The organism is Pseudomonas sp. CP-1, assembly GCF_021213715.1.
GTDB lineage: Bacteria > Pseudomonadota > Gammaproteobacteria > Pseudomonadales > Pseudomonadaceae > Pseudomonas > Pseudomonas aeruginosa.
This window is the reverse complement of the sequence record NZ_JAJQKY010000008.1, coordinates 223,710-267,180: the sequence shown is the minus strand read 5'-3', so window position 1 is coordinate 267,180 and position 43,471 is coordinate 223,710. Positions and strand designations below refer to the sequence as shown.

Here is a 43,471-nt window from a genome sequence, read left to right as displayed (position 1 = left end):
CCGGGGCAGACCTTCGCCCTGTTCGATTCGGCCAATGACGAATGGTTGGAGTGGGCGCCGAAGATTCCTCTGAAGGAAACCGCCCGCCGCTGATTGTCGGATCGGCAAAAAGAAACGCCGCTTACCTGGGTAAGCGGCGTTTTCGTTCATGCATGCATGCTGGGGAGTGGGTGTCAGTGAGTGCTGAGATGCGCCCGGGTGGTCAGCAGGTACACCGGCAAGCCGGAGATCAGGATCAGCAGCGCGGCGTAGGGTGCGGCGGCAGCGTACTCCAGGTTGGCGGTGTGCACCCAGACCGAGGTGGCCAGGGTCGACAGCCCGGTGGGACCTAGCACCAGGGTGGCGGTCAGTTCCTTCATGGTGTCGAGGAACACCAGCACGAAGCCGGCGCCGATGGCCGGCGAGATGATCGGCAGGGTGATCCGCAGGAAGGCCATCAAGGGCGTCTGGCCGAGAGTGCGGGCGGCTTCCTCCAACTGCGGCGAGGCCTTTTCCAGGGCCACGCGGATCGGTGCCTGGGTCAGCGGCATGAACAGCAGGGCATAGGCGACCAGCAGCAAGCCGGTGGTCTGGTAGGTGGCTGGCAGGTAGTGCAGCGAGAAGTACACCAGCGAGAGGGCGATCACCAGTCCCGGCAACGCTTGCAGCAGGTACGGCAGGCGCTGGGTCCAGCGCGCCAGGGCGCCGGGGTAGCGCACCACCAGGATGCTTACGGGCAGCGCCAGCAGGCAACTGAGCAGGGCCCCGCCGAAGGCCAGCGACAGGGAGGAAAGCAGGGTCGAGGCGATTTCCATCAGCGGGAAGCTGGCCGAGGAGCCTTCGTACAGCCAATAACCGAGCATCACCAGGGGGATACCGGTACCGACCAGCACCAGCGTCGCCAGCAGCGCCTGGAGCGGCCACTTGCCGAACCCCAGGCGGACTCGTTCGGCCCGCCGCGCGCTGCCCTGGCCGGTGCGTACCAGGCGGCCGCGGCCGCGCATGCGCAACTCCAGCCAGAGCAGCAGGAAGCACAGTGCCAGGAGTACCGAGGAGAGCATCGCCGCGGTGGCGTTGCTGAACTCCAGTTCGAACTCCTGGTAGATGGCTGTGGTGAAGGTCTGGTAGCGCAGGATCGACAGCGCGCCGAACTCCACCAGCATGTGCAGCGCCACCAGTAGCCCGGTGGCGGCCAGGGTCGGGCGCAGCAGCGGCAGGGTGACCCGCAGGAACACCTGGCGCCGCGACAGACCGAGCATCCGCGCCGACTCCTCCAGGGAAGGATCGATGCCGCGCAGGGTCGCCGCTACCGGCAGGTAGACCAGCGGATACTTGGACATGGTCATGACCAGGATGGCGCCGCCGAGGCCTTCGTACATCGGGCTCAGCGAAACCCAGGTGAAACTGCTGACGAAGGCGGGGATGGCGAACGGCAGGCACAGCACCACGTTCCAGAAGCGCCGTGCCGGCAGGTCGCTGCGCTCGACGCACCAGGCCAGGGCCAGGCCGAGCAGGGCGCTGAGCAGGGTCACGCCGAACATCAGCCACAGGGTGTTGCCCAGCAAGCGGAATACGTAGGGGCGCCAGAGCAGTTGCCAGGCGCTGTGCCAGCCGGCGTCCCAGGCCTTGGCCGCGACGTAGAGCAGCGGCAGGCTGGCCAGCAGGGCGAGGAGCAGGACCGGCAGGAACAGCCAGAATGGCGTTCGCCGGCGCGAGCCCGTGCGCAGGCGCACGGGCGTGGAGGCGGCGCCGATCAATTCAGGCCAACGTCGCGTTCGAGGCTGAGGGCCTCGCTGGCCTCACCCAGGTCGGCCGGGGTCAGTTTCGGTGGGTCCAGTTCGGCGAACGGCTTCAGCGCCGGATCGGCCTGCATCCCCTTGCGCATCGGGTACTCGGCGGACTGGCTGAGGATCGCCTTCTGGCCTTCCTCGCTGAGCATGAAGGCGACGAACTGCTGGGCTTCCCTGGGGTGCTTGCTGGACTTGAGCACTGCGGCGCCGGAGACGGTGACCAGCGCGCCCGGGTCCTGGTTGCCGAAGTAGTGCAGGCGCGAGTTCAACTCGCCCTTTTCCTTCTTCAGGGTGTACCAGTAGTAGTTGTTGATCAGCGCCATGTCGACCTCGCCGTTCTCCACGGCTTTCATGGCGGTGACGTTGTTGGTGTAGATCGAGCCGAAGGCCTTCAGGCCGGTCAGCCAATCCTCGGCTTCCTCCTGGCCCTTGAGCTTGATCACTGCGGCGACCTGTTCGAGGAAGGCGCCACTGGTGGGCACGAAGCCGAAACGGCCGGACCAGGACGGATCGGAAAGATCCATCAGGCTCTTCGGCAGATCCTTCTCGTCGATCTTCTTCGGGTTGTAGGCCAGTACCCGGGTGCGGGCGGTGATGCCGATCCAGTCGCCGTTGCCGCCGGCGTGCTCCGGCTCGACCAGGGCCAGGGTCTCTGGCTCCAGCTTGGCCAGCAGGCCGGCGCTGGCCAGGCGGATCAACGGTGGCGATTCCTCGGTGTAGAGCACGTCGGCCGGCGAGCGCGCGCCTTCCTCGGTGATCTGGCTGGCGAGCTGGCCATCGCCGCCCTTGCGGATCTTCACCTGGATGCCGGTCTTGTCCTGGAAGGCCTTGGCGATGGCGATACCGGTGGCGGCGTGCTGGCCATTGTAGAGGGTAAGGGTGACGGGATCGGCCGCCGCATTGAGGGAAAGCGAACCGAGCAGGCACGCCAGGGCGGCGTGGCGGAAACGGTTGAGAAGTCGAACAGGCATGGATTCTCCCCGTGGGTTACAAATGCGAATGTAACCAATTATATCTTCGCGGGAGCTTCGGGCCTATCGGAAAAGTCCACGGCCCTGTCAGGCAGGGCCGTGGCAGACGCTTCACGCCGGTTCGCCGGCTTCCTCCGGCTCGCTGGCTGCGCGGGTTTCGCCGCTGGCGGCGGCATCCCGGCGACGGATGTATTTCCAGTCGGCTTCGTCGATATAGATGCCGTTCGGGCCGCTACCGCCTTCCAGGTCGATCGCCACGTGTGCGGAAACCTGCGGCTTCACGCTCGCCAGGATCGGCACGAAGCCCAGTTGCAGGCTGGTCTCCAGCAGCGCGGCCTGGTTGCGCTCGTCGATGTCCGCCGCCTCGTCCAGGTAGTAGGGCAGGCGCACGCGCCCGGCCTGCTCGCGGTCCATCAGGTGCAGCAACAGGTACATGTTGGTCAGCGCCTTGATGGTCATGGTGGTGCCGTTGGAGGCGGCGCCGTCGATGTCGGTGTGCATGATCGGCTGGCCGTTGACCTTGGTGATCTCGAAGGCCAGTTCGAACAGGTCCTTCAGGCCCAACTGGTTGTGGTTGGCGGCGACCAGGCGGGCCAGGTATTCCTTGGCCTCCTCGTTCTTCGCGTCCTGCTCGGCGCTCTGGGTCAGGTCGAACACCGAGAGGTTCTCGCCTTCCTCGTACTGGCCGGCGCTGTGGATGATCTGGTCGATGTGCTTGAGCGCATCCTTGTTCGGCGCGAGGACGATGCGGAAGCTCTGCAGGTTGGACACCTGGCGCTTGTTGATCTCGCGGTTGAACAGGGCCAACTGGTGTTCCAGGTTGTCGTAGTCGCTGCGGATGTTGCGCAGGGTCCGGGCGATGTCGGTGACCGCCGCGCGGCGCGCCTTGGCCAGCGTCAGGGCCTCGTCCTGGCGATGCGCGTAGGCGTTGATCAACAGCTTCAGGCGGCGCTCGGTGTCGTCTTCGCTATCGAACTTGGCGACGCCCTTCAGGCGCACCTGGGCGTACAGCGCCTCGATCTGCCCGTCGATGCGCTGCAGCGCCTGCCAGGTGTCCTGGTAGTCGTTGAGCAGCGGCAGCAGGTTGTCCAGCGAGTCGTCCACCGGCTCCATGAACGGCGTGCCGAAGGGCAGGTCGGCCGGCAGTAGCTGGCGGCGGCGCAGGGCATCTTCCAGGGTGCGCTCCTTGGCCTCCAGGTCGCCCAGTTGCCGGGCCACCAGTTGCAGGCGCGCGGAGAGCTGCTGGACGCGCTCGGCGAAGGCGTCGCTGGAGCGCTTGAGTTCGTCCTGGGACGCCTCCAGCTGGGCCAGTTCGGCGAGCTTCTCGGGCTCCTCGGCGGTCAGCGTCTGGGTGCGGCGGAAGTCTTCCAGGGCCTTCTGCGCATCCAGCACGTCCTGGTACAGCTTCTCCGCCTGGGCCTTGCTCGCGGCGCGGTCGGCGGCGACGCTCTGCTGGGTCTTGAGCTGCTTCAGCTCCTTCTCCAGGCGCTCCTTCTGGTCGCGCAGGGCGGCGCGGTCGGCCAGGGCCTGCAACGCCGGCGGTTCGATGTGCGACAGGTCGATGCTCAGGCCAGGGGCTTCGAAATGCTCGCCCTTGAAGTGGTCGAGGATGGCTTCGACGCTCTTCACCCAGACGTCGCCGTCATCCAGGTTCACCCCGTTCTCGCCGAGCGGCAGGCTGAACAGCGCGCCGTTGAACAGACGCATCAGGCGTTCCACGTCCTGCTGGCTGAACTCCTCGCGCAGGCGTGCGTAGCTGTTGTTGTCGGCGTGTTCGAGCTGCTGGCGGACGTTCTTCAGGCGTTTTTCCAGGTCGCGCAGGCGCTCTTCCAGGTCTTCGCTGGAGAACTGCCGCGAATGGGCCAGGGCGCCGGCCAGTTCGTCGTGGGCATCCTTGGCGGCGAGCAACTGCTGTTCGAGGACCTTGGCGTCGTCGACCAGGGCGAAGCGGGTCTTGAGCACCGACAGCTCGCCGAGCCAGCGCTGGATGCCGGCGATCTCGCGCTCCAGACGCATCAGCTCCTGGGTGCCGCCGCGCTGTTCGTTCTGCAGGCCGTCCTGCTCGGCGCGGTATTGATCGTGCTGGATCAGCAGTTCCTCGCGGCGCGCCCCGGCGTAGTCGTGCCAGGTGCCGAGCAGGCTGTCGAGCAGCGGCGAAAGGCGGTGCATCTTGCCGCGCAGTACGTCGCGCTGGGTCACGCCGTTGGCCAGGGCTTCCACCAGCGGGCCGGCGGCGACCAGCGCCTGGTAGTCCTGCTCCATCCGCCGCACGTCGCGGAACGCCTCCTCGCACGCGGCGATGTAGTCGACGTTACCCGAGCGCAGGCTGTGCTCGAAGGCGTCGAGGAACAGCTGCTTGAGCTTGGCCGCGGTGATCTCGCGCATGTGCAGCAGGTTGATGAACAGCGAGCGGAAGGTCTTCAGGCTCTGCTCGCTGGTGGAGCGCAGCGGGATCATGGTCAGGTCGAGCGGGATCGACGTGTGCCCGCCGACCAGCAGGCGGCGCAGCTCTTCCGGCTTCACCTCGTAGGCCTTGATGCCTTCGCGCTCGAGGTTGGCGAACAGCTCGCGCTGGCGCAGGCAGGTACCGTTCTTCTGGTAGTGGTCCAGGCTCAGCTCGCCGGCGTAGGCGAAGAACTGGTGGCCGAAGCCGCCGCCCGGGCCGCGCCCGGCCACGCCGATCACGTGCGGACCGTGGGGCAGCATCAGTTCGAGGAGAATGTAGCTGGTGTCCGAGGCGAAGTAGAAGCGCCGCGACTGCTCCATGCTGTACTTGCCGAAGCTCATGTCCGACAGGCGGGCAAGGATCGGGAACTGCAGGGCGTTGATCGAGGCGCTCTTGCCCAGGTTGTTGGCGCCGTAGATCGACAGCGGGTTTTCCAGCGGGAAGATACCCAGGCTGTAGCCGGCGGTATTGAGCAGGGCGAAGCGGCGGATGCCGTAGCGGGTCTGGCTCATGCGTCAGCCTCCTGTTGCGCGTGTTCTTCGGCGATGGCGCGGGCGAGGGCGTCTTCCTCGCTCTCTTCGGACAATTCTTCGTCGCTGGCCATCAGCGGTTCGATCTCGCCGTCATCGACCAGCACCGGCGTCTGCAACGGCAGGTCGGCGTGCAGGCTGGCGGACAGGTTGCGGTCCTGCTGCACCGACAGGCAGACGTCGAGGAAACGGTGCATCGGCGGCATGAAGCGGTACACGCCGCTGTCCTCGGAGGCGAAGCCGAGCTGGGTCAGGCGGCGCATGACCTTCTCTTCCAGTTCTTCCTGGGTCTGCACCTCGGCCTGGAGGAACAGGTCGCGGTATTTCTCCAGCAGCGGCGGCAGCTCTTCGCGGCCGATGCTGCCGCCGTCCAGCACGGACAGCGGGTCGCGGCCCTGGTCGGCGAGGTGTTCGACGAGGATGAAGGTGAACAGCGCCAGGCGTTGGGCGGTCTTGTTCACCTGGGCGCCGACCTGCTCCGGGACGAAGTAGTAGAAGCCGCGGGTGTCGCAGACCAGCTCGAAGCCCATGGCGCGAAACAGGCCGCGGTACTGGTCCTGGTGCGAGGACAGCTGGGTGTACAGCTCGGGGTCGCGGTGGCTGATGTGGTAGCCCTTGAACAGCTCGCGGAAGATCGGCGCGAGCTGGGTCAGTTCGGAGAGATCAAGATGCATGGGTTTCGCTCGCGGAAAGGGTGTCTGCGTCCCTGGCCTGGCCCTTGTCCTTGGCGGCGGGGTTCAGGGCGAAGGAGCAGAGGCTGACGCAATGTTCGGTGGTTTCGTACTCGCGGCGTTGCAGGCGTTCGCGCTGGAAGCGCGCGTCGCGCGACAGCCGGGAGAACCAGTAGAGCAACTCGTCGGTGGCGCCGTCCGGTTCCTGGGCCAGCAGCCATTGCATGAGGTCCGGCAGCGGCAGCGCCGCCTGGCAGCGCTCGATCATTTCCCGCGCGGTCCGTGGTGGTCGCGCCGGCCCGTTGCTCTTGCGCGTGCCGCTGGACTTGGGGAACTGCGCCGGCTTCGGCTCGAAGCGGGCGAGGGCGAAGACGTAGCTCTCGACCTGCGAGGCGGTGCCGAGGAAGGTGCTCTGCGGCCGGGTGAACAGCGGCATCGCCGCCTGCGGCACGGCATCCAGGCCCTTGCGCCGGATCGCCGCCAGCGCCAGGGCGGCGCCACGGGTCACCGCGTTGTGCCGGCGCGCTTCCTCGCGCAGCGGCAGCAATAATTCGCGGGCGCGGCGCAGGGTCAGCTGGGCGTTGGTCTGCATCTCGAGGATGCGCGCGTGGGTGCGCAGCACCAGGTCGTCGTCGACCAGGTGGCCGAGGCGCTGCTGTTCGCCTAGCAGGCGCAGCAGGACCTGTTCGACCCGCCGCACGCCCTGCTCGAAGGCGCCGTCGGCGCTGACCAGCTGGATCATCGGCTCGACGTACTCGTCCCAGGTCGCCAGGACCTCCGCGTAGCGCTGCGCCAGGGGAATCTGCCGGTCGCTGGTCTTGGCCCGCTCGGCCACGCCGATCAGTGCCTGCTCGTCATTGCCGAGCTTCTTCAGTACATCGCGCACGCGCATGTCGAGCAGTCGCAGCTGGCGCGCCAGGTCCTGGCTGTCGCGGGTCTCGAAGGCGTCCTGGATGTACCCGGCGAGGCGCTCCAGATGGCGCAGGTAGGCCTCGATCTCCAGGCACAGACCAAGGCGATGCTCGTGGCGCAGGTAGGCGAGGAAGTCGTGGATCTGCGCGTTCAGCTCGAAACGGTTGGGGCTCTTGGCCACCGGGACCAGGATATCCAGGCGGATCCACTGGTCGAGCAGGGCGGTGATTTCCGCCGGGTTGCTTTCCGGTAACTGGGTGTTCAACTGGCTGCGCAGTTCCGCCAGGCTCAGGGTGCCGGCATCGAAGCGCTCGCAGAGAGGCTCGAGCAGGGCCCAGTGTTCGGCAAGCGCACGCAGTACGCGTCGGGGGTCGATCATCGGGAGGGCCGATCCGTGGAAAAAGCGCCGATTGTACTGCAAAGGCACGGGCGACGCAGACGCCGCCGATGAGTGCGATGCAGGCCGTCGACACGTCTGCGGCGCAGGTACGGGCCCGGTATCGGTGGATGGCATCTGGCTATCACTGAGGTGTCGAAAAGCGGCAGTTTATGACTGCGTAAGGACTTTCCTGCCCCGCCTGGTCCGGGGAATGGGGCTTCCAGGGGCTGGCACGCTTTCTGCTGAAGACCCCTGGCCTGTCTATTCCAAATGAATGCCGACTCTTGAACGACGCCGCCTACGCCGAGGCCCGCTGGGCCGAACTGCAGAACCAGGGTGACCTTGCCTGGGACCTGGATGCCATCACCAACCGCAGCGAGGCGATCGCCTTCCTCAAACGTTTCGAGAACCGCCTGTGCATCTACTCGGCCTATGTCGAGAAGCTCTACAGCAACTACAGTTTCGTGATTCCCGAGAGCGACCATGGCGGCATCACCATCCTGCCCAGCGAGCAGGCCTGGCACGACACCTTCCACGATATCCCGCTGGCCGCGGTGGAGCCCACCGGGATCCATATCCTGCCGGGCGAGACCATGGGCTATCGCGGGCTCTACCTGAAGATTCCCGGCGAGCACCGCCTGGTGGCGTCGAAGGAATTGCCGTTCCAGGAAGGGTTGAAACTGCTGATCCAGCGTTACCAGGCTCACGACGACGTGTTCCTGCCGATCCTGGTCAAGGGCGACCTGCGCGAGTACGAAGCGCGCATGCCCTCGCTGCACCTGCACCGGATCAACCCCGCCCGCCTCAGCGCACACTCCCTGCTCAGCCTCAACGCCATCAAGGGTGCCATCGCCGACCATCTGATCGGTCTGTTCCGCCAGCAGTGAAGGGCTGACGTTACCCCCGTGTGACGATGGGTAACATCCATCCTGGCCGAGCGACCGCTCATCCGCTGCAGCGAGCGCGGCGACCGCGTCGTTCGGCGGTTTTTCTCGACTATGGGTCGGCCCCGATTCGCCCGGGGCTTTCTATAGTGACTACAGGTCGCAGTGTCTCTGCCGTCGGCCACGAGAAGAACAAGAGGTGAGCCCATGTCCCGTCGTCTGCCCTTCCTGCTGCGTTGCGCGCTGTTCTGCGGCGCCGGTCTGCTGGCTGCCACCGCCCAGGCGAGGATGGAGTCGCTGGACGACGACCAGCTTTCCGACGTGGTCGGCCAGGCCTTCATCAACCTCACCACCGACGCCGCCAACGGACTGAACTTCACCCGCATCAACTTCGGCGCCGACATCGAGACCCAACTGAACATGAAGAAGCTGCAGTTGGGCCAGTACAACCGCAGCGGCGAGCTTGCCGGCAGTGCCGACATCGCCATCGACAACTTCGCCCTGGGCACGGTCAACGACGCCACCGGCGCGATCAACCCGTTCCTCATCAGCAATCCCTACATCGAGTTCGCCTACGACGGCAGCAAGATGGTCGGCATCCGTATCGGTTTCGGCGAAGCCAAGGGCTACCTCTCGGGCGATATCAAGACCCTCACCGGCAACGTGCCGGTGGACCTGTACGGCACCGGCAGCCAACTGGGAGGCAGCATTTCCTGCGGCCTGCTGGCCCTCGACTGCCTGGCGGCGAAGACCGCCATCACTCTCACCGGCAGCTCTCAGTACACCGCCCAGGCAGAGCTGGTGAACAGCTCCGGCAACCCCGACCCGATCCGCGCTGCCATGATCGGCCTGAAGAACGGCACGGCCCTGGACATGCACGACAGCACCATCATCGGCAGCCTGGTGAACGTCCTGCTGCCCTTCCTGACCTCCAACGACTGCAAGCTGATGGGCGCCCAGACCTGCTTCAACCTGGCCCAGTACCAGTCGTTCCCGATCGGCACCGTGGATCCGAACAACGCGCAGAACTTCATCGACTCGTCGAAAGGCTTCTTCATCTCGATGCAGAGCCAGAACGTCCAGTGGCGCGACCAGCAGGATCCCTCCAAGCTGGTCGCCGCGCTGGCCGGTGCGTTCCTCAACATGTCGCGCAACGCCGATGGAACGGCGCCGATCAAGGTCGACTTCGGTCAGGCCTTCAATGGCATTCCACGGCAGGACACCTGCCTGGGCGGCCTGAACAAGGGCTGCTGAGATGAGTCGCGCCTGCCTGCTCGCGGCACTGCTGACCGCCCCCTTCGCCCATGCCGAGATGACAGCGCTCGACGACGAGCAACTGTCGGACGTGCAGGGTGCCGGCATCGGCTTCGTCCTCGACAGCGCCATGGTCGACGGCAACAAGGCCACCATCGCGATCAATGGCGTGACCAACACCGCCACCGGGCAGAACGTGCCGATCACGGTAAAGGAGCTGTACGTCGCCGCCACTGGCAGCAACAAGGGCAGCACCCTGGCGCCGGTGACTCTCGGCCGTCTCAATTTCCCGTTCAAGCTGAATCTGGCCAAGGGTTCGGTGCTGACCACCCAGCTCGACGACGGGCGGGTGGTCAGCACTTTGCCGGACACCGCGGACGTGATCGAGCTGGCTTTCCCCAGCCTGGTGAGCGGCGCCGGTGGACAGCCGTGCATCGCTGGTTACGCCGGTGCCGGCAGCAACTGCTCGAGTCGGGCCAGCGAAAAGGTCGACGCCGGCATCCGCTTCGACTTCGGCGTCACTTCCACGCGCACCGATGTGCTCAACCTGGACTTCTCCGAACTGGCGATGGACGGGTCCTACCTGCGCTTCTGGGGCGCCAACGCGCGCAGCCAACTGGTTGGCGAGATGCGCCTGAACCTCTACGCCAAGACTTTCGAGATCATGTCCTGCGGTGCTGGCTCGCCCAGTTGCGTCAGCGCCGCCGAGCAGGCCGCGCGCACCGTCTACCTGACCAACGCCTATGCCAGCGTCGCGCTTGGCTACGGGAAGTCGCAGCCGTTGCTGTTCTCGGTCACCGCCGACGGCAACTTCACTTTCGAACTGCCCAAGCTGACCCTGGCCAACGCCGCCGACTTCTACGCCAATGCGCCGCGCACCAGCCTGGTGATCGAGAACCTCAACATCGGCGGTACCCGGCCAGGCTACGGGCAGGTACCGACCGGCGGCTACAACATGGGCCGCAACGAGATATCCGGGCTCAGCTTCAACTACCTGAAGGTGACGTCGCACAACCTCTGAGGTGGCGGCGCGAAACGAGGTACGCAGCACATGGCCAAGCAGACTCATCCACTGGCAGGCGGCATCGGCATCCTCGCGGCGCTGGCGCTGCTGTTCAGCGCTTCGGCCGGGGCCGAGTTGCGCTCGCTGGGCGATGGCGATCTGGACGACGTGGTCGGCCAGGCCGGGATCAGCATCAGCGCCTCGCTCAATCTCCAGGAAAATCCTTCGCAGACGCGCTGCGCCGGCGGTTGCGGCGCGCGCCTGGCGATCCAGCCGGCCGGCAGCGGCAACAACTACCTGGTGATCGACGATATCAGCGGCAAGTTCAGCTTCGACGAAGTCACCCTGGACGTGGTGACCATCAAGGACGGCTTCGGCGGCGACGGCGCCGCCTTCAACCGCCCGGTGCTGCGCGTCGGCCTGAAGGACACCAGCTTCCAGGACCTGCGCTTCACCATCGCTGGCGCCAACAAGGCGCGCGGTACCGATCCCGGGCTGGTGCAGACCAACCTGGTCAGCGCACGCATCGACGGCACCCTCAAGCTGCAGGGCAACGTCAACATCTTCACCGTCGCCCCGCGTTGAGGGCGAACCGTCGCATGGCGGGACAAAGCCGCTCCGCCGAGGTCGAAGAACCGCTATCATTGCCTGCCTGAACGCCGGGGGCGAAACCGTCCCCGCGCATCGCCTAATTGCCGGTGCCCGAGATTTGATCGAAGAACAGCGTCGCCGCGCCTTCCTGGGCGCGATGCAGATAACCAGTTGGCTGCCCCGCCAGCCGTTGCCGTTCGCCGCACCTTCGCGGCCGGAGTTGCTGGAGACCCCGCCCCGGGAAGAGCCGGCGGTGCCTGTGCGTGCGCGCGCCGCGATCGATGCGCCGCAGGCCCGCGTCCCGCAAGCCGAGGCGCCGGCCAGCGCGCCGAGCGTGGCTCCCGCCGCGCCCGCGGAAGGCCGGGGGATCCCGATCAGCCTGCCGAAGCCGGGAGCCCCGGCGGCGAAGAAAGCCGAGCTGGTCGCGCCGGTCGAAGAGGCCCCGGCCGAGCCGCCGGCGGTCCAGGCCCCGCCGCCGCGCTTCGCCTTGCAACTGCTGCAGGCGGGCTCCTGCACCCTGCTGGTCGAACTGCCCACCGGCGAACCCTTCGCCAGCCGTGATCCGGGTTACCTGCTGCTGCGCGACCTGCTGCGCGCCGCCGGCCTGCCGGACAGCCCGCGGTTGATCGGCGAACCGGTACGCTGGCCGCTGCTGGCGCGCGGCAACCTCGACCAGGGGCCGCAGGCGGCCCTGGAGTTCGTCCAGAGCTTCGTCGCCGCGCGCATGGAGGAGAGCGAGCGTAGCCGCTGCCTGTGGCTGGTCGGCCTGCCGGCGATCCGCTTCGCCGGCGAGGGCGACGAGGGCAGCCTGTTCCGCGAACTGCAGGTGGACGGTCTGGGCGCAACCTGGGCCGTGCCGGGCCTGGAAGCCCTCATGGAAGAACCCGCCCTCAAGGGCGAGCTGTGGCGCGCTATGCGCCGTGTCCGTCAGCGCTGGTCGAGCGAGATTCAATGAGCGATGCGATTTCCTTCCGCCCGATGACCGAGGCGGACCTCGATGCCGTGCTGAAAATCGAATATGCCGCCTTCAGTCACCCCTGGACCCGTGGCATCTTCAGCGAAGGCCTGAAGAACTACCATTGCTGGCTGATGTTCGAGGGTAGCCAGCAGGTCGGCCATGGTGTCATCCAGATCATCCTCGACGAGGCGCACCTGCTGAATATCACGGTGAAGCCCGAAAGCCAGGGACGTGGCCTCGGTCTGCGCCTGCTCGAACACCTGATGCGCGAGGCGGCCGGCCACCAGGCTCGCGAATGCTTCCTCGAAGTGCGCGCTTCCAACCAGGCCGCCTACCGCCTCTACGAACGCTACGGTTTCAACGAGATCGGCCGCCGTCGCGACTACTACCCCGCCGTCGGTGGGCGCGAAGACGCCCTGGTCATGGCCTGTACCCTGTTCGACTGAGGCTTGCTCCGCTTCCCTGCCGGCAACTAGCTATCACTTGGAGTAGCTGGCTGGCCTTCTGGCACCGCCGTACCCTTACCAGCATTCCGATTCTCGCCTGCATACCGCAGGCAGGTCCCTTCATGCGGTAACCCTTCGCGGGAGTGCGAAGTCAGGTCGACAGCGGCCGGTGGCAGGATGCGCAGACTGGAGCCCCCCATGTGCGACACCCTGATCCTTCGCCACCAGGGCCAGACCTGGTTCGCCAAGAACAGCGACCGCGAGCCCGCCGAACCGCAGCGTCTGCTGCGCCTGCCGGCGGTGCGCAACGATCCGGAAGCGCGCTTGCGCACCACCTACCTCGACATTCCCCAGGCCGCCCAGCGGCATGCGCTGGTGATCAGCCAGCCGAGCTGGATCTGGGGCGCGGAAATGGGCGTCAATGAGCACGGCGTGGCCATCGGCAACGAAGCGGTGTTCACCAAGCTGACCCGTCAGCGCGGCACCGCGCTGCTCGGCATGGACCTGCTGCGCCTGGGACTGGAGCGCGGCGCCAGCGCCCGTGAGGCGCTAGAGGTGATCACCGGGTTGTTGCAGCGTTACGGCCAGGGCGGCCCGGCCGGCTACCGCGACAAGCGCATCCGCTACGACAACAGCTTTCTCATCGCCGACCCCGGCGAAGCCTGGGTGCTGGAAACCGCCGGCAACCTGTGGGTGGCGAAGAAGGTCGAGCGCTGGGCCATCTCCAACGCCCTGACCCTTGGCCACGAATTCGACCTGTGCAGCCGCGACCTCGAGGACCAGGCTCGCCGCCAGGGCTGCTGGGATGGTCGCGGCGACTTCCACTTCGCGCGGGTCTTCGACACCCGCCTGCTACCCTGGGTCGGCGGTGCGCACCGGCGCTGTCGGATCAACCAGCGCTTCCTCGACAGCCTGCCTGGCGAGCCGGACTGGCACGCGCTGTTCGCCGCGCTGCGCCACCATGGCCCGCGCGGGGACCACTTCCGCCGCCACAACAACCGCCAGGTATGCATGCACGCCGGCAGCTTCTGGCGGCCTTCGCAGACCACCGCCAGTCTGGTCGCCCGCTTGCGCGACGACGGCCCGCTGCTGGCCGCTACCGGTACTTCGGCGCCGTGCCTGGGATTGTTCCAGCCGCTGTCCTTCGATCCGGCCTCCGGCGCCGCCGTGCTCAGCCAGCCGCGCGAGGCGGTACAGGAGTCTCCCTGGTGGCGCTTCGAGGGGGTGCACCGCCGCGCGCTCACCGACCGCGCCTTCCGCCGGCTCCTGCGCAGCGGCCGCGATTGGCTGGAACGGGAACTCTTCGCCGACCTCGAACAGCCCGACTGGCCGCGCCTGGCAGAGGACGCCGCAGCCTGGCACGCCTGTTGGCATGATCAGGTCGCCATGCAGCCGCTGGCGCAGCAGCGCTGGTGGCGTAGCCACGCCGCGCTGTGACGCTTGTCAAACGGGCATCGCCTTCCGTAAGGTGCTGCACCGGTCAAACGAGGGGCATGCCATGAGCGACTTGCAGCAACTGTTCGAGAACAACGTCCGCTGGGCCGAAGCGATCAAGCAGGAAGACCCGGACTTCTTCGCCAAGCTGGCCCGCCAGCAGACCCCCGAGTACCTCTGGATCGGCTGCTCCGACGCGCGGGTGCCGGCCAACGAAATCGTCGGCATGCTGCCCGGCGACCTGTTCGTCCATCGCAACGTCGCCAACGTCGTGCTGCACACCGACCTCAACTGCCTGTCGGTGATCCAGTTCGCCGTCGACGTGCTCAAGGTCAAGCACATCCTGGTCACCGGCCACTACGGCTGCGGCGGCGTGCGCGCCTCCCTGCACAACGACCAGCTCGGCCTGATCGACGGCTGGCTGCGCAGCATTCGCGACCTCGCCTATGAATACCGCGAGCACCTGGAGCAGTTGCCGACCGAGGAGGAGCGCGTCGATCGCCTCTGCGAGCTCAACGTGATCCAGCAGGTGGCCAACGTCAGCCACACCAGCATCGTCCAGAACGCCTGGCACCGCGGCCAGTCGCTGTCCGTGCATGGCTGCATCTACGGGATCAAGGATGGCCTGTGGAAGAACCTCAACGTCACCGTCAGCGGCCTCGACCAGTTGCCGCCGCAGTATCGCTTGAGTCCGCTGGGCGGTTGCTGCTGAGAGAGGCGGAAGCTCTTCCCTGCGCGTTCCCCTCTCCCTGGAGGGACAGGGGAACTGTCGAGGACGGCTTCAGAACTCCACGCTATACGTCAGGCTGTAGGTCCGCCCCCGTCCCTTGTAGTCGAACAGTCCCGCTGGTGCGAGCCCGCCGTAGTAGACCTGCGCGCGTTGTCCCCAGACCGTGGTGTAGTCCTTGTCCAGCAGGTTCTGGATGCCCGCGGTGAGGGTGCCCACCGGCAGCGCCTGGGTGCCGAGCAGGTCGAACAGCGCGTAGCCGTCGATCTTGTTGCCCGGCTCGTCGTTCAGGTTGAAGGTGCGCACGCCCTGCAGGCGCAGGCTGCGCTGGTCGTCCTTCCAGCCGACGAAGGCGCCGGCCTTGGACGGGCTGGCCGAGGTCACGTCCTGCTTCAGCCAGCGGCCGTCGACCTTCTCCTGGGAGCGGATGGCCAGGCCGTTGACGCCGACCTGCCAGTGATCGTCCAGCCAGTAGGTAGCCTGGCCCTCCAGGCCGTAGTTGCGCTTCTTGGTGTCCTGCTGCAGCACCGCCAGGGTCTTCGAGTCGTACTTGATGCTCTTGTCCGACCAGGAATAGAACGCCGCCACCTGGGTATCCAGGGCACCGTCGGTGTGCCGCCAGCCCAGCTCGACCTGCTTGGTCTTGATCCCGTCCAGCGGCGAGTCGTTCACGCTGACCCCCTGCAACAGCGGGTAGTGGCCATTGCCGTCGGCTGCGCCGTAGCGTCCGAAACCGTAGTACTTGGCCGGGTCCGGCAGCTCGAAGCCTTCGCTGTAGTTGGCCCAGACCTGTTGTTGCAGGTTCAGCTTGTAGATGGCGCCGACGTTGACCAGGTTGACGTCGTAGTCCTTGCTCCCGCCCGGAACCGCGTCGGCGGTCTTGCCGAGGCCGTTGGCGATGAGGATCTGCTGGTTCGCCGCAACGAAGTCGCTGACGTCGGTGCTCATCGACTGGCGCCGCACGCCGGCGCTCAGGGTCAGGTCGTCGGTGGCCTTCCAACTGCCCTGGAGGAAGAAGGCGCGGCTGTCGGTATCGATGTCCGGGTAGCGGCCCAGCTTGGCCTGTTCACTGGCTACCAGCCCGCCGCTGGCGGCGGCGAGCGGCAGGTTGAAGAGCATCTGGTCGGACGTGAATTTTTCCCGGTCCAGGTCCACCCCGTAGGTCAGGCTGGCGCGCTCCCAGGTCTTCACCAGGGCCAGTTTCATCCCGTAGTAGTCAGTGTCCTGCTGCGAGGCCGAGTAGTAGGAAGTGCCGTAGTTGATTGCGCCACTATTGCTGTAGCGGATGGTGGGGAAGGGGTTGAAGGCCATCTTCTCGTTGCGGTAGTAGGCCTGCAGGTAGAGGTCGTGACCCAGCACTTCCGGCGCATGGTAGGTGGCGTTGAACTGATGGCGCTTGCTTTCCGGCTCGCGGTCGAGGTCGACGCCGCCCTTGATCGAATAGGGTGCCCGTCCGCGCAGGGCATCGAAGTTGCGCCCGAGATCGAGGCCGCGGTCGCCGTCGTAGCCGGAGTCGTAGTACTGGAGGCCGAGATCGAGGCTGTGGCCATTGGCGAAAGTGAAGCCAAGGCTGCCCATCAGGTCTACCGACCTGTTGTACTGCAGGTCGGTCTGGGTTATGTCCGTCAGTACCTGGTCGCCACTGCCGTCGTAGGCCGCGCCGTTCTTCTGGTAGGCGATGGCCAGGCGGCCGTTGAACAGGTCGTTGCCGCCGCTGATCGACTGCGCCGCGCGCAGGTCGTGATCCTCGTGGCTCTGGAAGCCGCTGCGGGCGCCAAGCTCGGTGTTGAAGCGAGTGTCGCCGCCGACGCCCTTCTTGGTCACGATGTTGATGATCCCGCCGGTGGCGCCGCCGCCGTACACCGCGCTGGCGCCGGACATCACCTCGATGCGCTCGATGTTGAATGGGTCGATGGAGTCGAACTGCCGGCTGATGCCCCGCGAACTGTTCAGCGACACCCCGTCGATCATCACCAGTACGCTGCGTCCGCGCAGGTTCTGGCCGTTGTTGGTACGACCCTGGGAGCCGATATCCAGGCCCGGGATCAATTGTCCCAACGCCTCCTTCAGGGGCACGCCGGCCTGGGTCTGCTGGTCCAGTTGCTCGCGCTCGATCACCCAGACCGTGCCGGGCAACTCGCTGATGCTGGTCGGCGCGCGCGAGCCGATCACCACCATCTGCTGCTCCACCGGATCGGCAGCCAGCGCAGGAGCGGAAAACGAAGCGAAGAGGGACAGGGAAAGCGCCAGGGGAGCCGGGCGCGAAGGGATGGAGCGGGGCATGAGGAGATGTCCGAGTTGCTGTTGTTTTGATGGGCGGCAAAGCTAAACAAATCGATAATGATTATCAAATGATTCGAACTGTTTCAATGAGGCATGCCTGGCTTCCAAAGCAAGATGAAATGCCTGACACGGGGCGCTGCGCATGGCGTGGCCCTACAGCGGATCCTCGGGCATTCCTCGATGACGATGCGGTATGCGCACCTAACGCCGGAGCACTTGGAATCGGCGATGCGCTTTTCTCCGATTACTCAGTCTGGCTACAAATTGACCACATGAGGATCTGTGGTAATCTGTAGTGAAATTAACGCTTAACGTTAAGGGTTAATGAATGATTCTGACCTTTCGCTGCGACGAGACTCGTCAGCTTTTTGAGACGGGTCTTTCGAGGCGGTGGGGAGCGATCCTCACAGTCGCTACGCGTAAGCTCGCAATGCTTCATGCGGCTACGGAGCTTCGAGACTTGCGCTCTCCACCTGGAAACCGCTTGGAGCCGTTGCAGGGAAAGCGGGCGGGCCAACATAGCATCAGGATCAATGACCAGTGGCGTGTCTGTTTCGTCTGGACGGATGCGGGTCCCGAAGAAGTCGAAATAGTTGATTACCACTGAGGAGGTGGACCATGGCTACCAATGGTATGCGCCCCATCCATCCTGGGGAAATATTGCGCGATGAGTTTCTGATGGAGTTGGATATCTCTCCAGCTGCTCTAGCACGCGCTTTGAAAGTCTCCGCTCCGACAGTGAATGATATCGTTCGTGAGCAGCGTGGTATCTCCGCAGATATGGCGATTCGTCTGGGGCGTTACTTTGATACGTCCGCTCAGTTCTGGATGAATCTCCAGAGTGAGTACTCGTTAGCAACTGCTTATGCGGCGAATGGCGAGCAGATCGAACATGAGATTGAGCCGCTGCTTGCTCAGGGATAGCGGTGACGTTGATCGTAGAGCCCCGCAGATGCGGGGCTTTTTTATGCGAACCGTAAATCGGTAAAGGGGGCGTAGACGGTTTGTAGTCTGCCGACCAAAACAAAAAGGGGTTAGCTTANAGATGCGGGGCTTTTTTATGCGAACCGTAAATCGGTAAAGGGGGCGTAGACGGTTTGTAGTCTGCCGACCAAAACAAAAAGGGGTTAGCTTACGCTAACCCCTTGAAAAATATGGTGGCTACACCGGGACTTGAACCTGGGACATCAGCATTATGAATCGCATGGAGTGACCATCGCTCACCCTCAGAGGTCCATATTTCGGGCCTTTCAGATCTGCGGTTAGCTTGTTTGGCCCCACTATTTCATACCGGCGCTATGATGTAGTCACCTCTTATTCGGGCATGCAAGGAAGACCAGAGTGAACCCGACAGATCTACCCCGTATTACTGGTGTGGCGGTAACCAGTTTGGTCTGCAAAATGGCCGAGGTCGTGGGAGTGCACTACGACGTGAACTCCTTGGTGGTGGAGGTTCGCGACCTTGAATCTGATGTGCATTGGCAAATCGCCTTCCCTGGTGTCGAAGGTTTCCGTGTTCTTGATGAAGGGGACCTGGGAGAATTCTGGGGGCACGTTCCCGGCTTGGTCATTGAGGTGACCGCTGGCGGCTGGTGGGAGCAAGAGTGCTCAAGGAGCGGGTTTGTCGGCCAATGGACCAAAGACGTTCGAGAGTACTTTGTAGGTGGCCAGAACGCCTGCGTGAGCGTACTCTCATGGAGCGAACCAGCTATAACGAACAGTGACCCGTTATAGGCACTACTGCAACGTGTTTTTTCTGAAGAAGTCTTTCAATATGGCCACCTATTTTTAGTGCTATTTTCGAGCGCTCTCTATCAATTTTGTCAAGTGTTCCATTCCGTCGAATGTGGATGGGATGTTGTCTTCCTGGGCAACAATTCCGCTGAAAATTAGGGCTTCAAAACGGTCTAGTAGAGGGGGGTTGTTTTTATTTATGTCGGCTGCATATTCTGCATATGATTGTATGAAGCGACAGATCGAGCGTCTTAGGTCTAGCTGCAATAATTGACCTCTGATTGATCTTAGGCTTTGTAGGATTACTCGAAAAAAATAAAGAAGTAAAAGTTCAATGGCGGCGATGGATATTATAAGCTGAATGTTTATTGATGGGTTGGTGTTTAAGTTTTCTTCTGAGGTTATCAGTGAGTATAGTTTAATTGAGGCTGGGAGAAGCATCAATATCCCAATTATTACTAGTCCGACGACGTGTGCCCATGCCATCCTACGCTTTTGTTCTGCTAGTGAATTGAATCCGTCGTAGAGTCCTATAAAGTTATAGGCATATTTATATTCTTGAAGGGTAGTGCGTAAATCTGTTATGCGCTTTTCTCGATTGTCGAGGTCTTTCTCGAATTGTATCTGTAACTCTGGAAATTTTTTAACGTTTTCGTTGAACTCTTTAATGGATGATATGGAAGGATCTTTTTGCGCGTCTTTTAGAATTTTTGCGGGCATGAAGAGTTCGGCGTATCTGACAGATTTTTCAAACTCTGCTGGTAGCTTTTGCTCCCCAAAGCGAATGGAGTTTAGTGTCGATGTTATGTCATTATTTTCGGTGTTGAGGTTGAACTCGAACTCGACTAGGAATCTGTAGCATATGGAGAATAATGAACTTAATATATTTTTGTTTAAATCTATTGATGCCAGAGTTGAATTGCTTATTAGTCCATCGCCTATCGTTTTTATGTTAAATGCACAGAGAGAGTTAAACTCTTCTTCGTGATCTAGCATGAGTTGTAAGCTTTTTGTTATAAAGTACTTAACGAAGGCGGTCTCTGGGTCCGATGATATGTCTTCGGATGATATTTTTGATATAAGGTTTTTAAGGTTCTGTTTGACCTTTATGGAAGAGAAGAAGCCTTCCTTTGCATCTTTCAATTCAGCCATCTTAGTTTCTCTACTGGTGCTATAGGAATAGAGTATTTATTGTTAATATTGATTACCAAGTTCTTTCTCGTAGCCCTTCAGTGCATTCTTTCACGTCATCATCGATAACATTCCCAGGCTTAATACATTCCTTCATGGTCTTCCGCACGCCTCTACTTGCTTCCCTGTCGCGTTTGTCCTGCATCTTGAGGCTCTCCCTTGCGGCGTCACCTGCCATGCCATCTGTACCTGCCATGAACTCGGTAACGATGCGGCTGAATCCTGAGCCGATAGCCTCCGCGATGGGTGCTGTCGCCTCGCCGGCCTGAGTCGCTAAAGGCTTGGATTCTTCTGCGTATGCGAAGCCGCACAGCGTCAAAAGTACGATGGTGGATGCAACTGCTCTCATTCCCTCTCTCCTATCCTTGAAGCGAACCAGCGTTCCGCTGCTCTCCTGGTGATCGCTATCCCGCGTTGGGACTGCTTAAGTTTTTATTTGCCTCGTCGAATGCCGGGCTTACGTGGCCGTTTTGGGGCTCGATTCTTCCAGATATCAGCCACAAGGCATATTGCGGAAAGGCGTCTGCCAGGATGCCGACTTCCTCAGTACTGATCCTGATCTTTCCGCCGCTGATATTTCTCCAGCGTTCGTAGTTTTTTCCACCTAGCTCGCTCAAGTGTTTCGGGCCCACGGTCCGTATCAATTGAAGCGCTCTATCTCTAACTGCATCCATAAGTGAAAAATTCAATCGGAGTAGAGTTTACTCAGTTGGTCGGCATGAGTAATATTCACTCATGAGTAACTGTTACTCAAATGGCTTGAGTGGTAGCAGCTTGGGATTATAGGGGGTTCGCATGGAAGAGTCTGGAATAGTGGGGTTCACCGTCACAGGTGCTGTGGAAAAGGTCACGGACTTCCGCACCGCGCCGTTCTGCTCGCAGGCAGTCTTCGCGCAGATGCTGGGCCTGGAAGACATCACGGAAGACGTGGTGCGGGGCTGGGTGGAAACCAAGACGATCCCGACCGCCAAGATTGGTCGCCGCCGCGTGGTGAACCTGCATCGCATCCGCCGTGACCTCGACCGGGGCAAGTCGATCTTCTGCCAGGGGGATTACGACGGTGACTAAGTACCTCGTAGAGATTTGCACCTTCCACGGCCCGACTCGGCAACGCCGCTGGCATCGCGTCCATCAGGGCATTTCCCGCGTGGAATGCCAGCGCTGGGTCGAAGAGTCGGTGGCTGTCTTCCCGACCGAAGGGGAAGCTCGCCGCTCCTTTGGCCTGACCCGCGAACGCGCTCGGCAGGTGTACCGCATCCGTGGGGTGAGGGCATGAACCATGGCCGCCAGTCCCTACTACCTGCGCCAAACCCACGCCCCGGACTGCGCCTGCTCTGTGTGCTGGTCCGCAAGGCAGGCCATCCCATTGCACAGCCCGTCGCCGTGTCCGGACTGCCGGCCCCCTGGGCTGCCCTATCTGGAAGATGGCCGCTGGTTCTGCCGTCCCCGTTCCTTCTGCGCGAAACACGACCCGTCCCGGCGTCCGCCGAAGTACTGGCACGTTGTGTACGACAGCGGGAAACCTACGCCCTTCGTGCCCGTGCGCGAAGCATTCCAACTGGAGGGCTGACCCATGCTCGCTGACACCTTGAAAGCGCTGCTCCTGCTCTGCCTGATCCAGGCCGCCCGCACCGTGGCCGATCCGGTCAAGGGCCGCGCTCCCGGCTCGTCGGAACAGCTTTACCGTTCCGGCGAACGGAAGCACGGGCGGAGCGCACCCTTGAACGCCTCCCCCCTGAAACAGCCTCCGCTGGGGAGTGTGGGGCAGCTTCTCCGCCCCGCGCTTCCGAGCCCTCGGCGGCAAGAGCGGGATGACAAGGGCAGAGCCCTTGGTGTTGCTCTGCGGGTTCCAAGGGGAAGCGTTCCCCTTGGCCGTCGGCGACGACGTTGCGATAGGGACCGTTACTCGAATGGGCTGAGACGAACACCCGTGGTTGGCTTGGTTCGCTAGCGAATAGAGCCCGGCCCGAAGGGATCGCCCCACACATCACTTTCACCCAACACCGCTGAATGAAGGCGAAACAGCCGAATTTGCAGCAGCGGGACAACTCACGCCGAAAAAGGCGAATTGAAGGAGAAACACCGATGAACATGTTTGCAACCCAAGGCGGCGTCGTCGAACTGTGGGTCACCAAGACCGACACCTACACCTCGACCAAGACCGGGGAGATTTACGCCTCGGTCCAGTCCATCGCCCCGATCCCGGAAGGTGCCCGTGGCAACGCCAAGGGCTTCGAGATCAGCGAATACAACATCGAGCCGACCCTGCTGGACGCCATCGTCTTCGAAGGCCAGCCGGTGCTCTGCAAGTTCGCCAGCGTGGTCCGTCCGACCCAAGACCGTTTCGGCCGGATCACCAATACCCAGGTCCTCGTGGATCTGCTGGCCGTAAGTGGCAAGCCGACCGCGCCGACCGCCCAAGCCCCGGCTCGTCCGCAAGCACAGGCCCAAGCCCCGCGCCCGGCCCAGCAGCCGCAGGGCCAGGACAAACAAGACAAGTCTCCGGACGCCAAGGCGTAAGCCGTAGGAGGCCGCGATGCTCCGCTATCTCTCGCTGTTCGCGGTAGGTCTGGCCACCGGCTACGCCTGGGGCTGGATCGACGGCCTAGCGGCCTCCCTGGCTGTTTGAGGACTGATCGCTATGTCAGGTGTTGTCGCTGTGCAGGTGTGTACCGCGTGGACCTCGACTCCCGAGGGCTTCATGGCGTGTCGCGAACTCGCATGGCAACAGGCCTACCTGATTCCGCCCGAGGCCGCTGGATACGTGGACATCCTGGTCAACGGTGGTTTCTCCCCGGAAGCCTTCGGCATCGGTGCCGCTGGCGTCCTGGGATCGTTCGTGACGGGGCTTTTGATTGGCTGGGTCGCGTCACTTCTTCGTAAAGCCAAGTAGAGAGGAAACACCATGAAAGCAATGAAGCAACGCATCGCCAAGTTCAGCCCGGTCGCCTCGTTCCGCAACCTGTGCATCGCCGGCTCCGTCACTGCCGCGACTTCGCTGCCGGCCTTCGCCGGGGTGATCGACACCAGCGCGGTGGAATCGGCGATCACCGATGGCCAGGGCGATATGAAGGCCATTGGCGGCTACATCGTCGGCGCCCTGGTGATCCTGGCCGTTGCCGGCCTGATCTACAGCATGTTGCGCAAGGCGTAACGGGTGCTCTGGTCGGTGTGGTTGGGGGCGTTCTTCGCCGGCGCCTTCATCACCGGGTACCGGACCGGCGAATTCTTCTAACCGAACAGACCGAGGCGGAAGCCCCCTCCGGAGTTTCCGGCAGGGGGCTTTTTCATGGGTGACTGGATGAGTAACAACACACGTTCCGGCCTTGGCCGACTTCTTCCGCTGCTGGGCCTGCTGGTCTCGCTGCTGTGGCATCCCTTGGCGAGCGCGGACTTCTACCAATGGAAGATTTCCATCCCCGGAAATCCCACGGCCTTCTTTCCATCCTATACGGCGGCATGCCAGTACTACTTCGATAACACGTCGGCCAACTGGCTAAAGAAAGTCAACAAACTGAGCTACAAGGAAGTTCAGTGCAGTGTTTCGGGTACTGGTGGAATCACTTGGGAGACGAAGACTGCCATCTTGACTGGCGATAGCTGTCCTCCAGAGCAAGAACTCGATCCGGCCGACGGTGCCTGCAAGCCGCCACCCGAAGAGTGCAAGGAAGGCGAACTGTTTCCGGCCAAGGGCCCGGACTCGCCTGTTGTCACCTCGGGCGGGCGGAACTATGTCGGCGACGGCGGCGCACCGAGCGCCTGTTATCAAAGCTGCGAGTACGGCGGCAACCCCAGCCCGGCCAGTTGCTATCTGGTCAAAGGCTCCACCACGACCGGCTTCTGCAATTACATCCTCAAGGGCACCGGACAGAATTGCGGTGCCGATTCCTACACCTTCGCGCAGACCGGCGACTCGCTGAACCCGCCCGACACCCCGAACACCGATCCTTCCGACCCGAACGACCCCGGCTGCCCGCCCGGCTGGTCGTGGTCGGGGACTACCTGCGTCAAGACCCCGACCGATCCCACGGATCCAACCGACCCGACCACGCCGGGCGGTGATGGTGACGGCGGCGGCGATGGCGATGGCGGTGGAAACAGCAACGGCGGCGGCAATGACGGTGGCACCGGCAATGGCGGCGACGGCAGCGGGGGAGGGGACGGCAACGGCGGGGGCGATGGTAGCGGCGATGGTGACGGCAGCGGCACGGGCGGCGATGGCAACGGTACATGCGACCCGGCGAAAGAGAACTGCTCCACCGGCCCCGAAGGCCCCGGCGGCGAACTCAAGGAACCCACGCCCGGCACCTGGGATGACGCCATCGCCACCTGGGAAAAGAAGGTCGAGGAAGCCAAGAAAGAACTCAAGACCAAAGTGAAGGCCAACGTCGACCAGATGAAGGGTGCCTTCGACCTCAACCTGGCGGAAGGCGGCGGGCAACTGCCCTGCGAGCCCATGACCATTTGGGGCAAGTCCTACTCCCTCTGTATCTCCGACTACGCCGGCCAACTCTCCAGCCTGCGCGTAGCGCTGCTGCTGATGGCCGCGCTGATCGCCGCCCTCATTCTGCTGAAGGACTGACCCTATGGAATGGCTCTCCGGTTTTCTCGATCAGATCATCGCCTTCTTCCAGTGGATCTGGGACTTCTTCGCCCAAGGCATCTATGACTTCGTGCGCGACGGACTGGTGGTCGCCACCAAGGCGTCGATGTACGCCGCGCTCCAGACCCTGATCCTGCTGATCGATGTCAGCTACACCGCCGCCCGCGAACTGATCGACAGCCTCGGCGTGCCGCAGATGATCCGCAGCATGTACGCCGCGCTGCCGGGGCCGATTGCGGCGGGTCTGGCCTTCTTCGGCGTGCCGCAGGCGCTGAACATCATCATGGTCGCGGCGGCGACGCGCTTCTGCATGCGCTTCGTGCCGTTCATTGGGAGGTGATCCGTGTCGATCAAGATCCACCACGGCCCCAACGGCTCCTACAAGACCTCCGGCGCTATCCAAGATGACGCCGTGCCCGCGCTGAAAGACGGGCGGGTGATCATCACCAACGTGCGCGGCTTCACCCTGGAGCGGGCCTATCAGGTCTTTCCGGACCTGCCCAACACGGCGGAGATCATCAACCTCGATCTGGAGTCGCTGGAAGACCTCGAAAAGATGCGCACGTGGTTCCAGTGGGCGCCCCGCGGGGCCTTCCTGATCTTCGACGAAACCCAACTGCTGTTTCCCAAGTCCTGGCGGGAAAAAGACCTCGAGCGCTTCGACTACCCCGGTGGACCGGAAGCGGCCCATGCGGCCGACCGCCCCATGGGCTGGCTCGACGCCTGGACCCGGCACCGGCATTTCAACTGGGACATTGTCCTCACCACGCCGAACATCTCCTACATCCGCGACGACATCCGCATGACCTGCGAGATGGCCTACAAGCATTCCAACCTCGCGGTGATCGGCATCCCTGGCCGCTACAAGGAGGCCCAGCATGACGCCCAACTCAACCGTCCGCCCGCCGATGGCACCATCATCGAGTACAAGCGGATCCGAAAGCAGACCTTCGCCCTCTACCAGTCCACGGCCACCGGCAAGACCCAGGACACCAAGGCGGGCAAGAGCCTCTTCCGGTCGCCTAAGCTGGTTCTTCTACTGGCATTGCTGGCCGGCACTATTGGCTTTGTCTGGTATATGGGGCCTCTGCGCACGATTGGCGGTCCGGCTGCTGCGACACCTGCCGACGCTCCTGGCGACCCTGCTCAAGCCCCTGCTGCGCCCGCTGCTGTGGCTGCTCCAGCGCGTCCTGCTGCGAATAGCTTTCTTCCTCCTGGGCTTGTACCTGATGGGCCTGCTGCTGCGCCTGTTGATCTGAACGCCCATCCCTTCGCCGATCGACGGATCTCCATCCTCGCCCACGCCTACCGCAAGTCGCGGGGCGATATCTACCTGTTCGCCCTGGAGGATCCCACGGGCCGGCGCCTGGAACTCACCAGTTGGCAACTGATCGGCTCCGGCTACCGGGTGACGCCCAAGGGCGAGTGCGTCGTAGAGCTTCGCTATGAGGACTGGAAACAGACCGTCACCTGTGCCGGGAGGCAGGCCGGCGCGGTGGCCAGCATCGCTCCGGCAGCGCCTGTCGCCGCCTCTGCGGGCGCCTCGCCGAAGGGGCAGACGCCGCTGACCATCGTTCCCGATTCCGAATACGCCTCGCGGCCCTGGAGGCAGAAATGATCGATTGGGAATTCCTCGTCCCGGTGGCGATGGGCTGGGCGCTGCATCACTGGTGGACGGTGATGACGGCGCTAGCGGCGGTAGGGGTGCCGCCATGAGGGGCGGGCCGCGCCGCCGGCCGGGAGCGCAAGGCATGAGCGATAGGCCGAAGGCGCGGCCGACGCCCCTGTAACACGTCAGATAACCCCCGATCAGCAACCCCATAGAACCTCATTAACGGGTAAAGAACATGAAGACTCCGATCCATCCAACCCGACTGGTCCTCGAAGAAAACGGGGATTTCCACAAGTCCCCGAAGGGGATGCTTTTCATGGACCCGCTCAATGGACAGTTCACCGACTTGTCAGGCGTGCGGATCCTGCGGTGCGGCGTGGACACCGTGCGGCAGTTGTACAACGGCAAGTTGCGCCCGGAAGTCATGGCGCTGTTTGACCTGTCGGTGGATGTGGTCGAGTTCGCCGGCTACGAATGGTCCAAGGGCCGTATCGGTCGCGACTCTGGCTATCAGTACCGCCTGCAGAACGCCGAAATGGGCCTGATCCTGCTGATCAAGAACCACAACATCAAGGTCGACACCATTGGCTCGCACCTCAAGATCGAAGTGTCGCCTCACGCCATTGACGGCGCCGACCCGCGTATCCTTCAGGGAGTGCTGGATGACCTGGCCGCAGCGGTGCTGAGTCACTGTGAGACCAACCAAGCAGCCGTGCATATCGCGCTGGATGTGCAGGGCTGGACGCCTCCGGCTGATCTCGTTGATCGCATGCACTGCCGCTCGCGTCGGGTACGGCAAATCAGTGGGATCGAGCGGATCGAGTTCGACGGCAACGCCTCGGTCTACGGGCGTGGCGAGACGTACATGTTCGGCTCGGCCAACGGCCTGCAACTGTCGATCTATAACAAGACCCTCCAGGCTCGGGCCACCGACAAGCTCGACTATTGGGAAAGCGTGTGGGCGACCCTGAACGGGGATCCGTTCGGTGATGGCGACCCGGCCTATAACCCCCTGGAAACGGTGTGGCGGATCGAGTTTCGCTATCACCACTCCATCGTCCAGCAGTTCTCCGAAGGCTCGCGTATGGCCTCGGGGGAGGTCATCGGCTGCCGCACCTACGAGGGCCTTTGCCCGCATCTACAGGGGCTGTGGAACTATGCCTGCGAGGCATTCCGTGTGCTCTCCCGGGAGGGCATGTATGACGCCTTCTGGAGCCTGATCAGCCAGGACGCCCGCGTCCAGGTCGAGTGCGATCCGCTGATCGAGCGCACCGAGTATCGGCGCTATTACAAGACCGCCAAGGGCTTTAGCGGGCGCAACTGCGAGATGTTCCTTGGCCAGTTCGTGAGCCTGATCGCGCGGGAGCGTGTCCCGGCAAAAAAGGCTATTGAGTCCGCCCGTAAACTGGAGTTCTGGCACGTTATCGAAGACCACTATCTCGCCAAGGGTTGGACTCGTCGCGATCTGGAAAGGCATATCCACAAGCTCATGTGTGATCGCTATCTGCGCAAGGGATATGCGATATGACGGTACGCAAGGACGGCAAGACGTGGACGGCTGACTTCTATGAGAATGGTCGTTCCGGGCGCAGGATTCGCAAGAAAGGCTTCGCCACCAAGTCTGCCGCGATTCGCTATGAGCAGGATTTTTTCGCCGTGAAGGGCGAGACGGGCCGACCGCTGGATGACCGTCTCTCCGATCTGGTGAAGGTTTGGTATGACCTCCACGGCTGCACCTTGAAGGATGGCAAGCAACGCTTGGCGCGCTGCGAGGCGCTGGCGAAGCGGCTAGGGAACCCCTTGGCGTTCGAGTTCGATTCGTTGGCGTGGGCACGCTACCGGCAACGTCGCTTGACCGAGGTGAAGCCTGAGACGGTCAATCACGAGCAACGCTACTTGTCGGCGGTCTTCTCTGAACTGATTCGCCTGGGCTCCTGGCACAAGGAAAACCCGCTGGGCAAGGTCCGGCAAATCAAGACGGATCAGGTCGAACTGACGTTTCTGTCCCTGGATCAGGTCGCTCGACTGCTGGAAGAGTGCAAGGCCAGTACGAACAACCATACCTATCCGGTCGCGCTGTTGTGTCTCGCCACGGGAGCCCGCTGGGAAGAGGCGGAAAGCCTGACGCGGGGCGCTGTGCATGGCGGCAAGGTGCACTATCACCGGACCAAGAATCGGCAGAGCCGATCAGTGCCGATCCCGGATGAGTTGGAGAGGTTGATATTCAAGGTGGGCATGCCTGGATCTGGCCGCCTGTTCATGTCTTGCCGCGCCGCGTTCCGCTGCGCCTATCAGCGTTGTGGGTTCCAGACGCCGGGCCAGATGACCCACATTCTCCGCCATACCTTCGCCAGCCACTACATGATGGGGGGAGGGGACATCCTGACCCTACAGCGGATCCTCGGCCACTCCTCGATCACGATGACCATGCGGTATGCGCACCTATCGCCGGAGCATTTGGCCTCGGCTATGAGCCTCTCCCCGCTGTATCAGATAAAGCACTTCGCTAGTCAGGTACACCAGTAGAAGCCTTTTCAGGTTTGTCCAGGGAGCTATCAATACGGCTGAGGAGGTTTCGCTCCTGAACGACCCAAATCTTCGGAGCGGCATAACCCACAACGAAGGATAGAGCCCATATCTTTGCAAAGACTGCTGGTGTCTCTTGTAGTGCTCCAATGAAGTACAGCCCAACAACGAAGCCTAATACGCCTCCAACAAAAAGCCGCATGAATAGCCATGCGGAGCGAAGTTCTTGTAGTTGAGTCGAGGCGAGTTTCATATCTCCTTCCTGGCGGGGAAGGTGAGTGAGGTTGTAATTCGCGACCATTGTCTGTGCCAGGCTCCCAAAGATCGCACCGATAGTGCAGGCAATGGGAAGAAGCACGTCAAACATAGAAAAGCCGAGTTCGCTGAACATGTCCCTTGTCTCTACTGGCTGATGACCGAAGGGTAGGGCAGAGGCAGGGGTGAGGGAAGAGGTAGACACGCTGTAGTCACTTTGTAGTCACCACAGGCAAAAGAAAAGGGGTTAGCTTGCGCTAACCCCTTGAAAAATATGGTGGCTACACCGGGACTTGAACCTGGGACATCAGCATTATGAATGCTGCGCTCTAACCGACTGAGCTATGTAGCCGAGTGGCGCGCATTTTCCGTATCTCGGGCGGGGCTGTCAACCCCTGGGCCTAGATAATTTTCTGATCTTTCAATCGTTTAGACGGAAGGGGTCGGATCGCCGGAGAGAGGGCGATGGGGAGGGGCAGGAACGAAAAGCCCCGGCGCTTGGCCGGGGCTTTCCTGGGACGGGAAGGGGATTACACGTTGAAGCGGAAATGCATCACGTCGCCGTCCTTGACGATGTAGTCCTTGCCTTCCAGGCGCCACTTGCCGGCTTCCTTGGCACCCTGTTCGCCCTTGAACTGGATGAAGTCGTCGTAGGCGACCACTTCGGCGCGGATGAAGCCTTTCTCGAAGTCGGTGTGGATCACGCCGGCGGCCTGCGGGGCGGTGGCGCCGACGCGGACGGTCCAGGCGCGGACTTCCTTCACCCCGGCGGTGAAGTAGGTCTGCAGGTTGAGCAGGCCGTAGCCGGCACGGATCACACGGTTCAGGCCGGGTTCCTCGAGACCGAGGGACTCGAGGAACATGTCCTTCTCTTCGCCGTCTTCCAGCTCGGCGATCTCGGCTTCGATCTTGTTGCACACCGGCACCACCACCGCGCCTTCTTCCTCGGCGATGGCCTTCACCACATCCAGGTGCGGGTTGTTCTCGAAGCCGTCCTCGGCGACGTTGGCGATGTACATCACTGGCTTGCTGGTCAGCAGGTGGAAGCTGCGTACCAGGCGCTTCTCCTCGTCACCGAGGTTCTTCAGCAGCGAACGCGCCGGCTTGCCTTCGGTGAAGTGGGGGATGAGCTTTTCCAGCAGGGCCTTCTGGGCCAGGGCTTCCTTGTCGCCGCCCTTGGCGTTGCGGGCGACTTTCTGCAGTTGCTTCTCGCAGCTGTCGAGGTCGGCGAAGATCAGTTCGAGGTCGATGATCTCGATGTCGCGCTTGGGGTCGACGCTGTTGGACACGTGGATCACGTTGTCGTCTTCGAAGCAGCGCACCACGTGGGCGATGGCGTCGGTCTCGCGGATGTTGGCGAGGAACTTGTTGCCCAGGCCCTCACCCTTGGAGGCGCCCGCCACCAGGCCGGCGATGTCGACGAATTCCATGGTGGTCGGCAGTACGCGCTCGGGCTTGACGATCTCGGCCAGGGCGTTCAGGCGCGCGTCGGGCATCGGCACGATGCCGCTGTTCGGCTCGATGGTGCAGAACGGGAAGTTTTCCGCCGCGATACCGGATTTGGTCAGGGCGTTGAACAGGGTGGACTTGCCGACGTTGGGCAGGCCGACGATGCCGCAGTTGAATCCCATGCTATGTCCCTCGCGCTCAGACAGGCGCTAGAAAAGTGGTTCAGGCCTTCTGGCTGTGCAGCTTCTGCATCGCCCGGGTCCAGTCCCCGGCGAGCATTTCCGGCAGCACGCCGAGGGCGAAGTCGATGCTGGTGTCGAGCAGTTCCTGCTCGCTGCGCGGGGCGCGGCCGAGCACGTAACCGGAAACCAGGCTGCTGTGCCCCGGATGGCCGATGCCAAGCCGCAGGCGATGGAAAGAATTCTGATTGCCGAGCTGGGCGATGATATCGCGCAACCCGTTGTGCCCGCCGTGTCCACCGCCGGTCTTGAGCTTGGCGACGCCAGGGGGCATGTCGAGTTCGTCGTGGGCGACCAGGATGGCGTCCGGGGCGATCCGGAAGAATCCCGCCAGCGCCGCCACGGACTGGCCGCTGCGGTTCATGTAGGTAGTCGGGATCAACAGACGAACGTCCTTGCCCTGGTGGCTGAACTTGCCGACCAGGCCGAAATACTTGCGGTCAGCCACGAGGCTGACGCCCTGGGCATGCGCCAGGCGCTCAACGAAAAGGGCCCCCGCGTTATGCCGGGTCTGGTCGTATTCAGGACCCGGGTTTCCCAGGCCAACGATCAGTTGTACGGCAGTCACGACGGGAGCCCCTCTCTATAAAAAGGCGATCGAGTAATGAATTACTCGGCGGCGCCTTCTTCGCTACCTTCTTCCTTCACCACGCGGGAAGCGTGGATGTTGGCAACGGCCAGATCGTTGCCGTGGGCCAGTTGTACCAGCTCGACGCCTTTCGGAGCCTTGAGGTCCGACAGGTGAACGATCTGGCCCAGCTCGACCTTGGCCATGTCGACTTCGATGAATTCCGGCAGGTCTTTCGGCAGGCAGGAAACTTCGACTTCGGAGATGGTGTGGGAGATCTCGCCACCGGATTGCTTGACGCCAACGGCTACTTCTTCGTTGATGAAGTGCAGCGGTACGTGGGCGGTCAGCTTATGGTCGGCGACCACGCGCAGGAAGTCGGCGTGCATCACGAAGCCTTTCGCCGGATGGCGCTGCAGGGCTTTGATCAGTACGGTTTCCTTGGCGCCGCCAACGTTCAGGGCGATCACGTGGCTGAAGGCAGCCTCGTTTTCCAGGAGCTTGGCGATTTCGCGCAGTTCCAGGGTTACGGACTGGGGCTCTTTGTCGCCGCCGTAAACGACAGCAGGAACCAGACCGGCGTTACGACGCAGGCGGCGGCTCGCACCTTTCCCCAGATCGGAACGCACTTGGGCATTCAGAATAAAGTCGACCATTGTGTATCTCCAAAAATAACAATGCGCCCGAACGCTTGCGACCAGCGTTCGGGCGATTTCAAAGGCCCCGCCGGAGCGGGGCGTTTTCGTTCAGGCGCGTTCGCCGAGGCTGGACCTCAGCGGAACATCGCGCTGATCGATTCTTCGTTGCTGATCCGGCGCATGGCTTCCGCAACGACCGGAGCGATGTCCAGCTGGCGGATGCGGCCACAGGCCTGGGCAGCGGCGGACAGCGGGATGGTGTTGGTCACCACCAGCTCGTCCAGTACGGATTTCTCGATGTTCTCGATGGCACGGCCGGACAGCACCGGGTGGGTGCAGTAGGCGATGACCTTGGCGGCGCCGTGCTCTTTCAGGGCCTTGGCGGCGTGACCGAGGGTGCCGGCGGTATCGACCATGTCGTCTACCAGTACGCAGGTACGGCCTTCGACGTCACCGATGATGTGCATCACTTCGGACTGGTTGGCCTTGGGACGACGCTTGTCGATGATCGCAAGGTCAACGCCCAGGGACTTGGCCACGGCGCGCGCGCGCACCACGCCGCCGATGTCCGGGGAGACGATCATCAGGTTCTCGAAGCGCTGGTCTTCGATATCGTCCACCAGCACGGGGGAACCGTAGATGTTGTCTACCGGGATATCGAAGAAGCCCTGGATCTGATCCGCGTGCAGGTCGACCGTGAGGACACGGTTGACCCCGACGACGGTCAGCATGTCGGCCACTACCTTGGCGCTGATGGCCACGCGGGCGGAGCGCGGACGGCGATCCTGGCGGGCATAGCCGAAGTAGGGGATGACAGCGGTGATACGAGTGGCCGAGGAGCGGCGGAAGGCATCGGCCATCACCACCAGTTCCATCAGGTTGTCGTTGGTCGGCGCGCAGGTCGGCTGAATCAGGAATACGTCCTTGCCGCGGACGTTTTCGTTGATTTCGACGCTGATTTCGCCATCGGAGAATTTGCCAACTGAAACATCGCCAAGAGGAATGTGCAGCTGACGCACGACGCGTCGTGCAAGATCGGGGTTAGCGTTCCCCGTGAAGACCATCATCTTGGACACGCTACAGGTACCTGTGTCGACCGAAGGGATCCGGATGAAATACAGAAGAGGAAAATGGCAGGGGCGGCTGGATTCGAACCAACGCATGGCAGGATCAAAACCTGCTGCCTTACCGCTTGGCGACGCCCCTGTGGTATTGCTCGAATGCCGTTTCGGCATTCCTTTCTCAGACCAGAGTTTCCAGCTTCCGGTGCAACATCGAAACGTTGCTTCCTTTGGCGACGAACCTCTGAAGGTGGTCTGGAAGAAGGGCCGAGACTTTATCAGCTTCAGCTTTGTTTGGGAAGCTCCCAAACACACAACCTCCAGTGCCGGTTAATCTAGCTGAAACAAATTTGTTTAGCAAGATCAAAGCGTTACGAACTTCTGGGTAACGCCTCTCGACTACCGGCTGACAGTCGTTTCGGCTGTCCCCCTCGAGAACGGTGCGCACTTTAATGGCGGGAGAATCGCGTGTCAACAGTGGATCTGAAAAAATTTCTGCTGTGCTGACAAGTACTTGCGGAACCAAGACGAGATACCAGGGCTCCGGGATGTCCACCGGGGTGAGCTTTTCGCCCACGCCCTCGGCGAAAGCCGCGCGTCCGCGGGTGAAGACCGGCACGTCGGCGCCCAGGCGCAGGCCCAGGGCGGCGATGCGGTCCTCGTCCCAGCCGAGTTGCCAGAGATGGTTCAAGGCCAGGAGCGTCGTGGCGGCGTCGGAGCTGCCGCCGCCGATGCCGCCCCCCATGGGCAAGCGCTTGTCCAGCCAGATGTCGACGCCTTGCAGGCTGCCGGAGGCTTCCTGCAGCCCGCGCGCGGCGCGCACGATCAGGTTGCTGTCGTGCGGCACCCCGGCGATTTCCGTGTGCAGGCGTACCTGGCCGTCCTGGCGGGCTTCGAAATGCAGCTCGTCGCCGTGGTCGAGGAATTGGAACAGGGTCTGCAACTCGTGATAGCCATCGTCGCGGCGGCCGAGGATATGCAGGAACAGATTGAGCTTGGCCGGGGCAGGCAGGCTGAGGCGCACGCTCATGTCAGCGGCCGAGCTGGCGCGGCTGCCAGTCCTTGATCACCAGGGTGACGTCGAGGTCCTGGCCGTGCAGCTTCAGGCGCTCGGGTAGCCAGTAGCCGTTCTGTTCGGCGTAGCGGGTGTATTCGATCTGCCAGCCGTCCTGTTCCAAGCGCGCCAGGCGACTGTCGGCGTCGAGGGTCAGGCGGCTCTTGCTGTCCGGCGCCGGGAGGCCGCGTACCCACCAGAGCAGGTGCGAGACCGGCAGGCGCCAGCCTAGTTGTTCTTCCAGCAGGGCTTCCGGGGACTCCGCCTGGTAGCGGCCCTGCCCGGCGACTTCCAGGCTCACCGCGCCTTCACGCCCGGTCAGGCGTGCTGCGCCGCGGCCGAGCGGGCCGGACAGGCGGATGTCGTAGTAGCCCTGGCGCTGCAGCCAGAACAGGGTGCCGCTGCCGGAGTCGCGCGGGGCGCGGATGCCGACCTTGCCGTCGATCTGCCAGGCATCCAGCTCGCTGAGTTGCTGCTTGTGGGTTTTCCAGGTCTGCGCATCGCCCTGGCCTTCCAGGGCTTCGTGGGAGGTCAGGCCGGCGCAGCCGCTGAGCAGGGCCAGCGCGGAGGCGGCGAGGAAAAGACGTAGACGCATGGTTTCAAGGAGTCTCGGCGCCGGTCAGGCGCTTGATGGTGCGGCGCAGCACGTCGCTGTCGGGCTGCTTGTCGAGGTATTCGCGCCAGATGGCTCGGGCGTCGTCCTGGCGCCCCTGGGCCCAGAGGACTTCGCCCAGGTGCGCGGCGACCTCGTGGTCGGGGTAGCGCTGCAGCGCCTGGCGCAGGTAGCGCTCGGCGTCCGCCAGCTTGCCCTGGCGATAGTTGATCCAGCCCATGCTGTCGAGGATCGCCGGGTCGTCCGGGTTCAGCTTGTGCGCCTTGAGGATCAGCTCGCGCGCCTCGGTGTAGCGGGTAGTGCGGTCGGCCAGGGTGTAGCCGAGGGCGTTGAGGGCCATGGCGTTGTCCGGCTCGCGGGCGATGACGAAGCGCAGGTCCTTTTCCATCTGCGCCAGGTCGTTACGCTTCTCCGCCAGCATCGAGCGGGTGTAGAGCAGGTTGAGGTCCTCCGGGTACTGCTTCAGACCCTCCTGGATGGCCTGCCAGGCCTTTTCCTGCTGGTCGTTGTTGGACAGCGCCTCGGCTTCGATCAGGTACAGCTGGATGGCGTAGTCGGGTTGCTCGCTGCGCGCCTTGTCCAGGCGCTGGGCGGCTTCGTCGACGCGACCGGCCTTGAGCAGGACGTCGGTCTGGCGCAGTTGCGCCGGGAGGAAGTCATTGCCCGGGCCGACCTGGGCGTACTCGTCGAGGGCGCGCGCGGTGTCCTTCTGTTCCTCGGCGAGGCGGCCGAGGTTGAAGTGGGCGGCGTCGACGTGGCTGTCGCGCTCGACCAGTTCTTCCAGGTAGATCCTGGCTTCGTCCCAGGCCTGGGCTTCCAGGCAGACCAGCGCCAGGGAGAAACGCAGGTCGTCGTCGTCGGGGAATTGCTGGACCAGTCCGGCGAACTCGGCCTTGGCGTCGTCCAGGCGGTTCTGCTCCACCAGCAGGCGCGCGTAGGCGAGGCGCACGCGCTTGTCGTCCGGGTGTTCCTTGATCCCGGCCTTGAGCAGCGGCAGGGCCTCGTCGCTGCGCTTCATGCTCTGCAACAGGCGCGAGCGGAGCAGCAGCGGGGCGACTTCGTGGCGGCTTGCGGAGTTGTCCTCGAGCAGGGTCAGGGCTTCGTCCGGGCGGCCGTCCTGTTGCAGCAGCAGGGCCTTGCCGAACAGCAACTGGCCGTTGTTCGGGTATTTCTTCAACAGGTGGTCGAAGCTCTGCAGCAGGCCGGTGCGGGTATCCGGGTCGGTCTCCGCGGCAGACAGGGCGAGGAAGTCGAAGTGCGTGTCGCCCTGGCCGTTGAGGACCTTCTCCATGTACACCATGGACTCCTCGTAGCGCCCGGCGCGGGCCAACTGGATCGCGGCGGCGCGTTGGGCATCGAGGTTGTCCGGCGCGCTGCGCGCCCAGAGCAGGGAGGTGTCGAGGGCTTCCTGGTCGGCGCCGAGGTATTCGGCGATGCGGAAGGCGCGCTCGGAAACTCCGGGGTCGCGGGTTTTCTGCGCCTGCACCACATAGTTGCTCAGGGCGATGTCGAAGCGGTTGCGCTGCCCGGCCAGTTCGGCCACCAGCAGCGAATACAGGCTGTCCTCGCTGAAGGAGCCGTACTTTTCCGGCTTGGCCTTGGTCTCGACCGCGGTGTCTTCCACCGGCGGGGTGCCATCGGGAGTCTTGTGGATAAGTGACTGGCAGCCGCCGAGCAGCAGCGTGACGGTCAGCAGCGCAAGGGATTTGTTCATAGAGGAAGAAAGCCGGCCTTGAACCTGCGAGGGTGGCGCCATCATGACATAAGCCGTCCGGCAAGCCCAAGGGGGCCGGGACGGGCGTCGACGAAGCTGTCTATGGGGTCAATACATCGGCAATGGTTGTCCTGCCCTTGGCGAAGTAGGAGAATTGCGCGTTTCCCCGATTAGCTCAGCGATCCTGCATGGCCTTCATTGCCCTCGGCATCAATCACAAGACCGCCTCGGTGGCTGTCCGCGAGCGCGTGGCTTTCACTCCGGAACAGATGGTCGAGGCGCTGCAGCAGCTCTGCCGCCTGACCACCAGCCGCGAGGCGGCCATCCTGTCGACCTGCAACCGGAGCGAACTCTACCTGGAGATCGACCATCCGACCGCGGACGACGTGCTCGCCTGGCTGGCGGACTACCATCGTCTGACCCTCGACGAGTTGCGCGCCTGCGCCTATGTGCACCAGGACGAAGACGCGGTGCGCCACATGATGCGCGTGGCCTCCGGCCTCGACTCGATGGTCCTCGGCGAGCCGCAGATCCTCGGCCAGATGAAGTCGGCCTACGCCGTCGCGCGCGAGGCCGGCACCGTCGGTCCGCTGCTAGGCCGCCTGTTCCAGGCCACCTTCAGTACGGCGAAGACCGTCCGCACCGATACCGCCATCGGCGAGAACCCGGTGTCCGTGGCGTTCGCCGCGGTGAGCCTGGCCAAGCAGATCTTCAGCGACCTGCACCGCAGCCAGGCGCTGCTGATCGGCGCCGGCGAGACCATCACCCTGGTCGCGCGCCACCTGTTCGAGCAAGGCGTGAAGCGCATCGTGGTGGCCAACCGCACCCTGGAGCGCGCCAGCCTGCTCGCCGAGCAGTTCGGCGCCCATGCGGTGCTGCTTTCGGAGATACCCGAGGAGTTGGCCAACAGCGATATCGTCATCAGCTCCACTGCCAGCCAGTTGCCGATCCTCGGCAAGGGCGCCGTGGAGCGCGCGCTGAAGCAGCGCAAGCACAAGCCGATGTTCATGGTCGACATCGCCGTGCCGCGCGACATCGAGCCGGAAGTCGGCGAACTGGACGACGTCTACCTCTATAGCGTCGACGACCTCCACGAAGTAGTGGCGGAGAATCTCAAGAGCCGCCAGGGCGCTGCCCAGGCCGCCGAGGAACTGGTCGGCAGCGGCGTCGCCGAGTTCATGCAGCGCCTGCGCGAACTGGCTGCGGTGGACGTGCTGCGCGCCTATCGGCAGCAGGCCGAGCGCCTGCGCGATGAAGAACTGGGCAAGGCCCAGCGGCAACTGGCCAACGGTGCCGACCCGGCCGAGGTGATGGCCCAACTGGCCCGCGGCCTGACCAACAAACTGCTGCACGCGCCCAGCGTGCAGATGAAGAAAATGTCCGCCGAGGGCCGCATCGACGCGCTGGCCCTGGCCCAGGAGCTGTTCGCCCTCGACGAGGGCGCGCCGCGCCACTGACCGGTACCTATGCCTGCATGAAAGCTTCTCTGCTGAAAAAGCTGGATGTCCTCAGCGATCGCTACGAAGAACTGACGGCGCTGCTCGGCGACGCCGAGGTGATCAGTGACCAGACCCGCTTCCGCGCCTATTCCCGCGAGTACGCCGAGGTCGAACCGGTGATCCTGGCGTTCCGCGACTACCGCAAGGTGCAGGCCGATCTCGAGGGCGCCCAGGCGTTGCTCAAGGACAGCGACCCGGAGTTGCGCGACCTTGCCGAGGAGGAGGTCGCCGAAGCGCGCGGCCGCCTCGCCGCCCTCGGCGACAGCCTGCAGCGCATGCTGCTGCCGAAGGATCCCAACGACAGCCGCAACGTGTTCCTGGAGATCCGTGCCGGCACCGGTGGCGACGAGGCGGCGATCTTCTCCGGCGACCTGTTCCGCATGTATTCGCGCTACGCCGAGCGCCAGGGCTGGCGGGTCGAGACGCTGTCGGAGAACGAGGGCGAGCACGGTGGCTACAAGGAAGTGATTGCCCGGGTCGAGGGCGACAACGTCTACGCCAAGCTCAAGTTCGAGTCCGGCGCGCACCGCGTGCAGCGGGTGCCGGAAACCGAATCCCAGGGCCGGATCCACACTTCCGCCTGCACTGTCGCGGTGCTGCCGGAGCCGGACGAACAGGCAACGATCGAGATCAACCCGGCCGACCTGCGGGTGGACACCTACCGTTCCTCCGGCGCCGGCGGCCAGCACGTCAACAAGACCGACTCGGCGGTGCGCATCACCCACATTCCCAGCGGCATCGTGGTCGAGTGCCAGGAAGAGCGCTCGCAGCACAAGAACCGCGCCAAGGCCATGGCCTGGCTGGCGGCCAAGCTCAACGACCAGCAGCAGGCCGCGGCGCAGCAGGCGATCGCCAGCACGCGCAAGCTGCTGGTGGGCTCGGGCGACCGCTCGGAGCGCATCCGTACCTACAACTTCCCGCAAGGGCGGGTCACCGACCATCGCATCAACCTCACCCTGTACTCCCTGGGCGAGGTGATGGAGGGCGCGGTGGAACAGGTGATCGAGCCGTTGCTGCAGGAATACCAGGCCGATCAACTGGCGGCCCTGGGCGACTGATATGACCACTATCTGTACCCTTCTCAAGGATTCCCAACTGCCCGATTCGCCCAGCGCCCGGCTCGACACCGAGTTGCTGCTGGCGGCGGCGATGGGCAAGCCGCGCAGCTTCCTGCGTACCTGGCCGGAGCGCATCGTGCCGCGCGAGGCCAACGAGCGGTTCGACGACTGGATCGCCCGTCGGCGCAACGGCGAGCCGGTGGCCTACATACTTGGCCACCAGGGCTTCTGGAGCCTGGACCTGGAGGTCGCGCCACACACCCTGATCCCGCGCCCGGACACCGAACTGCTGGTGGAAACCGCGCTGGCGACCCTCGCGGCGGACACCGCTACGGTGCTCGACCTGGGCACCGGCACCGGCGCCATCGCCCTGGCCCTGGCCAGCGAGCGGCCGCTATGGACAGTGACTGCGGTGGACCGTGTGGAAGAGGCCGTGGCGCTGGCCGAGCGCAATCGCCAGCGGCTGCTCTTGGAGAACGTCGAGGTGCGCAGCAGCCACTGGTTCTCCGCCCTCGATGGCCGGCGCTTCCGGATGATCGTCGGCAATCCGCCGTACATCCCTGCCAGCGACCCGCACCTGAGCGAGGGCGACGTGCGTTTCGAGCCGAAGAGCGCGCTGGTCGCGGGTAGCGATGGCCTCGACGATATCCGCCAGATCGTCGCCCAGGCGCCGCGGCATTTGCTGGACGAAGGCTGGCTGCTGCTCGAGCACGGCTATGATCAAGGGGCGGCGGTGCGCGAACTGCTCGGCGCCCGCGGCTTCGCCGGGGTACATACGTTGCGCGACCTCGGCGGCAACGAGCGGATCACTCTCGGACAATGGGCATGCTGAGCGACGAGGAACTGCTGCGCTACAGTCGCCAGATCCTGCTGGCGCAGGTCGACGTCGAGGGCCAGCTGCGCCTGAAGCGCAGCCGCGCACTGATCGTCGGTCTTGGCGGCCTGGGTTCGCCGGTGGCGCTGTACCTGGCCGCGGCCGGGGTCGGCGAGCTGCACCTAGCGGATTTCGATACGGTCGACCTGACCAACCTGCAACGGCAGGTCATCCACGATGGCACCAGCGTCGGTGTCGGCAAGGTGGAGTCGGCGATGCGCCGGCTGGGCGCGCTGAATCCGCAGATCCGCCTGGTCAGCCATAGCGCCGCGCTGGACGAGGATTCCCTCGATGCCGCCGTGGCGGCGGTCGACCTGGTGCTCGACTGCACCGACAACTTCGCCACCCGCGAGGCGGTCAACGTCGCCTGCGTGCGTGCCGGCAAGCCGCTGGTCAGTGGCGCGGCGATCCGTCTCGAGGGCCAGCTTTCGGTATTCGATACCCGCCGCGACGAAAGCCCCTGCTACCACTGCCTCTACGGGCACGGCAGCGAGGCCGAGCTGACCTGCAGCGAGGCCGGCGTGATCGGTCCGCTGGTGGGGCTGGTCGGTAGCCTGCAGGCGCTGGAGGCGCTCAAGCTGCTGGCCGGTTTCGGCGAACCGCTGGTGGGCCGCCTGCTGCTGGTGGACGCCCTCGGCACGCGCTTCCGCGAATTGCGGGTGCGTCGCGATCCTTCCTGTGCCATCTGCGGGCAACGCCATGGCGGTTGAGTCGGCCGCGGTCGGCGTTTTCGATTCCGGGGTCGGCGGGCTCAGCGTATTGCGTGAGATTCGCGCGCGCCTGCCATCCGAATCGTTGCTCTACGTCGCCGACAACGCCCATGTGCCCTACGGCGAGAAGAGCGCGGAGTACATCCGCGAACGCTGCGAGCGGATCGGTGATTTCCTTCTGGAGCAGGGCGCCAAGGCTCTGGTACTGGCCTGCAATACCGCGACGGCAGCGGCTGCGGCGGAATTGCGCGAACGTTATCCGCAGGTGCCGCTGGTGGCCATGGAGCCGGCGGTGAAGCCGGCCGCGGCGGCCACCCGTAACGGTCGGGTCGGCGTCCTGGCCACCACCGGAACTCTGAAGAGCGCGCGTTTCGCCGCCTTGCTCGACCGCTTCGCCAGCGATGTACAGGTCTTCACCCAGCCCTGTCCGGGGCTGGTCGAGCGCATCGAAGCCGGCGATCTCTATGGGCCGCAAACCCGGGCACTGCTGGAACGCCTGCTGGCGCCCATCCTCGAACAGGGCTGCGATACGCTGATCCTCGGCTGTACTCATTATCCCTTCGTCAAACCCCTGCTGGCCGAGCTGATCCCGACGGAGATGGCGGTGATCGATACGGGAGCGGCTGTTGCCCGGCAGTTGGAGCGCGTATTGTCGGCGCGGGCGCTACTGGCCTCTGGCCAGGCCGCGACGCCGCGTTTCTGGACCAGCGCGCTGCCGGAGGAGATGGAAAGGATCCTGCCGATCCTCTGGGGAAGCCCGGAAAGCGTAGGAAAATTAGTCGTTTAGTCGTTCCTGGCAGACGTGACAGCGATTTTTTGAACTAAAGCGTTTGGTCTAGTATCTGCTTTAGTAAGTGCGCTCTTATAATGCGCAGCTTGAATGCGGGGGCTTTCATGCAACTTTCGAAAAGGACGTTTCAATGAAGAAACTACTTCCGCTGGCCGTTCTGGCCGCACTTTCCTCCGTCCACGTGGCCTCCGCCCAGGCGGCGGACGTCTCGGCCGCCGTCGGTGCGACCGGCCAGTCGGGCATGACCTATCGCCTGGGCCTGAGCTGGGATTGGGACAAGAGCTGGTGGCAGACCTCCACCGGGCGCCTGACCGGCTACTGGGATGCGGGCTACACCTATTGGGAAGGTGGCGATGAAGGCGCCGGCAAGCATTCGCTGTCGTTCGCTCCGGTATTTGTCTACGAGTTCGCCGGCGACTCGATCAAGCCATTCATCGAGGCCGGTATCGGCGTGGCGGCGTTCTCCGGCACCCGTGTCGGCGACCAGAACCTGGGTTCCTCCCTGAACTTCGAAGACCGCATCGGCGCCGGCCTGAAGTTCGCCAACGGCCAGTCGGTCGGCGTTCGGGCGATCCACTATTCCAACGCCGGCCTGAAACAGCCGAACGACGGTATCGAGTCCTACAGCCTGTTCTACAAGATCCCGATCTAGTCGGCACGGTCGAAAAAAGCCGGGTTCATCCCGGCTTTTTCATGCCTGCGATTCTTCCACCACGCCGCACCGCCCTATGGAAAGAGCGAGCCATTTGGTGGGAGGCGATAGCTCGCTGACGCGCCCTACGCGCGACCATCGCGCGGCGGCAGGTTGCGGAAAGCCGCCAGCGCCCGTTCGCGGCTGGCCTTCAGGTCGACCATCGGCCGTGGATAGTCGACCCCGGCGAACAGCCCCAGGCTGGACGGATCGTGGATCGCCTTGCGCTCCAGGCCGGCCAGTTCCGGCAGCCAGTGGCGGATGAACTCGCCGCGTGGATCGAAGCGTTCGGACTGCGAGAGCGGATTGAACAGGCGGAAGTAGGGGACGGCGTCGGTGCCGGTGGATGCGCTCCACTGCCAGCCACCGTTGTTCGCCGCCAGGTCGCCGTCGATGAGGTGGCGCATGAACCAGCGTTCGCCTTCGCGCCAGTCGATCAGCAGGTTCTTGCTGAGGAACATCGCTACCACCATCCGCAGGCGATTGTGCATCCAGCCGGTGGCGAGCAACTGGCGCATTGCTGCATCGATGATCGGTATGCCGGTGCGCCCCTGTTGCCAGGCTTCGAGTTCCGCCGGGGCCTGGCGCCAGCGCAGGGCTTCGGTCTCCTCGCGGAAGGGGCGGTGCCGGGAGACCCGTGGGTAGCCGACCAGGATGTGCTTGTAGAACTCGCGCCAGAGCAGCTCGTTGATCCAGGTCGCGGCGCCTTGCTGGCCGCCGCTGAACTCGCCGCGGTTGGCAACCAGCGCGGCGTCCAGGCATTGCCTGGGCGAGAGTACGCCGGCGGCCAGGTAGGGCGACAGTTGGCTGGTGCCGGGAAGCGCCGGGAAGTCGCGCCGTTCATGGTAGTCGGCCAGGTGCTGGTCGGCGAAGTCGCGCAGGCGTTCCTGCGCTACCTCTTCGCCTGCCGGCCAGAGGCGGCGCAAGCTATCGGCCGGCCGCGGGAAGGCGGGCACGGCATCCGGCAGCGGGTCGCTGGCCAGCGCGTGCGGTGGCTGGGGCTGCGGACGCGGGCGGACACCCGGCAGGGCCTGGTACAGCCGTTCGTGGCAGACCTTGCGGAACTGGCTGAACACCTGGAAATAGCCGCCAGTTCGGGTCAGCACCGAGCCGGGGGCGAAGAACAGCTGGTCGAGGTGGCTGTGGAAGGCCACGCCCTGTTCGCGCAGGCGTTGGCCGACGGCCTGGTCGCGGCGTTCCTCGTTCACCCCGTATTCCTGGTTGACGTGTACCGCGCCGATTCCCAGCTCCCGGCAGAGCCGGCCGATGACTTCCGGGGCTTGCCGCCAGTGGCCGCAGTTGCGCACCAGCAGCGGGATGTTCAGCGCGGCGAG

The 43,471-nt window shown here is 63.7% G+C and carries 45 protein-coding genes, 2 tRNA genes and 1 pseudogene (1 of these 48 running past the window's edge); 29 read left to right on the top strand and 19 right to left on the bottom strand.

What is annotated here, in order from left to right; translation table 11 throughout:
- On the top strand, positions 1-93 hold a 93-nt coding region (locus tag LT948_RS33350; RefSeq protein WP_371915273.1), incomplete at its 5' end, for a hypothetical protein.
- A gap of 80 nt (positions 94-173) precedes the next feature.
- Here the strand turns inward: LT948_RS33350 and LT948_RS18320 are convergent.
- The 5 genes from LT948_RS18320 to mksB all read right to left on the bottom strand — a co-directional run bounded on the left by LT948_RS18320 (position 174) and on the right by mksB (position 7,678).
- Positions 174-1,712 (bottom strand): ABC transporter permease, encoded by a 1,539-nt coding sequence (locus LT948_RS18320; protein ID WP_003121056.1) that lies wholly within the window; start codon positions 1,710-1,712, stop codon positions 174-176.
- Positions 1,713-1,732: 20 nt separating this feature from the next.
- Positions 1,733-2,740, bottom strand: a complete 1,008-nt coding sequence (locus LT948_RS18315; protein ID WP_003095046.1) for an iron ABC transporter substrate-binding protein — start codon at positions 2,738-2,740, stop codon at positions 1,733-1,735.
- 111 nt (positions 2,741-2,851) lie between these two features.
- On the bottom strand, positions 2,852-5,698 hold the full coding sequence (mksF, locus tag LT948_RS18310; RefSeq protein ID WP_003141640.1) for an Mks condensin complex protein MksF: 2,847 nt from the start codon (positions 5,696-5,698) through the stop codon (positions 2,852-2,854).
- Positions 5,695-6,390, bottom strand: coding sequence for an Mks condensin complex protein MksE (mksE, locus tag LT948_RS18305; protein WP_003095041.1), 696 nt, complete (start codon positions 6,388-6,390; stop codon positions 5,695-5,697). The genes mksF and mksE overlap by 4 nt, the downstream gene beginning before the upstream one ends.
- Complete coding sequence (gene mksB, locus LT948_RS18300; RefSeq protein ID WP_003095037.1) at positions 6,380-7,678, bottom strand: Mks condensin complex protein MksB; 1,299 nt, start codon at positions 7,676-7,678, stop codon at positions 6,380-6,382. The genes mksE and mksB overlap by 11 nt, the downstream gene beginning before the upstream one ends.
- Before the next feature lie 284 nt (positions 7,679-7,962).
- Between mksB and LT948_RS18295 the strand changes: the two genes are divergently transcribed.
- From LT948_RS18295 to can, 8 genes are all read left to right on the top strand, one after another.
- Positions 7,963-8,565 (top strand): hypothetical protein, encoded by a 603-nt coding sequence (locus LT948_RS18295; RefSeq protein WP_003095035.1) that lies wholly within the window; start codon positions 7,963-7,965, stop codon positions 8,563-8,565.
- 204 nt (positions 8,566-8,769) lie between these two features.
- Positions 8,770-9,816, top strand: a complete 1,047-nt coding sequence (locus tag LT948_RS18290) for a DUF6160 family protein (RefSeq protein WP_003095033.1) — start codon at positions 8,770-8,772, stop codon at positions 9,814-9,816.
- A gap of 1 nt (position 9,817) precedes the next feature.
- Positions 9,818-10,837 (top strand): hypothetical protein, encoded by a 1,020-nt coding sequence (locus LT948_RS18285; RefSeq protein ID WP_023092965.1) that lies wholly within the window; start codon positions 9,818-9,820, stop codon positions 10,835-10,837.
- A 30-nt stretch (positions 10,838-10,867) separates the two neighbouring features.
- Positions 10,868-11,404, top strand: a complete 537-nt coding sequence (locus LT948_RS18280; protein ID WP_023092964.1) for a DUF6160 family protein — start codon at positions 10,868-10,870, stop codon at positions 11,402-11,404.
- A gap of 259 nt (positions 11,405-11,663) precedes the next feature.
- Complete coding sequence (locus LT948_RS18275; protein ID WP_073654283.1) at positions 11,664-12,365, top strand: protein TonB; 702 nt, start codon at positions 11,664-11,666, stop codon at positions 12,363-12,365.
- On the top strand, positions 12,362-12,814 hold the full coding sequence (rimI, locus tag LT948_RS18270) for a ribosomal protein S18-alanine N-acetyltransferase (RefSeq protein ID WP_003095025.1): 453 nt from the start codon (positions 12,362-12,364) through the stop codon (positions 12,812-12,814). The genes LT948_RS18275 and rimI overlap by 4 nt, the downstream gene beginning before the upstream one ends.
- 198 nt (positions 12,815-13,012) lie before the next feature.
- Positions 13,013-14,251, top strand: coding sequence for a C69 family dipeptidase (locus LT948_RS18265; protein ID WP_023092962.1), 1,239 nt, complete (start codon positions 13,013-13,015; stop codon positions 14,249-14,251).
- A gap of 61 nt (positions 14,252-14,312) precedes the next feature.
- A complete protein-coding gene (gene can / locus LT948_RS18260; protein ID WP_003095021.1) occupies positions 14,313-14,960 on the top strand; it encodes a carbonate dehydratase in 648 nt (215 codons plus the stop codon).
- Between the two features lie 69 nt (positions 14,961-15,029).
- Here can and LT948_RS18255 read toward each other — a convergent pair whose 3' ends face one another.
- Positions 15,030-17,258, bottom strand: a complete 2,229-nt coding sequence (locus LT948_RS18255; RefSeq protein WP_021264080.1) for a TonB-dependent receptor — start codon at positions 17,256-17,258, stop codon at positions 15,030-15,032.
- 150 nt (positions 17,259-17,408) lie between these two features.
- Here LT948_RS18255 and LT948_RS18250 point away from each other — a divergent pair.
- The 4 genes and pseudogenes from LT948_RS18250 to LT948_RS18235 all read left to right on the top strand — a co-directional run.
- A pseudogene (locus LT948_RS18250) lies at positions 17,409-17,534 on the top strand (phage integrase); the annotation flags it as partial.
- A gap of 52 nt (positions 17,535-17,586) precedes the next feature.
- Entirely contained in the window at positions 17,587-17,865 is a 279-nt protein-coding gene (locus LT948_RS18245; protein ID WP_003113526.1) for a type II toxin-antitoxin system RelE/ParE family toxin, read from the top strand.
- A gap of 11 nt (positions 17,866-17,876) precedes the next feature.
- Positions 17,877-18,182, top strand: a complete 306-nt coding sequence (locus tag LT948_RS18240) for a HigA family addiction module antitoxin (protein WP_003111575.1) — start codon at positions 17,877-17,879, stop codon at positions 18,180-18,182.
- 417 nt (positions 18,183-18,599) lie between these two features.
- The gene (locus LT948_RS18235; RefSeq protein WP_025297673.1) at positions 18,600-18,992 is read left to right on the top strand and encodes a hypothetical protein; all 393 of its coding nucleotides are present in this window, start codon (positions 18,600-18,602) and stop codon (positions 18,990-18,992) included.
- Positions 18,993-19,052: 60 nt separating this feature from the next.
- On the opposite strand, the gene LT948_RS18230 is transcribed toward LT948_RS18235, so the two are convergent.
- Positions 19,053-20,144 carry a hypothetical protein gene (locus tag LT948_RS18230; protein WP_124135598.1) on the bottom strand — a complete coding sequence of 364 codons (1,092 nt, stop codon included), beginning with the start codon at positions 20,142-20,144 and terminating at the stop codon, positions 19,053-19,055.
- Positions 20,145-20,196: 52 nt separating this feature from the next.
- The gene (locus LT948_RS18225; RefSeq protein WP_025297674.1) at positions 20,197-20,532 is read right to left on the bottom strand and encodes a hypothetical protein; all 336 of its coding nucleotides are present in this window, start codon (positions 20,530-20,532) and stop codon (positions 20,197-20,199) included.
- 446 nt (positions 20,533-20,978) lie between these two features.
- Here LT948_RS18225 and LT948_RS18220 point away from each other — a divergent pair, with 446 nt between their 5' ends.
- From LT948_RS18220 to LT948_RS18175, 10 genes are all read left to right on the top strand, one after another.
- Positions 20,979-21,251: a hypothetical protein gene (locus LT948_RS18220; protein WP_003115921.1), complete on the top strand. Its 273-nt coding sequence runs from the start codon at positions 20,979-20,981 to the stop codon at positions 21,249-21,251.
- Between the two features lie 211 nt (positions 21,252-21,462).
- On the top strand, positions 21,463-21,753 hold the full coding sequence (gene pflM, locus LT948_RS18215; protein WP_057387714.1) for a lysogeny maintenance protein PflM: 291 nt from the start codon (positions 21,463-21,465) through the stop codon (positions 21,751-21,753).
- 515 nt (positions 21,754-22,268) lie between these two features.
- Positions 22,269-22,703 (top strand): hypothetical protein, encoded by a 435-nt coding sequence (locus LT948_RS18210; RefSeq protein ID WP_031635504.1) that lies wholly within the window; start codon positions 22,269-22,271, stop codon positions 22,701-22,703.
- 121 nt (positions 22,704-22,824) lie between these two features.
- Positions 22,825-23,076, top strand: coding sequence for a hypothetical protein (locus LT948_RS18205; RefSeq protein ID WP_003115979.1), 252 nt, complete (start codon positions 22,825-22,827; stop codon positions 23,074-23,076).
- 12 nt (positions 23,077-23,088) lie between these two features.
- Entirely contained in the window at positions 23,089-23,337 is a 249-nt protein-coding gene (locus LT948_RS18200; protein ID WP_003125072.1) for a major capsid protein, read from the top strand.
- Positions 23,338-23,472: 135 nt separating this feature from the next.
- Entirely contained in the window at positions 23,473-24,765 is a 1,293-nt protein-coding gene (locus LT948_RS18195; RefSeq protein WP_372239064.1) for an attachment protein, read from the top strand.
- Between the two features lie 4 nt (positions 24,766-24,769).
- Positions 24,770-25,126, top strand: a complete 357-nt coding sequence (locus LT948_RS18190) for a DUF2523 family protein (protein WP_003114150.1) — start codon at positions 24,770-24,772, stop codon at positions 25,124-25,126.
- Positions 25,127-25,129: 3 nt separating this feature from the next.
- Positions 25,130-26,404: a zonular occludens toxin domain-containing protein gene (locus tag LT948_RS18185; protein WP_057387717.1), complete on the top strand. Its 1,275-nt coding sequence runs from the start codon at positions 25,130-25,132 to the stop codon at positions 26,402-26,404.
- Between the two features lie 229 nt (positions 26,405-26,633).
- A complete protein-coding gene (locus tag LT948_RS18180; protein WP_004352686.1) occupies positions 26,634-27,926 on the top strand; it encodes a hypothetical protein in 1,293 nt (430 codons plus the stop codon).
- Complete coding sequence (locus tag LT948_RS18175; protein ID WP_004352688.1) at positions 27,923-28,924, top strand: phage integrase; 1,002 nt, start codon at positions 27,923-27,925, stop codon at positions 28,922-28,924. Before LT948_RS18180 ends, LT948_RS18175 begins: the two co-directional genes overlap by 4 nt.
- Here LT948_RS18175 and LT948_RS18170 read toward each other — a convergent pair.
- The 10 genes from LT948_RS18170 to lbcA form a co-directional block, all read right to left on the bottom strand.
- Positions 28,905-29,315, bottom strand: a complete 411-nt coding sequence (locus LT948_RS18170; RefSeq protein ID WP_070341487.1) for a hypothetical protein — start codon at positions 29,313-29,315, stop codon at positions 28,905-28,907. The genes LT948_RS18175 and LT948_RS18170 overlap by 20 nt on opposite strands.
- A gap of 139 nt (positions 29,316-29,454) precedes the next feature.
- Positions 29,455-29,531 (bottom strand) — tRNA-Met (locus LT948_RS18165).
- Positions 29,532-29,709: 178 nt separating this feature from the next.
- Complete coding sequence (gene ychF / locus LT948_RS18160) at positions 29,710-30,810, bottom strand: redox-regulated ATPase YchF (RefSeq protein ID WP_003099270.1); 1,101 nt, start codon at positions 30,808-30,810, stop codon at positions 29,710-29,712.
- Between the two features lie 40 nt (positions 30,811-30,850).
- Positions 30,851-31,435 (bottom strand): aminoacyl-tRNA hydrolase, encoded by a 585-nt coding sequence (gene pth / locus LT948_RS18155; RefSeq protein ID WP_003099278.1) that lies wholly within the window; start codon positions 31,433-31,435, stop codon positions 30,851-30,853.
- Between the two features lie 41 nt (positions 31,436-31,476).
- A complete protein-coding gene (locus LT948_RS18150; protein WP_003095013.1) occupies positions 31,477-32,091 on the bottom strand; it encodes a 50S ribosomal protein L25/general stress protein Ctc in 615 nt (204 codons plus the stop codon).
- 116 nt (positions 32,092-32,207) lie between these two features.
- Positions 32,208-33,149, bottom strand: coding sequence for a ribose-phosphate pyrophosphokinase (locus tag LT948_RS18145; RefSeq protein WP_003099281.1), 942 nt, complete (start codon positions 33,147-33,149; stop codon positions 32,208-32,210).
- Between the two features lie 55 nt (positions 33,150-33,204).
- Positions 33,205-33,279 (bottom strand) — tRNA-Gln (locus LT948_RS18140).
- A gap of 36 nt (positions 33,280-33,315) precedes the next feature.
- Entirely contained in the window at positions 33,316-34,164 is an 849-nt protein-coding gene (gene ispE, locus LT948_RS18135) for a 4-(cytidine 5'-diphospho)-2-C-methyl-D-erythritol kinase (protein WP_009878189.1), read from the bottom strand.
- A 1-nt stretch (position 34,165) separates the two neighbouring features.
- Complete coding sequence (lolB, locus tag LT948_RS18130; RefSeq protein ID WP_003095005.1) at positions 34,166-34,783, bottom strand: lipoprotein insertase outer membrane protein LolB; 618 nt, start codon at positions 34,781-34,783, stop codon at positions 34,166-34,168.
- A 4-nt stretch (positions 34,784-34,787) separates the two neighbouring features.
- Positions 34,788-36,560 (bottom strand): proteolytic complex protein LbcA, encoded by a 1,773-nt coding sequence (gene lbcA / locus LT948_RS18125; protein WP_003135130.1) that lies wholly within the window; start codon positions 36,558-36,560, stop codon positions 34,788-34,790.
- Positions 36,561-36,703: 143 nt separating this feature from the next.
- Here lbcA and hemA point away from each other — a divergent pair, with 143 nt between their 5' ends.
- From hemA to pagL, 6 genes are all read left to right on the top strand, one after another.
- Positions 36,704-37,972 carry a glutamyl-tRNA reductase gene (hemA, locus tag LT948_RS18120; RefSeq protein ID WP_003095001.1) on the top strand — a complete coding sequence of 423 codons (1,269 nt, stop codon included), beginning with the start codon at positions 36,704-36,706 and terminating at the stop codon, positions 37,970-37,972.
- Between the two features lie 17 nt (positions 37,973-37,989).
- Complete coding sequence (gene prfA / locus LT948_RS18115; protein ID WP_003094997.1) at positions 37,990-39,072, top strand: peptide chain release factor 1; 1,083 nt, start codon at positions 37,990-37,992, stop codon at positions 39,070-39,072.
- Position 39,073: 1 nt separating this feature from the next.
- The gene (gene prmC, locus LT948_RS18110; protein ID WP_022580113.1) at positions 39,074-39,904 is read left to right on the top strand and encodes a peptide chain release factor N(5)-glutamine methyltransferase; all 831 of its coding nucleotides are present in this window, start codon (positions 39,074-39,076) and stop codon (positions 39,902-39,904) included.
- Positions 39,898-40,656 (top strand): molybdopterin-synthase adenylyltransferase MoeB, encoded by a 759-nt coding sequence (locus LT948_RS18105; protein WP_033996051.1) that lies wholly within the window; start codon positions 39,898-39,900, stop codon positions 40,654-40,656. Before prmC ends, LT948_RS18105 begins: the two co-directional genes overlap by 7 nt.
- Positions 40,646-41,443, top strand: coding sequence for a glutamate racemase (murI, locus tag LT948_RS18100; protein ID WP_022580115.1), 798 nt, complete (start codon positions 40,646-40,648; stop codon positions 41,441-41,443). Before LT948_RS18105 ends, murI begins: the two co-directional genes overlap by 11 nt.
- 133 nt (positions 41,444-41,576) lie before the next feature.
- On the top strand, positions 41,577-42,098 hold the full coding sequence (gene pagL, locus LT948_RS18095) for a lipid A 3-O-deacylase (protein WP_003099307.1): 522 nt from the start codon (positions 41,577-41,579) through the stop codon (positions 42,096-42,098).
- Between the two features lie 125 nt (positions 42,099-42,223).
- Here pagL and phrB read toward each other — a convergent pair whose 3' ends face one another.
- Positions 42,224-43,471, bottom strand: the 3' portion of a protein-coding gene (gene phrB, locus LT948_RS18090; protein WP_022580116.1) for a deoxyribodipyrimidine photo-lyase. It continues 198 nt past the right edge of the window; 1,248 of the gene's 1,446 nt are visible here — the last part of the coding sequence; the start codon falls outside the window, past its right edge; the stop codon is at positions 42,224-42,226.

Bases quoted from the DNA above. Each gene is read 5' to 3' on its own strand.
- LT948_RS18195 (WP_372239064.1), top strand. From the start codon at position 23,473: ATGGGTGACTGGATGAGTAACAACACACGTTCCGGCCTTGGCCGACTT.
- LT948_RS18105 (WP_033996051.1), top strand. From the start codon at position 39,898: ATGCTGAGCGACGAGGAACTGCTGCGCTACAGTCGCCAGATCCTGCTG.
- LT948_RS18265 (WP_023092962.1), top strand. From the start codon at position 13,013: ATGTGCGACACCCTGATCCTTCGCCACCAGGGCCAGACCTGGTTCGCC.
- LT948_RS18245 (WP_003113526.1), top strand. From the start codon at position 17,587: ATGATTCTGACCTTTCGCTGCGACGAGACTCGTCAGCTTTTTGAGACG.
- LT948_RS18230 (WP_124135598.1), bottom strand. From the start codon at position 20,144: ATGGCTGAATTGAAAGATGCAAAGGAAGGCTTCTTCTCTTCCATAAAG.
- LT948_RS18315 (WP_003095046.1), bottom strand. From the start codon at position 2,740: ATGCCTGTTCGACTTCTCAACCGTTTCCGCCACGCCGCCCTGGCGTGC.
- LT948_RS18285 (WP_023092965.1), top strand. From the start codon at position 9,818: ATGAGTCGCGCCTGCCTGCTCGCGGCACTGCTGACCGCCCCCTTCGCC.
- pflM (WP_057387714.1), top strand. From the start codon at position 21,463: ATGGCCGCCAGTCCCTACTACCTGCGCCAAACCCACGCCCCGGACTGC.
- rimI (WP_003095025.1), top strand. From the start codon at position 12,362: ATGAGCGATGCGATTTCCTTCCGCCCGATGACCGAGGCGGACCTCGAT.
- mksB (WP_003095037.1), bottom strand. From the start codon at position 7,678: ATGATCGACCCCCGACGCGTACTGCGTGCGCTTGCCGAACACTGGGCC.
- LT948_RS18220 (WP_003115921.1), top strand. From the start codon at position 20,979: ATGGAAGAGTCTGGAATAGTGGGGTTCACCGTCACAGGTGCTGTGGAA.
- can (WP_003095021.1), top strand. From the start codon at position 14,313: ATGAGCGACTTGCAGCAACTGTTCGAGAACAACGTCCGCTGGGCCGAA.
- lolB (WP_003095005.1), bottom strand. From the start codon at position 34,783: ATGCGTCTACGTCTTTTCCTCGCCGCCTCCGCGCTGGCCCTGCTCAGC.
- hemA (WP_003095001.1), top strand. From the start codon at position 36,704: ATGGCCTTCATTGCCCTCGGCATCAATCACAAGACCGCCTCGGTGGCT.
- LT948_RS18200 (WP_003125072.1), top strand. From the start codon at position 23,089: ATGAAAGCAATGAAGCAACGCATCGCCAAGTTCAGCCCGGTCGCCTCG.
- LT948_RS18255 (WP_021264080.1), bottom strand. From the start codon at position 17,258: ATGCCCCGCTCCATCCCTTCGCGCCCGGCTCCCCTGGCGCTTTCCCTG.
- LT948_RS18150 (WP_003095013.1), bottom strand. From the start codon at position 32,091: ATGGTCGACTTTATTCTGAATGCCCAAGTGCGTTCCGATCTGGGGAAA.
- mksE (WP_003095041.1), bottom strand. From the start codon at position 6,390: ATGCATCTTGATCTCTCCGAACTGACCCAGCTCGCGCCGATCTTCCGC.
- mksF (WP_003141640.1), bottom strand. From the start codon at position 5,698: ATGAGCCAGACCCGCTACGGCATCCGCCGCTTCGCCCTGCTCAATACC.
- LT948_RS18205 (WP_003115979.1), top strand. From the start codon at position 22,825: ATGTCAGGTGTTGTCGCTGTGCAGGTGTGTACCGCGTGGACCTCGACT.
- LT948_RS18280 (WP_023092964.1), top strand. From the start codon at position 10,868: ATGGCCAAGCAGACTCATCCACTGGCAGGCGGCATCGGCATCCTCGCG.
- prmC (WP_022580113.1), top strand. From the start codon at position 39,074: ATGACCACTATCTGTACCCTTCTCAAGGATTCCCAACTGCCCGATTCG.
- LT948_RS18240 (WP_003111575.1), top strand. From the start codon at position 17,877: ATGGCTACCAATGGTATGCGCCCCATCCATCCTGGGGAAATATTGCGC.
- ychF (WP_003099270.1), bottom strand. From the start codon at position 30,810: ATGGGATTCAACTGCGGCATCGTCGGCCTGCCCAACGTCGGCAAGTCC.
- LT948_RS18225 (WP_025297674.1), bottom strand. From the start codon at position 20,532: ATGAGAGCAGTTGCATCCACCATCGTACTTTTGACGCTGTGCGGCTTC.
- LT948_RS18175 (WP_004352688.1), top strand. From the start codon at position 27,923: ATGACGGTACGCAAGGACGGCAAGACGTGGACGGCTGACTTCTATGAG.
- LT948_RS18180 (WP_004352686.1), top strand. From the start codon at position 26,634: ATGAAGACTCCGATCCATCCAACCCGACTGGTCCTCGAAGAAAACGGG.
- pagL (WP_003099307.1), top strand. From the start codon at position 41,577: ATGAAGAAACTACTTCCGCTGGCCGTTCTGGCCGCACTTTCCTCCGTC.
- LT948_RS18170 (WP_070341487.1), bottom strand. From the start codon at position 29,315: ATGTTCAGCGAACTCGGCTTTTCTATGTTTGACGTGCTTCTTCCCATT.
- LT948_RS18190 (WP_003114150.1), top strand. From the start codon at position 24,770: ATGGAATGGCTCTCCGGTTTTCTCGATCAGATCATCGCCTTCTTCCAG.
- prfA (WP_003094997.1), top strand. From the start codon at position 37,990: ATGAAAGCTTCTCTGCTGAAAAAGCTGGATGTCCTCAGCGATCGCTAC.
- lbcA (WP_003135130.1), bottom strand. From the start codon at position 36,560: ATGATGGCGCCACCCTCGCAGGTTCAAGGCCGGCTTTCTTCCTCTATG.
- LT948_RS18210 (WP_031635504.1), top strand. From the start codon at position 22,269: ATGAACATGTTTGCAACCCAAGGCGGCGTCGTCGAACTGTGGGTCACC.
- ispE (WP_009878189.1), bottom strand. From the start codon at position 34,164: ATGAGCGTGCGCCTCAGCCTGCCTGCCCCGGCCAAGCTCAATCTGTTC.
- LT948_RS18290 (WP_003095033.1), top strand. From the start codon at position 8,770: ATGTCCCGTCGTCTGCCCTTCCTGCTGCGTTGCGCGCTGTTCTGCGGC.
- murI (WP_022580115.1), top strand. From the start codon at position 40,646: ATGGCGGTTGAGTCGGCCGCGGTCGGCGTTTTCGATTCCGGGGTCGGC.